Source organism: Lentzea pudingi (genome assembly GCF_014646255.1).
Lineage (GTDB): Bacteria > Actinomycetota > Actinomycetes > Mycobacteriales > Pseudonocardiaceae > Lentzea > Lentzea pudingi.
This window is the reverse complement of record NZ_BMNC01000019.1, coordinates 57672-114609: the sequence shown is the minus strand read 5'-3', so window position 1 is coordinate 114609 and position 56938 is coordinate 57672. Positions and strand designations below refer to the sequence as shown.

Sequence of the window (56938 nt, the reverse complement as noted above, 5' to 3'; positions counted from 1 at the left end):
CAGGGAGCTGAACTCGCCCTGCTTGCGGGCTAACGCTTCTTTGGCGCTGATGCGCAGAAAGAACACCAGGTCCGGTGTGGTGAGGTGGGTGAAGACCTGCTCGGCGAGTTCGGTGGGCACGTCGGGGTTGACCGCGTACCGGGCGAGGATCTTGTGGTGTGCGTTGTCGAGGATGACGTGGGTGCCGGCCTCGAGCGCGGGTTGGATCACGAGCTTGTCCTGCAGCGTGTACCAGGCGGCCAGCGCCAGCAGCCAGTAGCGGTCGCCGCAGGCCTGCGCGACGCGGGCGTCGCGGCGATAGACCACTGCGTTGAGGCTGTCGACGTAGGCGGACAGTTCCGGATCCATCGGGACGTCGGTGGTGGTCTTGCCGACCAGGATCGTCTTGTGGCCGGCGTCGTTGAGGGCCTCGCACAGGCGGGCGGCGAGGGTGGACTTGCCCGCGCCGTCGATGCCGACGACGGTGATCTCCCGCCCGCGCGTGGACAGGTCGGATCCTGCGTTCGTCATGGGGTCGTTCTTCCTCTGCTGGGTGTCAGACCGACAGGGCGGCCATGCGGTTGCCGATGATGTTGCGGATCTGTTCGACCAGGATGGAGCGTCGATGAACGACGTCGCGGCCGCGCTCGTTGGACAGGTCCGCGGGATAGTGGCGAGCGAGATTGTTGGAGATGACGTGCAGGTAGCCGAAGCCGATTCCGGCGTGGTGCGCGGCCGCCCCCATCGGGCCGATCTCGGGATCGACGAAGGCGTGTTCGGCGTGCTCAGTCAGCCAGCCCTGGTTCTCCAGCAGGATCGAGGGCGAGGTGACGTGGAGACCGGTGTGCACGCCTGGTTGGGCGGTCGCGAAGTCGCCGAAAAAATCGTGCCAGGTGACGGTCGTGCCGCCAAGGAGGCTGGTGTTTCCGGTGGCGAGCCGCGTGTTCGGCTCGACGCCGGGTTGTAGCGCGCCGACTTTGCCGACGTAGACGACATCGCGGGCGCCGAGTTCGGCCAGACGTGTGACGACCCGTCCGGCGACGTCGCCCCAGATGCTGTGCAGGAACCCCAGGTAGATCACGCGGCGGCCGTGCAGGCGAGCCTGCTGCCAGGCATAGCCCGGCCCGTAGATCCAGGCATCGGCCGCCGGGGCGAGGTGCGCCAAGCCCCAGCCGACGATCACGAGGTCGCCGTCCATGTCGAGGTCGAGCAGCTCGACTGCGGCGCGGCACACGACGGGGTCAGGGAGCTCGTAACGGACGATGTCGGCAGGCTTGTTGGTCATGGCCAGGTAGGTGGCGATGATCAACGCGTAGTGGTGCACGTAGTCGTTGCCGGGGAAAGCCTTGATGACGAGTTCGCGGCCGTGGATCTCGGCGGTGGGGCGCTCGACGTTGAACAGCTTGCCGGTCTTCTCGTGCCCGGAGATGACAGCCTGCCGGTCATAGCCGCCGACGACGTGGATCCGGTTCCAGGACTCGCGTTGGATGAGGTGGTGGACCTTGATCTGCAAGTAGCGCAGCAGGCTGTCCGCGGCCATGGTGTGCCCGTCCGCCGGGATCGGTGACGCGAGCAGAGCAGCGGCAGGGCAGGGCGTCAGGACCGAGGCGTCGACGAGGCTCATCAGGCCGCCTCCGGGATGCGAACACTGCTGCCTGCTGCGTCGCGGATGGCGGCGATGTTGCGGCGGACCAGTTCGAAACGTTCCTCGGAGATCGGGCTCAGCTCGTCAATCCGAGGGGTCGGTGGCTTCTCGTAAGGGCCGTCGGGAAGCATCGCGATACCCATTGCACCGAGGATGACCGGCGCGGCCCCGTCGACCGAGGCGATCCACTCGTGCTCACGCTGCTCGACCAACTCGAGATGCCCGGTGCGGCCTAACCCCAGCAGCCGATATACCAGCCGGTCCTCGACCATGCCGTGGTCCTCCAGGTACCGGGTCGCAGTCCAGCGGGTCCGGCACAGCTGCTCCTCGGGAGCGGGCTTGCGGGAGGCGGGCAGCGCAATCGCCCCGACGTAGTCGCGGGAGACGAAGTGCTCGTAGCAGCGCAGCCATTCGTCGTCGTCAGCTGCGTGCAGCACAACGCACAGCCGGAACTCGTCGGTCAGGCCTCCGATCTCGCGGGCCGCCTCGTCGCTGGACTTGATGGTGGCGGGCCCGTCGCGCATGACATCCGGAAGGATGATCTCGCTCGCATGGACGGCGCGAGCAGCTGTGACGAGGTCGGCGGCCGGGAGCGCATGGCCGAGGTCGAACACTCCGTTGTCGACGATGATCTCCGCGCCGCGTTGGGACTCGCGGTGGAAGAACTCCCTGTAGGTGATATCGGTCAGGACGCGCTGCGCTGCGACGTGGTGCACCCGAGCGGGCTCCTGAGCAACGAATGAATCCAGATAGGCGGGTGGGGCGATCACGGAAACGTCGATCTGCTTGGCCATCAGCTGTTCCTCCACGCGGTGGTGGCGAGGGTCAGGAACTGCTGGGAGAGCAACTGATCGGTCTCGAATCGGCCACTGGCCTCCAACGTGGTGGTGCGGGCGGCTTCCATCCGCACGCCGCGCATGCTCATGCACAGGTGCGTGCCACGGACCACGACGGCCACATCCGGACTGCCGACCACCGCGACGATCTCGTCTGCGACGTGCCGCGTGAACCGCTCCTGCACCTGCAGCCGCCCCGCGTGCCGCTGAGCGATTCGGCCGAACTTCGACAGGCCCACAACCTCGCCGAGAGGCGTGTAGCCCGCGACGACGTCGAGGTTCATCGGCAGCATGTGGTGCTCGCACAACGACCACACGCTCATGCCACCGACCACGACCAGCTGCCCCGCGACGCTGTTTTCGCCGAAGCATATCGGCGCCGTCGCCGGGTCGGGGGACAGGAACGAACGCCACCAATTGGCGACCCTGCCCGGTGTGCCGGCCAACCCCTCGCGGTCAGGGTTCTCACCGAGTTCGACCAGGAGCTGGCTGACGAGGTCGGCGACGCGATCGCCGTCGACCACGTTCGATGTAGGAGGGTGCGGCGGCCGCACGTTCAGGTTCCCTCCCGTCGTCGGAGGGGACATGGTGTCGGTCATGAACATTGCCTCGCTTCCAGGAGCTGGAGACGCTTGCGGGACAAGCTGAGCCGGCGGACGTGAGTGGATTCGGTCCCGGAGCAGCAGACTCCGGTTGACCCGGCTGCGAGTCGCTCATGGCCGATACGCTCTCTGTGCTTCCTGTCTGCTCTTCAGGAAACGTTTGGCGCGTAAGAAAGTCGGCCCATCGCGCCGTGTCACAGGGTGGGCCGTTACCGCGCTCCGGCCAGGATGTGCAGGCGGAAGGAGATGTTCCAGCCACGTTCGCCCACCGGGCCGACGAGTTCAGCCATTCCTGTGAGGACCTCCTCGCGCGTCGAGCCTTCCGGCATCACCCACACCGGGGCCAGCCCGTTGTCGTCCACAAGCTTGGCCACCTCGTCGAGTTCACTGTCCAGATCGGACACGACGAACTTGAAGGCGGCACGGCTTGTTTCTACAAGGGCTTTCAGCGCCACGGGCTTGATTCTCGTGGCATAGCTCATGCCAGAGTTCGCGAGCTTCGGGCTCACCACCCACAGATCAATCAAGGACATCAACTCGGGGATCGGCGTCATGGTCCCGTTCGTCTCGACCTGCACCCGCACGCCCGGCAGACCACGGGCGATGGCAGCCATGGCGTCCTGCTGCAGCATCGGCTCCCCGCCGGTGAGCACCACCATGTCCACGTCGCGTTCGAGCACCCACGACACCAGCTCGGCGATCGGAACCTTGCTGCTGACCTCGGCCGCCTTGAACCTTGTCCAGTCCCAGGTCTCCGGGGTATCGCACCACCCGCACCTGAGGTTGCAACGAGAAAGTCGGATAAACGCGCAGCGTTGCCCCATGCACGGCCCTTCTCCCTGAAAGGACACGAACTTCTCCGCGAGGATCACGGTCTCCGTGACGGCCCCCAGACTCGCAGGGGCACTCATGCCACGTCACCCCGTTCCCACGAACTTGTCGTGGATCCCGAGACCATGCGCAGGGATCGCAGCCGCGCGCGGATCTTCGGCTCGATGCTGCCGCCGAACCATCTTGCGAGATGTACGACGATCGCAGGCCCGGCACCACACAACCGTTCCGTGGCGGCAGGATCACGAAGACACGCTGCGAACGGCGACAGATCGCCAAAGTCGGTGATAAACCCGGCCTCGTCGAGGTCATCAGCCTCAAGGAGCACGGTGACCTCGCCGTAGGCGCTCACGAACGTCTTCGAGATCGTGACTTCGAGGGTGGCGCCATCACAGTGCGCAGCAGTGGCCGGCGTCTCTGATACCACGATGGAGGCGAGCACGGCCGAGTCGATGTTGGCTGTGAACCACTCGGCGAGGTGGCGTGCCAGCAGCTCGCACGTGGGATGGAACGGGATTCGCTCGTTGATCAACTGATGCTCGAACGTGGCGTCCAGGTAGCTGCCGAGAGCGGCCAGGTCTCCCGTGCCGCCATCGCACACGTGTGCCACAGCTGTCACCGTGTAGTTGTGTCCGTGATTGCGACGGCATTTATGCCCGGGAGGCAACTCCCTGAGCTCGTGACTCGCGCTGAATGTGAAGGTCCTGGACACCGTGAATTCTCCGGCTACGCCGGGATTTCGTTGTCTAGTCATGCTTCCCGTCTCGGCTTGCTTATCCACTGTGGACATAGGCAGGGTGCGTGCTGATCTCGGTGGGGCAGCCACTCACTCATCCGGGTCGTGGTCGTTAAGCGGTACGTGATCCAGGCCGACCATGCGCGGCGGCGTGCCCTGCCGCGTCGGCTGGATGTCCGCGATCATGGCCACTCCTGGTGTGGACGGGGTGTCGGACGATCTGTCCGTGCGTAAGCGAGGCGTCCCACGGCCTTGACCCAGGACCTTGGGTACGCCCGGCGGCATGAACCGGGAGGATTGCGGAGGCGACCTGAGGCGCCATTTCTTGCTTGAGGTGCCGTTCGAGCAGGTAGCAGTAGGTGCAGTCCATCGGGCACAGCGTTGTTGGCTGGACGACGATGGTCTTGGGCTGTTCGGCCAACCACCGGGCTATCGCACCTCCGGTGCGTTATCGCGGACATGACGCCGAACGTCGAAGACACTGGGTTCGTTCGGGACGATTCAAATATGGTTTGGACGACGACCATGCGGAAGATGACAGGCAGGGACACGGAAGGACATCGATCATGTCCAGCGACGCCGCTGCGACCGGCGAGGGGAAGCGTCCAACGCCGAACCTCGTGCTGATCGGCCGGCGGCAGGCCAAGGGCTGGGGGCGCGACAGGCTCGCCAGGGAGTTCGAGCGGCTCGGTCGCCAACTGGAGCTCACAACGCCTGAGCTGAGCGCCATGGCCAAGGCGATCTACAGGCATGAGACCGGTAGGGCCGCGGTGCGGGACGAGGTCTACGTCCAGCTGTACTGCGCCGCGTTCGAGGCCACACCGCATGAGCTGTTCGGCACCCTCAGTACGGGCGCAGCGAACCGTCAGTCGTGCGGACTCACGAGCCACAAGTTCGTGCCGGTGCACCTCGGACCCGAACTGCTCTCCACGCTCATCGAACGAGCGAACCTCGTACCAGGCTCGGTGCAATGGGCGGACTGCCACGTCGGACAGGTCGAACATCCGGCCGGTCACTGCGAGTTGTACGCGTTCCCGTGGGGTGTCGCGGTCTTCCACCTGGCGGAGGAGCTGAGCGTGCCGAACATCGCCAGCCTGGCGCTATGGCGTCGGCAGACCTATCGGGAAACCAGGCAGTGGGCGACCGAATGGCTCTGCGAGCGGACCGGCTCGGACACACCCATCGCGCACTACGTGCTGTCGGCCTACTGGCTGCACGAGTCGCCGTGGAGCGGCCAGGACCTCGACACCGCGATGCGGTTGTTGAGCATGCCGCGCGTCCTGCTCGACCGCGGAACGGACGAAACCGGGCCTTCCCTGCACCACGCGGAGCTGGTGGAGCAGACGCTGCTGCGCGAAGGATTCCACGACAGCCGCATCGATGAGTTCGGCATCCGCGGCTTGTCCATCGGCTGCGCGAGCTGGGCGGGGCTCAGCTACTACCCGCAGGCGGCAGGACGAGCACTTCAGATGTCTGATCTGATCGACTGCGAGCTGTTGGTCCAGGCGTTGTGGTGTTACTGCCACCGCGTGCACGAGCAGGTGGAACAAGGATGTGATCCAGTTGTTCCACCTGAGTACGGGTGGCGTTGGATTCGCGCGGTCAGGTCGCGGTTGACCATGGCCAGGCCGCAGGAGACAGCGCAACACGCCGCGATGCGGCGGGCGGTGCTCGAGACCAGCGAGCTGGGCAAGCACCTGACGACCGCGCTGGAGTTGCTGCGAGACACGATCGGAGAATGATCAGGTGGACCTTGCCAAGAGCGTGCTGGTCGTCGTCGATATGCAGAACGGCTTCGTGTCCAGCAAGTCAGCGCCCATCGTTCCGCACGTGGCAGATGTCGTGCGTCGCTGGGAAGAAGTCGGCGGCGCGACCGTGTTCACCCGATTCGTCAACCACCCCGGATCGCCCTACGAGCGGCTGATCAACTGGTCGCGGATGCAGACCTCCCCCGAGATAGACATCGTCGACGACCTGGTCCCGGCCTCCCGGCGTACGGTCACGGTGCTGGATAAGCCGATCTATTCGCTGTTCACCGAGGAAGGCGCCGCGACCGTGGCGCAACACGGCTGGACCGACATCGTGATCGTCGGGATCGCGACCGAGTCGTGCGTGCTCAAGACGGCATGTGACGCGTTCGAGCGTGGCCTGACGCCCTGGGTGGTCAAGGACGCGGTATACAGCCACGCGGGACAGGAAGCGCACGAGGCGGGCCTCCTCGTGACCAGCCGGTTCATTGGGCGCCGCCAGCTCATCGACGCCGAGGACCTCTTCTCGGAGAAGCTGGTGGCGACCGCATGACGCGGCCGGTAGCGGTGATGGACATCGACGGCACCGTGGCCGACGTCCGGCATCGCCTCCACCTCCTCGACTCCGACTCTCCGACCAAGTGGGCGGACTTCTTCGACGCGGCCGGAGACGATCCAGTGCTCCCGGACGGTGCTGAGTTGGCTCGCAAGCTGGCTGTAGAGCACGACATTGTGTGGCTCACCGGCCGGCCGGTGCGACTGGCCGAGTTGACCCGCCGATGGCTCGTCGAACAGGGCCTGCCAGTGGGCGAGCTGTTGATGCAGCCACACGGCGACAAGAGACCGGCTCGGTTGGTGAAGCTGGAACGCCTATTGGAGCTTCGACGGCACCGCACGATCGCTCTGGTCGTGGACGACGATCCCCGCGTGGTCAGCCAACTGCAGGAGGCCGGGCTCTCGGTTCATCACGCCACCTGGTCGCCCTGGGCTCCAGCGCTGGGCAATCAGTAGATCGTCCGAGGCAGGTACGTCCGGCTCGACCCGATCAGTAGCCGGGTCGAGCCGGATAGGTCAGAGCTCGGCTGCTTCCGATCGGGGTCCGTTCACCCAGGACCTGAACTGGCCCCACGCGATTGTCCCGAAAGCGAGCTGGCCTCCGCTGGGAGCCTTGGAGTCACGTACACCTGCCTGGTCAGCTCCGAACCTGACCTCGACGCAGTTGCTCTCCTTGGGCTGGCTATAGGAGGACTTGAACCATGGCGTGAACGCGATATCGGGTTGTGCTGATGGCCCGTTCATCTCGTGAGCCGTTCCTTCCGCTGTTGCCGTCACCATCCGTCACAACGGCAGCGGCCCGCCCACGAAGTTGAGGAAGCTCAGCGCTTGATCCGACTCAAGTGCGATCTTCTCCTGCACGCGCCAGAGGTCCAGGTACCTCTTGACGATCTTCGGGTCATGAAGGACCGCCTGCTCGTCGTATCGTTCAGCGTAGACGAGGTGCAGCTCCGGTTCAGCTTGATATGTGGCGAGCTGATAGTCGGCTTCCTGGCCTTCGTAGAAGCCGTGGCTGAACGGTATGAATCGGAGACTCACGTTCGGCAACACCGCAACCTCGGCGAGGCGGGTGAGCTGACCTGCCCAGATCCCGGTGGTGTCCGAGATCGGGCTGACCCGAGCCAGCGCTGCCTGGTCAATGATGAACTCGAAGCGCTGGCCGGTGTTGGCGAGTACGTCTTGGCGTCGAACACGAAGGTCGACCAGACGATCGATCTCTTCAGCGGCGAGCCCAGCCGCTTCCATGAGGTAGCGCATCAGCTCGGGCGTCTGGAGCACACCCGGAATCAGCATGCTCGCCTTGCTGCGGATCAAGGTTGCGGTGCGGTCCATGTCGACCAGCTTGCGCATCGCCTCGGACTTGAACTTCCAGCGCAGGTCGGACTTCTTCGCCTGGGCGGCGCCGAGTTCGGCGTGATGCGCGATCTGCGTCCAGGTCGCCGCTTCGCCACCCAGAACGGATCGAAGCTTCTCCAGGAGTTCGGTCGTGAAGTTCTTCTGACCGCGTTCCAGTTCGGCTTGCGTCGGCTGACTCCATCCGCATGCCGTTGCGACTTCACGTTGCGTGCGTTCGCCACGTAGCGCTTCGAGCAGTCGACCGCACTGGATGTTGTGGATGAAGGCTGGCATCTCCGCGGACGCCATGCGTGTACCTCCTGAACAGAGCATCGGGCCCGACACGGGCGCTACGGACAGTAGCAGGGCAACCATCACCGTATTGGGGCATTATCGGATTCCGATATCGGACTATAAACTGTCGACGTCGGACGTTCAGCTGGGCATACGTGGCGGGAGGTGGCGGATGATCTCCGATATCGAAAATCTGAGCTCGGATCCTGCTGCCTCACGGTGGCTGAATCCTTCCAAGGCGCTCGCTGGTTGAGCGGCACGCCGGGAACCGGGCCTCGTTGCCGGCCCTGTTTCCTCCGCATGGCGCTGCCGCTATCCGATCCCAGCGAGCGGGGCGCGCCACGGCACGGGTTTCCCCGTCCCGGCCGTGGCGCTGCCTCAACGACGAGTGGAGGCGCGCGCATGGCGGGACCAACGGGAGCGGTTTGCGTGGTCGTAAAACTGACCTTCGCGCAGGCCTCGGTGCTTGCACGCGCGGCGGTAGTCGTGACGTCGGCCTTGGAGTGCAAGGAGATCAACGCTGCGGATCAAGGGCTGAGCGCGTTTCGTTGCGCAGTGGCCCTGGCTTTGTCGCAAGACGTTGTCTGCGAAGCGGGCAGTCGCAGCCAAAAGCCTGAGCACGGTCCAGGACTTCGGGCCAGTTAGCCCTAGAGGGAGGTCACGGATGAGCAACCACGTCTTGTTCGGAGGACTTCGTCGGAACCTCGATGATCACCTCGAGCGGGTGTTGCGAGTCGCGGTCGACGGTGACGCTGGGATGGCGCTAGCCGTTATGCGGCAGGACGTTCCGGGCATCGTCGCCGCGTTGCGCGCACTTGCAGAGGGGCATCGGGCGGACGAGAACGGCTATTGCGAGAAGTGTCGGAGCGGACCGTTCTGGCGTCGGGTAGCGGCGCCGTGTCGGATGCTGCTCGACGTGCACCTCGCGGTCACGGTGGCGGCGACGGCGCGCAAGTGTTCTGGCCCGCAGAGCCACAGACTCCGCTCGTCCTCTTAGAACCAATATTCCTACTAGCGTATGGGAATGACATGCCAAGAAGGGTCTCCACCACACGAGGGCGCGAGTTCGGTGAGGGTGTGCGCGCGGTGGTTGCGGGCTCAGGACTGAGTTCGCGTCAGGTCGCCGAGCTGGTCGACTGCGACGAAAGCAAGGTCTCGGAAGTGTTGAACGGCAAGGTGTACCTCAGCAGACTTGAAGTCGCGGTGTTGCTGAGCGTATGCCGCCCAGAGGCCGCTGAGCGTAATCGGCTGCTCGCGTTGTACCCGACCCGGCACGTGCTGGGGTGGTGGCAGCAGTACGGGAAGTCCGCGCCGATCCGGCCGAGCACCGTGCTTGCTCACGTCGCCATGGCGAAGGAGCTGATTGACTGGCAACCGCACGCGTTGCCGGTGTTCCTGCGGACCGACGACTACGCGCGTGAGTTGATGATCGCTTCCGCCACCGTGCCGCAGGAGGAGATCGACGAACGGCTGCGTGTACAAGCCGAGATGAGGGACTTGCTCCGCGACCGCCTGGACTGCACCTTCTTCATCCACGAATTCGCTCTGCGGCTTCAAGTAGGTGAGCCTGCGGTACAGGCCGAGCAGATGCTTCACCTGACGATGATGGCGAACTGGGCGCACGTGAAGATCCGGGTTGTGCCGGCCTCGGCCGGCGCGCACGCCGGGATGACTGGGGCGTTCACGCAATTGAAGTTCCCGAAGTACGAGCCTGTGGTCTGGCTGGAAGCCCTGAACTCGCACACCTTCGTGGAGATGAAGGATTCGATCGCAGGCTACGAAGCGGTTGCGGGCAAACTCGCCGAAGTGAGCCTGTGTGAGCAGGCATCACTCGACATGATCAACAGACTTCAGCGCTGGTGATCTCCCTATGCCGAAGGACTTCCGGGCCACGACGCTTGAACGCGCCATCGGGCGGCAGCTGGCCGGATGGCGTGCCGAGCGCGACCTGAGCCTCGCCGAGGCCGGTCAGCGTGTGGGCTTCAGCAGCGCCAAGCTGTCCATGATGGAGAACGCGGTGCAGCCATCGGTGCCCGTGGACGTCATGGCGCTCGGCTACGTTTACCAGGTGCCGACCCCAGAATGGCAAGCAGTGTTGCTTCGCGTGCAGTACGCGGAACAAGCGCGCGTACGCGTGCAGACCAACGGCCCGAACTTTGACCCTGCGGCGGACTTTGCGAATCTGGTGTATGAGGCCACGTCGCTACGAGTGTTCACGACGGACCTTGTTCCGACGGTACTTCAACTTCCCGGCTACACGAGCAGGGTTATGCAGAACGACGATCCGGTGCGGACAGCGCGGCTGGCGATGGTGCGCGAGGCCTGGGCGGCACGCCTGAGTGACAGGGACCCGCTGGCCGTTCACGCAGTCTTCCCGGAGGCGGTATTGCGGCACGCGATCGGCGGGCCGCGGGTGATGAAGGCGCAGCTGCTCCACTTGATGGAGGTCAGCGGCCACGAGGCGGTGAGCGTGCAGGTCGTGCCGCGCGACACGGGACCGTATCCGGCGATGGGATCGCCGTTCACGTTGCTGGGGTTTCCGCATCGGCAGCACAACGACGTGGCGTATCTGGAGACGTTCATCAAGGGCGAGTACGTCGAGGAGCCGGGGCTGACCGAACGGTGCGCGCAGCGGTTCGCGAGCCTGCAGGACGTCGCGTTGGGGGCGGGCGAGTCGCTCGAACTCATCGCCCAGGCGACAGCTGAGTTGGAACAGGTTGTACGTACCTGTTCGTAGCGGAGTCGCATCAGCCGAACGCCAGTGGTTCACCCCCTCGGAGCAGGCGCAGACAATGTGGAGATCCGGCTCGGAGCTGACCGGGTCGGTGGTCGCGACTCCTCAACCCCGCAGTAACGCGGCATGGCGTTGCACCTGGATGCCTGGGCCGCCTTCACGACTTGGGCGAGCGACAGCGGTCACGCTGACGATGATCATGCCGCCCAGATGATCACTCGGCGGCATGAAAATGCCGCCGCTTCGTTGCCATCTTGGAGGGACTCCAAGCGCTGCTTCCGCGGCGAAGATACTGTGCCTGAGCAGGCCTATCTTCGACCGGGGGACGAGGCGATGGCGGCTGACTGGCTGTTGGTCGAGACGTTCGGTGGTCTCCGGCGCGAGCCGACGGTGCTGGCGGCCGGTCGCAGCCCGAAGAACATGGTGTCGATTCGGTCGGTTCTCGGTCGCGGCCCGTTCCTGCCCGATGTCCAGGGTGTGATCGCGCGCGTAGTGCGGAGCCGCGGGGCGATTGAGGCTCGAACGACAGTCGGTAAGCGGAGGGTGATCGCCCACCCGCTGCAGACCTACGGTGGCGTGGTTCACGGCGTGCACGTGTGGGTGGGGCCGCTCGACGAGGATCCTCCTGTACGTGATGCGGCAGGTGCATGGCATATCAACCTCAGCCGGCACGTCAGCAGCAGGTCGGACGATCTGCTTCGGCTGTATGGGACGAGGGCCGACAAGTGGCGCAACGAGCACGACTTGGCTGAGCTCTTCGCCTATCAGCGTCTGCAGACGAACTCGGACGAGGCCAAGGCGTTGGCGCTCATCGTCAACGCGAAAGCGGGTGCGGAGCACCTGGCCACCTGGACGGTGAACCGAGACGACGGTGTTCGGCGTGCGTTGCACTTCGCCTGCCGGTGCGTCGAGGTGAAGGCGCCCAACGGCCGGGTTGAGCTCATCGTCCGGGGGATCACCCACGACATCGGACCGGCGGAGAGCGTGCCGGCCGCGCCTCCGCCCATTCCGGTCCTTCTCGCGCAGCAGGTACTCGCAGCGGAAGCGACGCCTGGGCGTTGGCGTGCGATCGTCGACCTGCGCACGATGCGGTTGCTGAAATGGCTCGACAACCCCATGCCGGGCGTGGCGTGGACGCTCGGTGCACCACATCGCCCAGCTGTTCATCGAGCTGATCTGCGTAGAGCGGTCGGCCTCTCCAACGACCTCGCGGTGAGCGGACGCGCCGAAGGCGTCTTGCGGGTTCGCTCTGAGGACGGAGGGTGGATGAAGGTCGCCGTCTCCGCTGCGCTCATGGCGCTTGATCAACACACCACCGCAGCGCTGGTCACCCTGACCGAGCCTGAACGTGGGATGGTCGGCTGAGTTGCCGGCCGTGGGAAAGGTGCTGGTTAGTGAGCAGCTTCGAGGGCAAGGTCGCGGTGATCACCGGGGCCGGTGCGGGCATCGGGCGAGCGCTGGCGATTGAGCTCGCGCGACGGGGCGCGCGGCTCTCACTGCTCGATCGCGATGCTGCCGCTTTGGAAGGCGCGGTCGCACGCTGCGAAGCGCACGGCGCACGAGTGCTGGCACATGTCGTCGATGTGACGGACTGGGACGAGATGCGAGCCGCCGCGAGCGCGGTCAACTCCGAGCTCGGCGGCGTCGACTCCGTGTTCGCTGCCGCCGGCATCATTCACCGTGGCAGCCTGCTCGACTCCGACGTGGCGGACATCGAGCAGGTGATGGCGGTGAACTGGCGGGGATCGATGTACACCGTCAAGGCCCATCTCCCGTTCGTCGCCGGTTCGGAGGGTGGCCGGATAGTCACGTTCTCCAGCGCGTTCGGGCTGGTGGCGACCTCGAAGTACACCGCCTACAACTCATCCAAATTCGCTGTTCGCGGCTTCAGTGAGGCGCTGCGCCAAGAACTCGCCGCGGCTGGCAGCGACGTGTCGGTGACGTGCGTCTTCCCGGGAGGCGTCCGAACCTCGATCGTTCGCAACGGCCTTTTCGCAGCAGGGGAGAACCGCAAGGCTGTGATCCGAGGCTTCGAGAAGCAGGTCGCGCGTACCGACCCCGAGAAGGCGGCGGTGACCATCCTTAGCGGAGCCGAACGCCGTCGGGCGCGCGTCTTCGTCGGGACGGACGCACGTCTGGTAGCTGTCCTTGCACGCCTACTCGGCGGCCACTACCAGGACTTGCTGCCTGCACTGGAACGACTGCGGGGGCGGATGCGACCCCGGCGGCGATGACCTGGGAATCATGGTTCCGGTTGACGTGATCGGCACCCCTACCTACGCTACTCCAATCGGACTATTCCGATTGGGTTGGCTTTGTCGCTATCGAGCTGATCCCTGAAACGCAGCAGTGAGGCAGTCGTGGGCTGCCCTCGAACGCGATCGGGGATCGACATGGCTCGGCGAACATCCTCTGTGAAGGCTTTCCCGCTGCCAGTGCGGCGTCGCCTGATGCTGCTGGCTGCCGCACCTCCCTGTGACGCACCTCGGGGTTCCGCCGGGGAGGAGCGTCTCGATGAGCGGAAGCCGGCACGTGAATCCACAGACGTTCGGGCAGGGACTGCGCACGCTTCGAGCGGAGCAGCAGAAGTCCTTGGCAGCGCTCAGCGCGGACTCGAACGTGAGCAGGAGCTATCTCGGCAACCTGGAGCATGACCGAAGCGTGCCGGGACCGGAGATCGCCGCCGCGATCGATGCCGCCTTGAGCGCAGGCGGTCGACTCATCAAACTGGCCGCACCCAAGCCACGCACTCGACCAGCACGAGATCGCGTGCGTCCAGACCAGCTGCCCGTGGCGATCCGCGGACTCACCCCTCGAACCGAGCTGATCAAAGAAGCCGAGGAGGCGCTCGCGACGCACGCGGGGGTGATCGCATTCGACGGTCCGGCGGGTGTCGGTAAGACCGCTTTCGCGGTGACCTGGGCGCACTCGATCGCCGACGCTTTCCCCGACGGTGTCCTGTTCGCCGACCTGCGAGGCTATGCAGCCGACCCGCCTGACGACCCGGCTTTCGTCCTCGGCGGTTTCCTGCGCTCGCTGGGTATCGCGCCGTCGGACATACCGAGCGACCTGGCAGAACGCGCCGCGCTGTACCGAACCCTTCTCGCCGGCACTCGCACGCTGGTGGTGCTGGACAACGCCGTTGACGACGAACAAGTCAGGCAGCTCCTGCCGGGTTCGATGTCGTCCTTGGCGGTGATCACCAGCCGCAACCGCTTGTCCGGTGTGGTGGTGAGAGATGGCGCCGTGCGCATCACCGTGCAACCCATGACCGCCGACGAAGCGCATGAACTTCTCCGGTCGGTTGTCGGGCCCCGCATCGACACCGACCTCGACGCGGCACAGGTGATCGCGGATCGAGCCGGACGGCTTCCCCTCGCACTCCGGATCGCAGCGGAACGGGCAAGCCGCTGGCTCAACACGCCCCTGCGGGCACTCGCCAACGAGCTTGCTCGGCGCCAGCCGCTGGACGTGTTCGCGGTCAACGACACCCTCGCAGTGCGGACCGTCCTGTCGTACTCGCATGACGCGTTGCCCGCGAAGATGTCCGATACCTTCCGGTTGCTGGGCCTGCATCCAGGCGGACCGGTTCGAATCGAAGCCGCAGCGGCTCTCATGGACCAGCCGCCTTCCCAAGCACTGGGCCACCTGTCCGCGCTGGCCAGCATCCACCTGCTCGACCAGACCACGGAGGACAGGTTCGTGATGCACGACCTTGTCCACTCGTACGCTCTCGAGCTCGCGCGGGAACACAACTCGCACCAGGACAACGCCGCAGCCCTGGAGCGACTGGTCCGCTTTTATCTGACCACCGGTGCCGCTGCCACCCGGATTCTCTGGCCGTCGCGTCCGAGAAGCGGGCTCAGTCTGCCCAAGAACGACCTGACAACACTGATGTTCCGCGACCCGGCGCAAGCGCTCAACTGGTTCGAAGAGGAGCTGCGTCTTCTGGTCCAGCTGGTGCGCTGCGGAGCCCGATGGAATGTCACCTCTGTTGCCTACCTGCCTGTTGTGATCAGCGAGATGCTGTGTCATCGGCGTGCATGGTCCTGGTGGATGCCCGCGCTTTGGGAGGCGCTCGCGATGGCTCGCCAAGGTGGCCACCGAGACGCCGAAGCCTGGATCTTGGAAACGCTGGGCGACGCGAGCATCGACGCCGACGACAAAGCGGCTTCGATGAATCTCTACCGGGAGGCCATGGCCATCCGCGCCGAGCTGGATGACTGCGGAGGGCTCGCTATCGGGCACGTGGGGCTCGCCAAGGCATTCTCCAAGGTTGGCGCCTACGACGCCGCGATCGCTCACTGCGAGAACGCGCGGAAGATCAGCGTCGAAGTCGACGACATGTGGCAGTACTCGGTGGCGACCGCGCATCTCGCCATGGCGTGCGCGGCTCTCGGATTGGTTGGAGAGGCACGCGATCTGCTCAGCGCGACGCGAGCAGCGCTAGATGTGATGTCCAGGGACGTTGTTCCGGTTTGGGCGGGTGACGGCCTGTCGTGAAGACAGGTGAAGGCCTCGGGAGGTGAAGTGGAGCTGTCTAGGAACCGCTTCACCGTCCGGAGGCCTTCGTGTCCCACCCTAACGCGGCGCTGACTCCACGTGCCCGGCTACGCCTGGCGCGTCTGATCGTCGAGCAGAACTGGCGTCCCGCCGAAGCCGCGAAAACGTTCATGGTCGCGGTCAAAACAGCACGTAAATGGGCTGAGCGTTATCGACTCGAGGGCGAAGCCGGGATGGCCGACCGCAGCTCGCGTCCACACCACAGCCCGGCCAGGACGCCCGAACCGCTGGTGCGGCAGATCGTGATGCTGCGCTGGCGCCACCGGCTCGGGCCCGTGCAGATCGGCGGCCGGCTGGGTCTCGCGGCCTCGACAGTGCACGCGGTGCTGGTGCGCTGCCGGATCAACAGGCTGTCCCGGATCGACCGGGTCACCGGCGAACCGTTGCGCCGCTACGAACACCCGCACCCTGGTTCGCTGCTGCATGTTGACGTCACCAAGTTCGGCAACATCCCCGACGGCGGCGGCTGGCGCTTCGTCGGCAAGAAGCAAGGCGACCGCAACCGCGAGGCCACCGCCAAACGCACCGGCGCCCGGCACGCCAACTACGAACCCAACGTCGGCACCGCGGTCCTGCACACCGTCATCGACGACCACTCCCGCGTCGCCTACATCGAAATCCACGCCGACGAGACCGCGGCCACCGCCATCAGCGTCCTGCAGCGGGCGATCACGTGGTTCGCAGAGCGTGGTGTCACCGTCGAAAGAGTGTTGTCCGACAACGGTTCCTGCTATCGCTCGCACGCCTGGCGCGACGCCTGCGCCGAACTCGGCGTCCGACACAAACGAACGCGGCCCTACCGCCCGCAGACCAACGGCAAGATCGAACGCTTCCACCGCACCCTGGCCGACGGCTGGGCCTACGCCCGCCACTACCCCTCAGAAACCCAGCGCCGAGCAGACCTGCCCGGCTGGCTGCACTTCTACAATCACCACCGAGCCCACTCCGCCCTCGGAGGCCAGCCACCCATCACCCGGCTGACCAACCTCCCTGGACATCACAGCTAGACGACGCCGGGGATCTCATGTCGTCAGGACGTGTGGCGATGTTGCAGGCAAAACTTGCTGAGACGGCCGGTGAACATGGCCTGGTCGTTCAGCACCTGGACGATGCGCTGAGGATCTTCGGCCGCGTCGGCGACGTGTGGAGCCAGGCGCACATCCACAGCCGCCTCGGTGCTCTGCATGCGGACTGCGGAGATCATCGGGCGGCACGCCGCGCGCGCGGGTTACGGGCGCCGAGTTGCTCACCGGCGACATCGAGCCCGCCGCCACGCGACTACGCGAGCAGGTGATCAGCAGCTTGGAAGAGGAGCGGTAGGGGACTTTCGCTCAGATGGGCCGCGAGCGGCGATGGCGGATGGGTGCGATGCGACGGCGGTAGCCGCCGAACCACGGTTCATCAACAAGTGTTGGCGTAGCTGGAAGATTGAGTCCTATCACGACTTGTTGTGGAGTGAGGGGCGCGCCGCGGACTAGGTGCGCGGCGCGCCTGTTCTCACGCTCGTGGTTGACCGGTCGAACACATCTGGTTGCCGGGCGGGCCGCTGAGGTTCGGTCGTGTGGGGACGTAGTAGGCGTTGACGATCTTGTGCGGTCCATCCTTGAAAAACGGACGGCTGCCCCAGGGCGGGATGCAGGACGTCCCGGCGGTTCCTGTGCTCCAGTGGAACTTGATGAGGATGAAGCCGTCGCCGCAGTGCACGTAGCCACCGGTCTGTTCGCCCTGCGGCAGGTCGAGCGAATAGAAGCCACAGGGTCGAGGAGAGATCGCGGATGCGGTGTTACTGGGGGTGTCGATCATGCCGGCGGCTGTCGCGGCGAGAAGCATGCCTGCTGCGGTGAAAGCGCGGGCGATGTTCGCGTTCACGGGGACTCCCTTGCGTTGAAGTGGTTGATTCAACCCAGTTTTGGGAGTCCACAGTGAACAGACAAGGTGTCTTCTGTATCGCGGTGAACGCGAGACAGAAGACGGTCTACGGCAGCGGATCGAGATAGAGCCGTCCGCCCGCCTGGAGAGTCTTGGTGACGAGGACGTCGTTTGCCGTGTGCATCGCGGCCACGACCTGAGGGGCGCCCGCTGGTGCGTAGCGCAGCGCCGCGACAAGGAAGACGATGTCGTCGTGGGGCAGCATGAGCCGTGGTGTGATGATGCGGTCGGTGCGCAGCGGATAGGCGAGAACAAGGCCGAAGTCGCTGTACAGGTCGGCGCCGAGGTCATTTTCGCTGTGGCGCAGCAGCTCTTCCGCGGCCGTGTCCGGCACGAGCAGGTTGCACCACGGGTGCGGCGACTCCCACAGCCCGGCGCTGCGCAGGAGGGGTTCGCCGTCGGCGAGCCGGTTGACGAAGTCCCAGTAGCTCGCGGTCCGGGTGTCGGCGTCGCGGAAGCCGAGACCGTCGAGTCGGCCGTGGCCGGCGGAGACGCCAGTGAACGTGACCGCTTCCAGCTCGGCGACACGCTGCCCGTTACGGATCTTGAGCTGTCCTTCGACGTAGTCGAAGGCGCCGGTGGTGACGAGGTGCCGCTGACCGGCAACGAGCTGGTCGATGGTGTCGTAGTGGAGTTTGTGCCATGTCACGGTGTCCGGAGCGAGCACAAGGCGCATGGTGGCGCGGGTGATGACGCCGCTGCGGCCCCGGCCTGCGCGCACCGCGTCGAACACCTCCCGGTTGTCGTCCGGGCCACAGGAGACGATGGCGCCGCTGGACGTGACGACGTCGAGACTGAGGAGGTTGTCGGTCTGCGCGCCGTGGTGGTGGCTCGCGCCGCCGAGGCCGCCGACCGACAGGGTGCCGCCGACAGTCAGTTCCAGGTAGTCGGTGAGCACCGGAGGGGTCAGTCCGTGAGGCAGGGTCGCTCGGAGCACATCGCTCCACCGCGCACCCGCGTCGACGACCACGCGGTCGGGACGGACGTCGTGAACGCCGTTGAGCTGGTTCATGTCGATCACCACGCCACCCGGTGCCTGAGCCTGGCCGCCGGTGGAGTGGCCCTGCCCGCGGGGCACGACCTGCAGGCCGTGCTCGCGGGCGTACCGGACCACGATGCTGATGTCAGCCGCGGAGGCGGGCCGCAGCACCGCTGCGGGTAGGTGCTGGACTGTGCCGCCGTAGTCGTGCGCAGCCCAGCGAAACGCGTCCTGGTCGGTGTCGAGCGTGCCGGCCAGTTGGGAAAGGGACGCAAACGCTGGGGTCACTACTGGTCCTCCTTCAAACTGTTGATCATCTGCTGGCGTAGTCGCGTCGCGGTGGGCTCGATGTTGCCGTTGAGCAGCTCCGCGGCGGCAGACCACGCTTCGTGGGCGGCGCGCTGATTGCCGCGCTCGGCCTGCAGGTCGCCGATGCGACTGTGGACGTGGGCCTGACTCCACACGTCACCGACGTGGCTGAACGTCTCCAGAGCGTCGTCGAGGTGCCGCAGAGCACGGTCGTACTCGGCCGTCGACTCGGCCAGGCCGGCAAGCAGGGTCGACGCGCATCCCGACGACATGAAGTCCTCGGTCTCGTCGAGGCTCTTTCTGACGGAGTCAAGCAGGTCACGTGCTTTGGTCGTAGCGCCGAGGGCGGCCCGTGCCATCGCGAGGTGCGCGGTCGCGACCGCGTACTCCCAGCTGTCGCCCGCGTCGTCGCTGATCTGGCGGGCGGTCTCGCATTGCTTGATCGCGATGTCGTAGTCGCCGAGCTGGCAGTAGGCCCGTCCGAGGCCGACGTGGCCGGCGGCGATGCCGCTGCGGTCGTCCAGCTCGGCGCGGATGCTCATCGCCTCCCGGTAGAGCCCGATCGACGAGGCGGCGTCGCCCGCGTCGATGCCGGCATCGGCCAGCGTTTCCAGCATCCACGCCTCCGCGTCACGGTGCCCACCCCGGCGCGCCATCGCGAGCGCGTCGCGCAATGCGGGCACCCACCAGGACCAGGCGCGCCGGTGGAACAGCATCTCGTTGATCACCACCGGCAGGTAGGCCACAAAGGTGATGTTCCACTGCGCTCCGCATCGGACCAGCCGGACGAGCAACCGCAGCTCCTCCTCGAACCAGCGGATGGCGTCCGCAGGCCGACGAAATGTCAACGTTGTCAGGTTGTGGCTGGGCAGGTCTGGTGGACGCCTCGGTCGGGAAGGCCAGAGCAGTCGTGTCGCTGCCGCTCCGGTACGCAGGTAGGAGTCGATGAGCCGCTCGAGGGCGGCGACGTTGGCTTCGTGCGGATTGTGCTCCAGGGCGAGTTCCTGGGCGTAGGAGTGGACGAGGTCGTGCATCACGAACTGATCCTTGGCGGTCAGCTCGATCAGGTGCACGCTGGCCAGCGCTGATAGGTGGCCCAGCGCGAACTCCGGTGGGAGTTCGGTGAGCGCCGCCGCGGCCTCGATGCGGATCGGCCCACCAGGATGCAGCCCCAGTAGCCGGAACGTCGTTGCCATCTTTGCGGGCAGCGCGTCGTGGGAGTAGGACAGCACGGTCCGCACGGCCAGGGTGTCGTCGACAGCGAACACGTCGAGCGGCTGGCGTCGCGTGAGTTCGTCGGCCAGCGCGCTCAGCGGGGTGTTGCGCTTCAAGTTGGCGCGCTCCGCCGCGATGCGCAGGGCGAGCGGGAGTCGTCCAGCCCGGTCGGCGATAGCCCGCGCCGCGGCGGGGTCGACGTCAAGCCGCGGCCCGATCACCGACCTGAGAAGCTCGTGCGCTTCGCTCGCGCTCATCGGCTGGACGGTGAGGCGGACCGCGCCCTGGTGCACGACCGCACCCGACATGCGGCTGCGGCTGGTGATCAACGCGAGCGAGGTTGCCGAGCCTGGCAACAGCGGGCGGATCTGCTCGGCATCGAACGCGTTGTCCAGCACCACCAAAGTGCGGGTGCCCTCCAGCAGGGTGCGGTACAGAGCCGCCCGCCCGCCGAGATCGCTAGGGATTTCCGACGGGGAGGCGCCGAGTGAGAGCAAGAAGGCGCCGAGCACGACCGCAGCGTCTTCGGGCGGGCCGGCGGCGTAGCCGCGCAGGTCGGTGAACAGCACACCGTCCGGGAAGTCCGCGGCGATCTCGTGCGCCCAGGTGACCGTGAACGCGGTCTTGCCCACGCCGGCCGGGCCGTCGATGGCGATCACGCCCTCGTGCACGGCCAAGGCGCCCTCGGCCTCCTCGAGCACCTCCCGGCGCGCTACGAAGCCGCGGACCGCCGCCGGAAGCTGGGCGGGGCGCACGCGGTCGCGTGTCGCCCTGGAACGGGGCTTGGGCACCACAAGCTCGGCGAGCCGACCGCTGGCGCCGAGCGCATCGTCGATCGCCGCGGCGACCTCGGGGCTGGGCACACTGCGGTCGTGTTCGAGGTTGCTGAGATAGCCCCGGCTCACGCTGGACTCAGCACTGAGCAGGGTCAGCGACTTTTTCTGCGCATCACGCAACTCACGCATTCGTCGACCGAACGTCTGGCAATTCGTTTGGATATGTTCATTCTTCGACCCCCCGGTCGTGTGGATAGCTGTCTTCTGTCTCTTGTTCATCGCGATACAGCTCCCCCCTAGCGGTTCCCCCTTGAACCTGCCAACACTGAACGTTGTCAACTGACCACAAGCAGTGGAAACAGCAGGTCCGAGGAGGTGAGGGTATGCAGACGACTCGTTGCTTCGTCACGTATTCCACGCAACCACGCGTACGAAGTCACCCGGTCGAACGACAACTTTCGTCGGTCATCCGAAACGAATTCGCATTCTGCGCTCGTCACGGGAGGCGCAATGTCGCTCTGGCTGACCTATGGCCTTCTCGGCGCGGTAGCGGGCCCCGTCGTCACCGTTGTCGGCCGTTGTGTGGCGCTGCGCGAACCGCTGTCGTGGAGTTCGGCTGTCCGAAGCGACTGGGCGGCGATACTCGCGGCGAGCGCGCTGCTGAGCCTCGTACTGGTCGAGGTGGCCGAGCGGCGGCCCGCAGCAGCGGGCGCGGTCTCATGGCTTGCGATCATGGGCTTGCTGCTCGCGTCGATCGACTGGGCGTGTCACCGGCTTCCCCAGACCTTGGTCGGCACGCTGCTCGGCGGTGGCGTCATCCAGCTCGGTCTCGCCGCTCTTGTCCAGCACGACGGTGCCGGACGCTTGCTGCAGGCGGGCGGTGCTCTTGCGGCGGTCTTCGCGGTCACGGTGACGATGGCGTTGGTGTCCCCGCAGGGCTGGGGTGCCGGCGACGTCACCCTGTCCGCCACGGCCGCGTTCTTCCTCGGCTGGTTCAGCTGGTCGCACGTGGCCATCGGGCTCGGCCTGGCGCTCGCGCTCGGCGCGGTCACCTTCGGTGTGCTGCGCGCGAGAAGAGCCTGCTGGCAAGGACTGCAGATCCCCCTCGGACCAGCGCTGGTCTTCGCACCGGTCTGCACAATCCTGCTGATGTAGCGGAGGCTGCCTGATGTGCCTGCCGTTCAGAGAAGACGATCCCGCGATCCTGCACGGGGCACTACCGACCCTGCTGCACGCGATCGCGCTGTTCGCCCTCATCTTTGCTGCCGCTCTCGGAAAAGACCTGCGCCCGCACACCCCCATGTACGCCGGGCGCGCCGGTCGAGGCGGACCCCGTCCCCCCTCGGGGTCCGCCTCGGCACCACTGTTCAAGTTCCCGGTTTGGAGGCCGCAGTGAACCCCACGACACGATTGGTGATCACGGCGAGCACGCTGATCCTGCTCGGAGCCTGCGGCGCCCCGCCGGCCACGACGACGAAGGCGCCGACGACGGCCCTGCCGCCGTCCTCGGCGATCAACCCGGCAGACGCCGCACGCAACGAGGCTGTAGCCGTCTATCTGAAGATGTGGAGCGTCTTCTTCTCCGCGGGCAGCACCTCGGATTGGCAATCCCCCACGTTGGGCCAGCACGCTGTCGGCACTGCCCTCAACAAACTCACCGACGGACTTCGTCGTGACCGCGACCGTGGTGTCGTTACCAAAGGGGAGCCGACCCACGACACCAGTGTGTCCTCAATGGAGCCCCCGGTAGACCCGAAAAAGGTCGTTGTCCGTGATTGCAGCGACTCGTCGAACGCGCTGAAGTACCGAGCCGACAACGGTGAGCGCGTCGGCAACACGCCTGGTGGCCGTCAGCGGATCGACGCGATCGTGGAGAAGCAGCCGGATGGCGTGTGGAAGGTTTCCGATTTCGGGGTGCACGAGGTGGGATCATGCGACTGACAACCCGGCACGCCCTAGTCGTCGCTGCCCTCGCACTCACGGGGGTTACATCTGCTGCCCCACTCGCGTTCGCATCCGGGGACGGTGGCTACGGAAGCGTCGACTGTATCCAGACCCCTTCAGCGGCGTGCGACATCGCGGCGGGAACGCGCCCGAACCGGCCAACCCTCAACGGCCAGCAGCCGATAGGCACATACGACGACAGCACTGCCACCGAGAGCGAGTTCGGCTGTCGGTACGTGCCAGTGGACTATCCGGCGCCGAGCGGGCCTTCGCCGGAGCCTGGCGGCTGGTTCATGGTGTTGTGCAGTCCCGACGGCAAGGACCCTGACTCGCACGGCCCGGTGTGGGTTCCCGCGGGTGCGAGCACGCCGCCGACGTTGAGTCCGGAGCAAGTCGCGCAGATGGCGCGCAAGCAGTTGCGGCTGCCTGCACCGGCCATCACGGCCAGTCCGTCCGGTACGCAACTGGTGCACTTGCCCACGTGGCTGTGGCTGTCCGCCGGGTGGACGGATTCGGCCGCAACCGCATCTGTGCCGGGTGTGTCGGTGACCGCGACCGCGACGCCAGTGACGGTCAGCTGGTCGATGGGCGACGGGACCATCGTGACGTGCACCGGGCCAGGTACCCGGTATCAGGCCGATGCCGACCCGAAAGCGAGTTCACCGGACTGCGGGCACACCTATCGCCGGTCGTCCGCTCGTGAGCCAGGGCAGGCGTTCGCCGTGTCCGCCACCGTGCACTGGACCGTCTCCTGGTCCGGCGCCGGCCAAAGCGGCACGTTCCCGGACCTGACCACCACGAACTCCACGACGTTGCGGGTCGCTGAGTCGCACGCCCTGAACAACGGGTCCCGCTGACCTTCAACTGAACCACCTTCCCTCAACCGCTCGCTGATGCTCATTCGCGACGCGGCGCACTACTCCCATGCCTTTTGGAGGGCGAGATGAGTACCTTCGTCACCGACAGCCACGCCGTCACGAATCAATCCACATCAGACAGTGGAATGTGGATGAGCGGCAAGCAGCGCACCGTCTCGCGCTTGCGCGGCAGGCGACGAAACCGTCCCTATCTGGTGCTCGGCTTGTTGCTCCCAGGTCTGTGCGCGGGAGCGTTCCTGTGGATCTCGCTCGCCACCGACGATCAGCGGCCGGTGCTGGCGCTCGCCCGCGAGGTGACGGTCGGGCATGTGGTGGTGGCGCAGGATTTGCGGCGCGTCAAGGTCGCGGTCGATGCGGGCGTGCTGGTCGTGGACGCCGGGCAGGCGGCCGGCGTGGTGGGCAAGACCATGTCGGTGAGCCTGCCCGCGGGTGCCTTGCTCACCCCGGACGCGGTGGATTCCTCCGCGGTTCCCGTGGCGGGACAGGCGATCGTGTCCTTGGCGTTGAAGTCCGGGCAGTTTCCTGCCGAGGTCGGGCCGGGAGCGCGGGTGACCGTGGTGTTCGTGTCCGGTGCCACGAGCGGATCCGTGCCGCGTACTCCCGGCGAGGAGGGCAGCGGCACGTGGTCGGGTGTGGTGACGAGCGTGGCGACGCCGCCCAACGAGCAGGTCACGGTGGTGTCGGTGCAACTCGCCGAAGCCGCCGCCGGTCAGGTCGCCGCGGTGCCGGTCGGCCAGCTGTCACTCGTGCTCGTAGCGGGAGGTGGCCGGTGATGCTGGTCGCCGTTGTCAGCCTCAAAGGCTCACCAGGCGTGACGACCTTTTCTGTCGCGTTGGCCGCCCGCTGGCCGGCTCCCACGCAGACGGTGCTCGTCGAAGCGGATCCGTCCGGAGGCGACGTCGCGACGCGGTTCCGCCTGCCTTCCTCGCCCGGCCTGCTCAGCCTTGCCGCGGCCGCACGGGGCAGCGCCGACCCAGGGTTGCTGTGGCAGCACACCCAAGCGCTACCAGGAGGTCTGCTCGCGGTCACCGCGCCGCCGGACGCGGATCTCACCCGCGGCGCCTTGCTCACCCTCACCGCAGACTCACCCTCCGGCGCGGGCCTCATCCGGGCCAGTGCGCACAAGCCCGGTGTCGTCGTGATCGCCGACTGCGGCCGGGTCGATCACGCCTCCGCGGCGATGAGCATCGTCCGCGAGGCCGACGCCTTGGTGCTGCTCACCCGCGCCCACGCCGACGATCTCGCGCACCTGACCCGCAGACTGCCCACCGCCGCGCGCTGGACACCCCGGCCGATGCTGCTGCTGGTCGGGGACGGCTACGCCACCGCGGACGTTGGCCGCGAGCTCGGCGTGATGCCGCTGGGCCGCATCCCGCACGACCCATGCGGTGCCGCTGTCCTGTGTGGACGGCCACCGCGATCACGGTGGCGCCGTAGCCGGCCGTCGCAGTCCGCACTGGGACGGTTCGCGCACAAGGTCGCCGCCGAGCTGGCCCCGAGGGTCGTGATGGCGCCCACCCTCAGTCTCGTCAACGGCGCCGGCCCAGCCCACGAACTCCCTGTCACACCACGGCTTCCCGCAGACGACCAGTCCGGCGGGCAGGAGCACTCTTGGAGAGGAGTCTTGTCATGACTCACCCCGTGAACGGGCATCTCAGGTCGGTGCCGCCGCTGCCCCGCCAGGAGCCGTGGTCACCGCCCCACCAGCCCGGCACCAGCCCTGCCGACGGCGGTATGTGGAACGCCACTGCGGGCGGCAGTCCGCCCATCGTGCCACGCGACGATGCCGGCGAGGACATCGATCGTGCCGCGCGCGACGGGCTCCGGCAACACTTGCGCGTCGTGCTGGCCGACGAACTGCCCAGCCAGGTAGACGCCCACGAGAAACATCGCGGCGCCGCGATGATGCCGTCGGCCCGCCGTTCGCTGGGCGAGGCGATCCTGGCGGGCGCGGCGCGCCGCCACAGCGAGCGGGAACTCATGGCCAACCGGCCCCTCGTCGCGCCGGACGTCGAGCGCCAAGTGGTCGTCGAGGTGCTCAACGAGATGTTCGGCATGGCGGGCCTGCAGCCGCTGCTGGACGACCCGACGATCGAGACGATCAACGCCAACCGGTTCGATCGCGTGATCGTGCAGCACACCGACGGCCGCCGCGAGCATGTCGCCCCGGTCGCCGCGTCCAACGACGAACTCACCGATCTGGTCCGGCTGCTCGCCGCGCGGGCGTCCAGCCAGGAACGGCGGTTCGATCACGGTTCCCCCGCGGTCAACCTTCAGCTGCCCGGTGGTGAGCGGTTGTTCGCGGTGATGGGGTTGACCGCGGACGGGGTGACCTCGCTGTCGATCCGCCGGCACGGCTACCTCACCGCCACGCTGCCTCAGCTGCGTGAGCGCGGCACGATCGACACCGGTCTGCGGGAGTTCCTGCGCGCGCTCGTGCGTGCCCGCAAGAACATCCTGATCACCGGCGGTGCCGCGGCCGGGAAGACGACCATGTTGCGGGCGCTGGCCTCGGAGATGGATCCGCTGGAGCGGATCATCACCATCGAGGACGCGTTCGAGCTGGGCCTGGAGCGTGATCCGAACATCCACGCCGATGTGACGGCGCTGCAGTCACGCGAGCCGAACGTGGAGGGTGAGGGAGCGGTCTCCCAGGCCGAGCTGGTGCGGTGGGGCCTGCGGATGTCGCCGGACCGGGTCATCGTCGGCGAGATCCGCGGGCCCGAGGTCATCCCGATGTGCAACGCGATGAGCCAAGGCAACGACGGATCCATGGCCACCCTGCACGCCTCCAGCTCCCGCATCGCCTTCACCCGCCTGGCCTCCTATGCCGCGCAAGGCGCCGAGCGGCTGTCGCTGGAGGCCACCACGCTGCTGGTCGCGAGCGCGGTGCATTTCGTGGTGCACCTGGGCCGCGGCAGCGACCGGACCACCCGCGTCGTGTCGTCGGTCCGCGAGATCGTCGACGCCGACGGGCCCCTGGTGGTCTCCAACGAGGTCTACCGGCCCGGTCGCGACGGCCGGGCTCGCCCGGTGGCCGGCGCGCTGCGCACCGACACCCTCGACGAGCTAGCCGCCGCCGGACTCGACCCTGTCGTGCTCGACCAGCCCGACGGGTGGTGGCCACGATGAACGTCTCCCTCGGCACCGCCCAAGGACTTGCCGTCCTACTGGGCCTCGGGACAGGGCTGGGCGTGCTGCTGTTCGTCATCGGCTGGCACGGCGCCGAACCACGCCCTCGCCCGTGGCGCGCGCGACCGCGCAGTGGCGAACAACGTCAGCGCATCGGAATCCGGTTCGGTGTCGCGCTCGCGGTCGGTGTAGCGGCCGGCGTGGCGACGGGCTGGGTTGTCGGCGCGGTCCTGGCCGGGACGGCCTGCTGGGCGCTGCCGCGTGTGCTGGGCCGCGACCCGGAGCACGCGCACCGGGTCGCGAAGGTCGAGGCGATCGCCACCTGGACCGAGATGCTGCGCGACACCCTGTCGGCCGCATCCGGTCTGGAACAAGCGATCCTCGCCACCGCGCCACTGGCACCGGCCCCGATCCGCGGCCAGGTCGCCGGCCTGGCGCGTCGCCTCGAGAACGGGCAACGGCTCGCGCCGTCGCTGCGGGGCCTGGCCGACGAGCTGGCGGACCCGACCAGCGATCTGGTGATCGCCGCGCTGGTGAAAGCCGCCGAGCAGCAGGCCCGCCAGCTCGGCGAGCTGCTCGGCGCGCTCGCGCATACCGCACGGGAACAGGTGTCGATGCGGATGCGGGTGGAGGCCGGTCGAGCGCGCACGCGCACCTCGGTGCGGGTGATCGTGGGCACCACGCTCGCGTTCGCGGTGGCGGTGGTGCTGCTCAACCGCCCCTACATGTCGGCCTACGACTCCCCGACAGGGCAAGCGGTACTGCTCGGTATCGGGGTGCTGTTCACGGTGGGATTCGCCTGGCTGGAAAGGATTACCCGCGTCACGGAGCCGCCGCGACTATTGGCCGCCGCCCCGGCACCGGCGGGCGAGTATCCCCGTCCGGTCGTCGAGGGGCAGGTGTGACATGGGCGCCGTGATGACCGCGCTCGTTCTGGGCGCTGGATTCGGTCTCGGCCTATGGGCCTTAGCGTTCGCGGTGTTTCCACCTCGGCCGGCGCTGGGCATGGTGCTGGCGCGGGTCACCGCCGCACCCGCACCGCCTCCGATCGTGGCCGTCGGCGAGACGGGGTGGACCGCGAAGCTGGGCGGTCCCGCCGTCGCGCCGCTGCGCGCGCTGGGGCTGCCTGGCGAGCGGCTGCGCCGCGACCTGGTGGTCGCCGGACGGCCGATCAGCACGCACCTGGCGGAGAAGGCCAGTTTCGCTCTCGCCGGACTGGTGGTGCCCGCGCTCCTGCTGCTGGGGCTGTCCGTCCTCGGGCTGCCGATCGGCTGGCAGTTCCCGATCATCGCCGGGCTCGTCCTGGCGGCCATCGGATTCGAGCTGCCCGATCTACGGGCACGCGCCGAGGCGGCGAGGCTGCGCACCGGGTTCCGGCATGCGCTCTCGGCGTTCCTGGACCTGGTGTGGATCACGCTGGCCGGTGGCGCGGGCGTCGACAGCGCGCTCAACGACTCGGCGGCGGTCGGTCACGGCTGGGCGTTCACCCACATCCAGCGCGCCTTGTCCGCCGCGCGACTGACCCGCACGACCCCGTGGGCCACGCTGCGGCAGCTCGGCGACGAGCTCGGCATCCCGGAGCTGGTCGAGCTGGCCGCCTCGGTCAGTCTGGCCGGCACCGAAGGCGCCAAGGTCCGCGCGAGCCTGGCCTCGAAAGCCACGGCCTTGCGGACGCGACAGCTCACCGATGCCGAAGCCGAGGCCCACTCCGCGACCGAACGCATGGCGCTACCGGTCATGTGCCTGTTCCTCGGCTTCCTCGGCTATGTCGCTTACCCGGCACTGACGCAAGTGATCAACGGCCTCTGAGTCGAGGCGCAAGTTCCGTTTTTCGTTATAGGACAGGGAGAAGACAATGACGATCAACCAGTTGAGCATGGTGTGGACGATGGTGCGGGCACGCATCGACCTGCTGCGCCGCAACCCCAGCGCGGGCTACGTGAGCGAGACGACGCTGATCACCGCCCTGCTCATCTCTGCGGGAGTCCTCGTGCTCGGAATCATCGTGGCCAAGGTGATCGCCAAGGCCACGAGCATCGAGCTGTGAGCCGTGCGATGGCACACGTGACTGCTCCCACCCGCCGCCACTACCCGTACGGCTCCGGGAAACGGCGTGGCTGTCGGCTCGGTACCCGGCAGCGGGGCTGCCTGCAGCGGATTCTGCGGGATGATCGCGGCGCGGCCAGCGCGGATCTCGTGCTCTTCACACCGCTACTGCTCCTGGTGCTACTGACGCTCGTGCAGTTCGTGCTGTGGTCGCACGCCACCCACATCGCGCAAGCCGCCGCCTCACAAGGACTCGCTGTCACCCGAGCACAGAACGGAACCGCCGCGGCAGGTATCGCGAGCGCGCAGCAACTGCTCGACCAGCTCGCACGAGGCCCGCTGACCGGCGCAAGCGTCAATGCCGAACGCAGCACCGAGTCGGCATCCGTGCGGATCACCGGCACCGCGAGAGCCGTTGTCCCGTTCCTGCAGCTACCGGTTCATGCCGAAGCAGTAGGTCCCGTCGAACGGTTCGTCCCTGAAGTCAACGGGTTCGCGAGTCCCTGAGAGGCCCAGCCCGGAGCCAGCGGTATCGCTGCACCAGAACGGACACCCGCACGCAACCGACCGACCGATCGATCTATCAGATGTCCACAAAGGATCAAACAGCGTGGCGCTGTGAGAGGACTGGAGTGTCTGATGAACGAGTCTCCTGTGCGGTACGGGAGCTTCAGTTCCGGTACCGAACCGGTGCTGTGGCGTCCCGGTCTGGCCCTTGAGCGGCTGCGTCGCCGTGCCGTGTGGCGTTGCCTGGTGCCTGATGCCGGGCTGTATGCACTCGGCGGGGTGCTGACGCTGCTCATCGGCGTGGCCAACCGGCCCATGCTTGTTCTTGTTGTCGCGGCGGGCGCGGTGCTCGTCGTGGTCGCGGTGCTGATCGCACGCTACGACTACCTGCGGTTCGGTCATGACCTGACGGCTCGAACGGCTGCCTGGCGCACCGACCGCGGGCGAGGTGAATGGTACTTCCGTTCCACTGATTTCTTGGATCGGGGACCGTTGGCTGCGGCAGCCCTTGCCGCGCAGGTCATCAACGCGGTGCACCTGAGTCATTCGGGGCCCGCCGCGCCGTGGATCGGCCAAGGCCACTTGGACGCTGTTCACCGGCTGGCGTGGGACATGCTGCTCGCGCTGTACCAGGCGCCCACGGCACACGAGGACCTGCAGCCGGTCATAGCCCGGCTCACCCTCGCCACCGCACACATCCGCGAAGCCAACCGGCGGCTGCACCACGCCGCGGCCACGACCCGGACCGACGACCTGCTCGCGCACCTGACCGCACTGCACGACGTTCTACCCGCGGCGGTGACGCCATGACCGCCGCACGGACAACGCCGTGCCGCAGTTCGTGGTGGCGTGAGGACCGGGGCTCTGCGAGCAGCGAGATCGTTCTGGTCACGCCGCTTCTGGTGATGCTGCTGGTCTTCGTCGCTGTGGTCGTGCACCGCGGTGTCGACGCACGGCTGCGGATCAATGACGTGGCGCACCAGGCGGCTAGAGCGGCCAGTCTCGAGCGCACGAGTGCCCGCGCCGCCGGCCAGGCACGCTCGACCGCGACCGCCGCGCTGGCCTCGGCGGGGGTGACCTGCCGATCCGTGGCCGTGGACATCGCTACCGCAGGACTTCGGCCGGGCGGCACCGTGACCGTGACCGTCAGCTGCGACGTCGACCTCGGTGACGCCCTGATGCTCGGCGCAGGCCAGAAACGGCTGTCCGCCACGGCGATTGAGCCGGTGGACACCTACCGGTCCAGGGCCATCGTGGCTGAGGGAAGGAGCGGCAGATGACCCGGATGAATCAGCTGGCACGGCGGGTGCGGTCGTGTGCGGACGACGGGCAGGTGAGCGCGTTCGTCGTGACGATCACCCTCGCGCTCCTGGCGCTCGCCGGGCTCGGCCTCGACGGTGGCCTGGCGCTCGCGGCCAAGGTCAAGGCCAACGGGCACGCCGAGGCCGCCGCCCGCGCCGGAGCGCAAGCACTCGACCTCGCCCAGTACCGCGCCAGCGGCCAGCTTCACCTGATCCCGGCGCAAGCGGCGGCCGAGGCCCGCTCCTACCTCGGCAGCGTCGACGCGTCCGGCACCGTCACCGTGTCCGGCAACACCGTGACCGTCACGGTCACGGCATCCCAGCCGACCCAGCTACTCGGACTCATCGGCGTGTCCCGCCTGCAGGTTCACGGCGAGGGCAGCGCGCATCCGCAGCGCGGCATCACGACCGCCGAACCCTGACCCACCCCCGGTAGCCCAGGGTCCTCATCGCTCGCACCGCGGCATCAGCACAGAAGGGGAGACCCGATGGCCACGACCGATATCGCGACAGCGCAGGAGATCAGGCGCCGAGTCGAGGAAGCCGACACTGCTCGGCGGGAGCGGCGAGCCGCCGCGGCGCAACAGGTCGGTGAGCTCGCCCGGCAACGGGCGATCCACGCCGGCAAGGTGGAGGAGTTCGACCGGCAACTCGCAGAGGTCATCGCCGGCTCGCGTGACGTGATGGACATCGACGAGCTGTCGCGGTTCACCAGCATCCGGCCGGCTGTCCTGACGGGATGGCTCAACGCCTCAAAACCGGCTCGTGCGAAGAAGAAGCCGCTCACCGCTAGCAGGCACGACGACCCGAGCCGCGAGCTGTCCGCCGGGAGCACAACGACCAACGGCCAGGCAGGCCAGCCACCGCAACTGGTCACGGCGGACGTGACATGACGGCCTCCGAACCGGTTGAGCTGGGGTGACCCTAGCCAGGCCGGTGCTCACCCGCCGGACAGGACGCATCGGGCCGAACAGGACCTGTACAGCTGAGGAAACGAGCCAGCCGTGAGCTCCAAGCCGCACCACGCCCGCAGTGGGTCAGCTCTGTCGCCGGCGACGGGCCGGCGTGTCCGGCGGGGACTGGCCGGCACGATCCGTGTCGCTGGCCGTGTGCTGCGCGGTCTGGTCGCCGCGACGGCGCTACTGGCCTTGACGGCGGGTGTGCCGTGGGCGTTGTGGCACTACGTCGGCTGGCCGCTGCCTGACCACGTTCTGACCTGGACCGAGCTGCAAGTCGTGTTGCTCAGCCCGATCACGGCGGAGTTCGTGCTGGACGTCATCGCCTGCGCGTGCTGGATCTGGTGGGCCGCGTTCGCCCTCGACGTCGTGGCCTGCACTGTGGATCTGGCCCGGCGCGGGATCGACGCGGCCCGGTCCGTCGAGTTCTCCGCCGCAGGCCCGACGCAGGCGCTGGCGGGTGCCCTGGTCGGCTCGATCCTGATGGCGGTACTGGGCAATCGGCTTACACTGGCGGCGTCCGCCCCGCTGTCGGCCACGCTCGGGACCGGAGCCCCGGTCGTGGCGACCGCCCCAGCCTGGCACCACCCCACACCCGGCACCGAGGCGCTGGAAGGCCGCCGCTCGGTAGCGCCCGCTGGCGGCGCGGGTGATGTTTCCACGCGGCCAGAGTCGGTGGTCGTGCTGGCACCGCATGACGGAGTCCACGACTCGTTGTGGCGCATCGCGCAACGCACTCTCGGCGACGGCGCCCGCTGCCCGGAGATCTTCGAGCTCAACAAAGGAAGACCGCAACCGAACGGGCACGCCTTCACCCAGCCCAGCCTGATCTTCCCCGGCGAGGAGCTCGCACTGCCACGCGAGGCGCACGCACCCACGCCGCCGCCGGCCGATCAGGCCCCGAACTCTCCCGCCCCGCCATCGACCTCCTCCGCGCCCTCGACCAGCCTCCAGCCGTCCACACCCGCCCCACCCGCGCCATCTACTCCTCAGGCCCCACCGTCCGCGACCAGCCGCACCCCAGCGGCGCAGTCGGCGGACGAACCCGGCTTCCGATGGGGCGCCGAGCTGTTCGTCAGTCTCGGACTGGCCGCCGCGGTCAGCGCGACGCTGATGCTCGCCCGCCGCCGCCATCGCAGCCGATACCGGCCTGGCAGCGGCGATCGCGACGACCTGCCGGTCGCCCCGGTCGTCTACCAGCTGCGCCTGGCACACCTGCGCACCGAGGCACACAACGACATCGACCTCGACGAAGATGAGGCGGACGACGAACGCTCGCGGCCTGGCCCGGCCGTGCCGCCCTTGATGGTGGGCGCACACGAGGCCGGTGCAGGCGGCACCGCGGCTCTCACGCCAGGAATCGGTGTCCGCGATGGTCGTGAGATCGCCCTCGACCTCGCCGCCGCTCGCGGCCTCGGACTGGTCGGCGCCGGCGCCCCCGCCGCGGCCCGTGCCCTGCTGATCACGGCACTGACCACCTCACCACGCCATCCGGCGACATCGGCGGGGACGGTCGTCATCGTCCCCGCCGGCGACCTGGTCTCGATGCTCGGACGTGGCGCGCGCCACCTGCACCTGCCCTCAACAGTGCGAGTCGTCCGAGACCTGGACAGCGCGCTGGACGCGGTGGAGGCCGAGATCCTGGTGCGCGCCACCACCAGCCGGGAACCCGGCGCCGGGCACAGGAGGTGCCCGCCGCTGGTGCTGGTCGCCCAGCCACCAGCACCGCACCTGCGGCTCCAGGCGGTCCTGGACACCGGCAGGCCGTTTGGTGTCACCGGGCTGCTGCTGGGCCAGTGGCAACCCGGCGTCACCTGCTACGTCCGCGCCGACGGCACGATCTCGGCCACCGGCCCCGGCCTGGGCGAAGCACTGCGCGGCACCCAGGTGTTCCGCCTCGGCGGCGACGACACCACCCAGCTCCTTAATCTGCTGCACCAAGCCGAACCCCAGCCCTACCTGCCGGACACCAGCTACCTTCCCGACCTGTCACCGGCACCACACACGCCCGTCGCGGCCACGCCACCGGCCGGCAACGATCACACGGTGCCGAGGGGGGAAGGCCAGCTCGAGACCCGCCCCTCCAGTACGAGTGAGATCGAGCTGAAGGTCACGGCCGCGGCTACGCAACCCGCACCCTCCGACACCCAGCCGGAGATCCTCGATCCCAGCCCAGCGCAGGGCCTGCGGGAGCGACAGCACAAACCGGACCGCGCGGACGTCGCTGGTGCGGAGAAAAAACATCCACAGCCGGGCGCACTCACCGATGATCCGGCGCCCGCGGACGGACACACCGAACCCGTGGCCGCAACACCGCCGGCCTTCACCACCCACCACGAGGACGACACGGACGCCGCGCAGATCACGGTCACCGTGCTCGGTGGCCTGCGTGTGCACTGGCACCCCGAGCCTCACCCGGCCACGAGCTCCCGGGAGATCACCGGGACCTTGCAGCCCAGAACCCAGGAACTGCTGGTATTTCTCGCGCTGCACCCCGACGGCGTCACCCGCGACCCGCTCATCTCGGCGCTGTGGAGCCACGACCCGCCGGCCCGACCGACCAACGCCCTGCACACCGCGCTGGCACGGATGCGCACCGCACTGGCCGCCGCCACCGACGGAGCGGTGACCGACATCGTCTCGACGAGCAACGGCCGCTACCAACTCGACCCCGCGCTGGTGAGCGTCGACTACCGGCGCTTCGCTCACGCTGTCGCCGCACGCCGCGCCGCCACCACCGACCAAGCCCGAATCGACGCCCTCTGGGACGTGGTCAACGCCTACGGCGGAACACTGGCAGAAGACATGTCGAACGAGTGGATCGAGTCCGTACGCGAGGCGATCCGCCGCGACGCTGTCGACGCCGTCGCCGCGCTGGCCCGCGCACTGGTCGACACCGACCCGCAGCAGACCCTGGACCTGCTGGAGGTCGCGCGGGCATTCGACCCGCACAACGAGCCGCTCTACCGCGACATCATGCGCCTGCAGGAACGGCTCGGGCAGATCGACGCCATCCCGCGGACACTGACCCTGCTGACCGCCCGGCTGGCCGAACTCGACGCCGCACCGACCCCACAGGCTCGCGGCCTGGCAGCCCAGCTGGGACAACGCCACGAGGACAATCCGGCCGGCCCAGCGAGTTCACACGCTCAGGGCACACGTGATCGCAGCACGGCCAGTTGACATGGCGCCAGGACGGTACGGGCCTAACGACCACAGCCAGGACCGAGCTCGTGCCCGCAGGCTTGTCCTGTTCGCTGGCCTCGCCGTCGCTGAGACCGAGTTCGTCCAACTCGGCAATTCCGGTAAGTGCGACTACCTCGCCGCCAATCCGGCAGCGGTACGGCGCAGCGTGCACGATGAGTTCCGGGTGCGCGCCAAGCGGGACGACCAGAGCCTCGGCCAGCGTCAAGAACGCCAGTGCTTCGACCTTCAGCGAGTGCGTGACCGTGCCCGGAAAAGACTTTGCGCGCAGGTCGTGCAACAAAGTTGCTTCGATGGTCATCTTTTTCGGCTTGCGGCCAGGAATGCTATTCTGCAGGCCGGGATGGTTGCCCGGAGATTCTTCGTCGACGGAATACTAGCTGGCCGTGGAAAGAATTCCTTCTCGTCATGCGAGGTCACCCGAGGTTGTCGTGACCAGTGTGGCCTGTTCCCGCTTGCCCCGACGCGGCGCCTCGGGTCATGGACACCGAAGAAACCCCTCACCCCTCACCCCTCATCCCTCACACTCACATGCGCACCAGTGCCGGCCGAGTCCTCGCGCCGCACCCGTCGCCCTCTCGTTCAGCGACACAATCCCTACGGCTCCTATTCGAGCGCCCGCCTCTGCTCAGTGCTACCGCAGGAGTCGACCCTGGCCTCCCACTCGCCCCGGAGCCACGAGGCTTCTCGTCGTCCGGCAGGGCGCCGGAATCAGCCCTCCGTATTCCGGCTCACGTCACACCGTCACAGCATGTCACGCCAAGTAGCGGCAAGGAAGATCATCTACACGCACAGTGCCTTCCGTTGGTGGTTCATACGGAGGGTCATGACGGGGTTCATACGGGGGATCAGGTTAGAGGACCACCCTCTACGGCCTGCGGAGATGCTGGTCATCGGTGTCGCAGGGGGATCCGCTGGTATCCCAGACTCGCTTGCCCGCAAGCCGGTAGACACATCGGCGCTGGCTGCGTAGTCGCTGTCTTGGTCACTACTTCGTGATCAGCCCTCTACCTTGTCTCACCTTCACTGCTATCCATCTTCCTTATTCTTTTATTTCAGTTATTTCCCTTGATTCGCTCCTTGTGTGTCGCCCGACTATTTCCGTCCGCGGCGGCCGGCGTGCACTTGGCATCGCTGACCTGCGGAAATCGGTGCAAGACGTTCGGAAATGTGACCGTACGGACGGTTTTCTATTGCGCCACAATGCGGCGACAATAATCACCCGAAAGGGTGCCGAAAAGACGGCCATTCCTATTGTGCGCGACGCGCGGCGGAGTAATAATTGAATTACCGCCGGGGAACCGGAAACAAAACGAATACCACACTCGGCGCGAGCCATGTCCAACGCATGAACGGGGAACGTCATGATCACCACCGGTACCGCACCGTTTGAGATGATCGAGAACGGTGCCGCCGTGATGTGCTACCCGGTCACGTTCTACGGCCGGAAAGTCACGGTTCACACGCCGGACGGCCCGCGCACGCGGACGCGCCGCCATTGCGGCGGTTGCGCCACCGCCGCCGTGTTGCGCGCGATGGGCTACACCGATCTTGTCGGTGCTATTTCCGGTGACGGCGACGACGAAAAGATCGCGCACTACACCACCGCCGCCGCATAAATCCCCACCCGCCGAACTCCCGTAACGGTTCGGGCTACCCGCCATGCGTGAAAGGACACCAGCGATGACCACACCTGCCACGCCAACGGTCACCCCGGCGACGTTGTGTGAACGGGCGACCGAGGCCGGATACCACGACGGCTGGACGCACGCCGCCTACGTCGACGCCTACGGCGGCGATCCGCACACGGAACTCGATGTGCCGCAACGGTTCGCGCCGTTCGCGACCTACTACACCGCCGCCTACGCCGACGGCGTCACCACCTACCTCGACGACACCGAATAACCGGAGGCCCGTCATGACCGCACCCGCCACCGACCACGGCTTGACCCTGCCGGAGTTCGTGTACGGCATTCGCGACCTGATCAGCGACGCCAGCCACGCCGACCTGCCCGACCCCAACCGGCTCGACGTCGAGATCTACGACGGCCCCGACGGCGCGGCCTACATCAACGTGATCGCCCGGTACCGCAACGACGCGGGCGAGGACCGCCGCCAGCACTGCCTGCTGCGCGTGGTCGAGATCAGCGAGACGGAATGGAACCACGACCACGGCGCACCCCTCGACTGATCAACACCGCAAACCCCTACACCGCAACCGGAAGGGCACTGTCATGGCTATCTGGCCGAACCAGATCGACACCGTCGGCGACCTGCAAGACGCGCTCGAGCAGTACGACCGCGCCACCCCGATCCGATGGGCCGCACAACCCGGCAACCCGTTCGAGTACACCATCGGGCCGGTCGTGCGCACCCCCGACGACGCCGACGGCGACGGCACCGAACACCACGACCCGCCGGTCGTGTGGCTCGGCGAACGCGACCAGGTCGGCTACCTGCCCGACCTCGCCGCCAACGCCCTGGGGTGGTCGCAGTGACGACCACAGCCCGCAGCCTGGTCGCCCGCGCGATCACCGAGGCCCGATACCGCCGGGGCATCGACGCCGTCGGCGCCAACTACCGCCCCGAGGACTTGCCGCAATGGACACGCCGTGACGTCACCGCACGCAAGATCGCCGAACGGCTCATGGTCTCGCCCGACACCGTGGCGGTGATCGACGACCCCGACCGCCGCTACGGCATCTCCCGGCCACAACCCGGCGACCTGATCACGATCACCGACCCGGTGACCTCCCGGGTACTGCGGTTCGTGCCGGACTTCACCGCACCGGACCAACGGTGGCTGCTGATCGACGAATGCCCCGACTGCGGCGGCATCGTGCCGGTGGCCCGCGTCGCCGGTTTGGCCGACGTCGGCGACTACCTCGACCCCGACAACGACACCCGCTTCGACCACCTACCCGCCGAACACCACGGCGACCCCGCACACCGCACCGACTGCTCGCACCACGACTGCCCACGACTCGCCTGCTCACACCGCGACTGACACCACGCACACCCGCACGAGATCGAAAGGACCACCGCGATGACCACGCCCGCTCCGGCGACATCCGGCACGGCTGCACCCGCCACACCAGCGACCGGACCAGTGTCGCGGTTGGGCAACGGTGAACTCCGCGCGATGGTCGCGAAAGTACTCGCCGATGTGGGCGCGAACCTCACGCCGCGTGCCATCGCCCACACCCTGAACCGATCGTCGGGGGCGGTGGGCAACGCGTGCAAAGCGTTGGCCGACAGGGGTGAAGCCGAGATCGTGTCCACCGCGCCGCTGACCTACCGGGCGACCGCGACCACGGCCGCCGTCGCCGCCCGCACCGTCACACCCGGTATCACCCCGTCCGGCACCACTCGACCGCGCCGCGCCACGAAAACCCGCGCCGCCCGTGCCACGCCCGCGACCGCCTCCGCCAGCTCCGGGGTGAGCGGTTCCGCTGGGACTGGTGCTGCGGTGGCTGGTCCGGTGATGCGTCCGAACGGGACGGCGTACCACCCGCGCTTGTTGTCCGGGATGCCGGATGTGGTCGCGTTGCGCAAGCTGCGCGAGGCGGGTGTGGCCGCGTTGATGTACGGGCCACCCGGTACCGGTAAGACCAGCGTGGTGGAGGCGGCGTTCCCGGACCTGCTGACCGTGCAGGGCGACGGGGACACCACGGTCGCCGATCTCGTCGGCGAGTACACCCAGACCGGGGACGGGCGGTACGTGTTCATCCACGGGCCGCTGGTCCGCGCGATGCGCGAGGGTCGGCCACTGTTCATCGACGACGCGACGCTGATCGCGCCGACCGTGCTCGCCGTGGCCTACCCGGCGATGGACGGCCGCCGCCAGATCATCGTCAAGGCCAACGGCGGCGAGGTCATCGACGCCGCCCCCGGTTTCTACGTTGTGGCCGGGCACAACCCCGGCGTGCACGGGGCGGTGCTCACCGATGCCCTGTCGTCCCGGTTCTCCGCGCAGATCTTCGTGACCACCGACTACGACCTCGCCGCCCAGCTCGCGATCGACCCGCGCGCGGTGAAGATCGCCCGCAACCTCGCCACCCGGCAGGCCACCGGGCACAGCGGGTGGGCACCGCAGCTACGCGAACTGCTGGCGTTCCAGAAGATCGCCGACGTGCTGGGAGCCGACGCCGCCGCCGGAAACCTCGTCGGCACCGCCCCGGAAGAGGACCGCGCCAGCGTCGCCGCGATCGTGCGCCAGGTGTTCGGCAAAGAACTCACCCCACTCGCCCTGGGCGCCCGCGTCAAATAACCCCGCCCGCACAGCCGACCGTCGCGAAAGGACTTCCCGCCATGAGCACCCACCTCGCCGCCGACCCCGCCGCCATCGGTGCCGCCGTGCTGCCCGCCCGCCCGGAATGGCTGACCCTGTCCGCCACACTGGCCTGCGAGGTCGGTGTGATCGCCGACAGGGAAGACCTGCTGGTCACCATCGCGCCCGGTGCGGGTGGCGGTGCCCCGGCGTGTTTCTACCCCGCCCGCGCGCTGATCGAAGTCGACGGCGACCACCTCGGCGTGGATCCCGCCACCGTGAAGCCCGCCGACATCGGCGACCGCACGCGCTACGCCGCCACCTGGGGTGCGCTGACCCACGAGTGCGGGCACGCCAAGCACACCGCCTGGGACCCGCCGCCGGGCACTCCGCCCGGTGTGGTCGCCGCCGCCATGTTGCTGGAAGAGCCACGGATGGAAGCGGCGCAGGTCCGCCGACGCCCCGACGACCGGCATTGGCTGCGCGCGTGCGTGCGTGACATCGTCGCCGCCGACCTGCACCTGTTCGCCGACCCCGCCACCGCACCGCAGATGACCAAAGCCGACGCCGCCCGCACCGCCGCCTTGCTGCTCGCCCGGGTCGACGGCGGGGTACTCACCCCCAGGGAGGTCGCCCCGGTCGCCCAGGTCATCGAAACGGTGCTCGGCGCGCCAATGCTGCGCCAGCTGCGGGCGGTGTGGCACAAAGCGTTGCGCACCGCCGACGACGACGGCCAGACCATGCTCACACTCGGGCGGCAATGGTGCGAGATCCTCGGCACCGACCCGGACACCGGCCACCCGGACCCCGGCGCGGCACCCGACCCGGCCGCGACCCCCGACCCGTCCGGCACCCCGTCACCGTCGCCGCTGACGAGCGCGATCGAAGGCGTGCTCACCACGGTCGCGGCGAGGGTCGCGCGGGAAAAGGCACCCCAGGACCCGGCCGCCGTTGCCGCCGCCGCACAGGCACGCGAGTGCGCCGCAGCGCAGGCCGCGGCAGAAGCTGCCCGGTCGGTGTTCGATCTCGCCCCCAGCGGTCCCGCCTCCGGACGCACCGAGACAGCGGGCACCCGGCCACCCACCGCCGAGGAACGCACCGCCGCGCGGGTGCTGGCACGAGCGCTGAACACCGCCGGAGTGCCGGACCGGGTCGCGGTCAAGACCAGCTCCCCGATACCGCCGGGGCGGCTGCGGATGCGCGGCGCGCTCGCCGCCGACGCCCAGCGCGCCGCCGGGGCACTGCCCACGGCCGAACCGTTCACCCGCGTCACCCGTACCCCGGTTCCCGCACCGCCGCTCCGGCTCGGGTTGGCCTGCGACGTGTCCGGCTCCACCCGCCTCTATACCAAGGCGATCGCGTCGACAGCGTGGATCCTGGCAGGCGCCGCCCGCCACACCGTCGTGCCCACGCAGACCGCGACCGTGATCTTCGGCCACCACGTACGCCCGATCATCCACCCCGGTACCGCCCCCGCCCAGGTCACCCTGTTCGAGGCCCGCGACAACTGGGAGGACATCCCCACCGCTCTCGACGCCCTCGATGGTGCCCTCGGCCTGGCCCGGCCCGGTGCCGCGCGGCTGCTGGTGGTCATCTCCGACGGCAAGTTCCGCGAAGAGCCACGCGCGGACGGCCAGAAACGCATCGACCGCCTGCGCGCCAGCGGGTGCGCCGTGCTGTGGCTGACCTTGGGCGAGCACGACACCCCACTGAACGGGGTGAGCGTGCAGCGGCTGGTCGTGCACGACACCGACATCAACCGCTACTCCGACGGCACCGCGTCCGCCCATTGCGTATGTGGATGGCGGCAACACTGCCGCAACAGCCGCACCGCCACGGCCGCCGGACGCGACCACGAGACCACCACCGCCGACCCCATCACCGCCACCGCCACCGCCATTGGCCGCGCCGCCACCGCCGCCCTGCGCACCGCCCGCTAACCCAGTGCCTGCGGGGTTCAGGGCGAGACACCCTCCCGGCCTCCGGCACCGCCACCACAACCACGAGGTGAACCGCCATGACCGAGAACCGATTCGCGACCGTGGGCGACGCGATCGCCGCTCTGCCCGCCGACAACCCGGCCAGGCCATCACGGGTCGATACCCCACCGGCCTGCCCCGACGGTGGTGAGGCTCGGTGTGGGCGAGCAGGGCCGGAATCTGTTCGCGCGCGCCGCCGGCGCGCTGGGCTGGTCATTTGTGGCCCCGCTCGCAGCCCCGCCCGACGACGGATCGCCGGAGTCGTTGTTCGAGCAGATCAGCGACACCGACTACCGGTGCACGCGGTGCGGCGCAACCAACACGTGCGAGTCGGACTCGTTCCCCAGCTTCGGCGGCACCACCGAGTGGTGGGAACGCTGCACCGCGTGCGGTGCCGGTATCAGCGGCTGCGACATGTCCGCCGTGCTGTGACCATGCCCGACCCGAACACCCCGTACACGAAGGAGAGTTCCCGATGACCAACCGAATTATCGACCACGACCAGGACGCCGGAGCCACCTCGCAGCGCTACCACTACACCCGCGTCACCGAGATCCACGGGCACACCGTCCGCGCTCGCATCCAGCGCGGCATCTACAATAACGTCAACAGCGGTGCCGTCGCCGAGATCCGCGCCAACGGGATGAGCTGGAGCACGCTCACCGCCGCCGGGATCGACAGCTGGTGGTACGACACACCGAAACCCAGCCCGGACATCGATCCCGCCGCTGTGCTCGGTCCTTTGGCCGAACAGCTCTTGTGCGGTGCCGCCGAGATCCTCGCGTCACCGCCGGCCATGCCGACGTTGTCCGTGCACCTGTATCGCGCGATCAACGGGCTGCTGGCCATCAGCGGCGGCTTCACCGACGAAGCCCGCATCGACCCCGACGACATCGCCTGGGCCTACGCCCACGGCGGCGCGCTGCACATCATCGAACACCCCGACGGCAGCGTCACCTTCACCAAAGCCCACCGCGACGACTGCCCATTCCTCACCAGCGCGGGCGCACGGGACTGCGATGACGAGTGCGACTTCCCGCATCCCGCCGACACCACTCACCGGAGCACCTCATGAGCACCAACAGGCCGGCCGGACTCATCGGGCTTGCCGGACGGGCCGTACGAGTCGCACGCGCGCATCGCGCCGCTGACCGTGACGGGTTCCTGTGCCGCAACAACTCCGCCGAACAATGGAACAGGTGGGCACGCCGCGCCCGAGTGACCCGGACCATCGCGGGCGCACTGCAGGTACATGTGGACAGCGTCATCGTGACCGACGACCCCCAGCGCGAGTACCGCACACGCGACGGCACGGTCCCCGGCGACCTGATCACGATCACCGAGCACCTCACCGGACGCCTGTGGCGGTTCATCCCCGACAACACCACCCCCGGCACCGCCTGGCTGCTACTCGCCCCCTGCCCCGGCTGCGGAGCCGAGATCCCCCTCGCTCACGTCGCCGGCCTCGCCGACCTCGGCGACCACCTCGACCCCGGCAGCGACCTCGCGCCCATCGCCGAGGCCCGCGACGACTCCCTGCACGCGCCTGGCTGCACGTTCGCCTCGTCGTCGATCGAGGAAGCACCTGGGGCACCTCGATCGACGCGATCACCGCACACCGGAGAGGAAGAACACCGTGTCACCACATGAGGCTGTCGAGATCGTCGTCCGGGCCTTCCACGCCAACGGCTGCGAGGTGACCTCCGTCGTCGCCGATCCCGCCGACGCGCAGCAAGTCCTCTACGGCACCGTCACCCGCGACGGCGTCCTCATCGGCAGCTACTACTGCACCGACCGAGCACGCCAGTCAGGGTGGCGCGTCGTAATCACGAACGGCGAGCACGTCGCATCCCACGGGCACACCGCCGAACTCGACCACGCAGGCGACGCCATCCACCTGCTCACCCTCACACCGTCTCCACAGTAAAACCACATAGGACAGAAAGAAGGAAGCGCAATGACTACCTCATTTCAACCGGTCACCGTCGACGAGGACTTCGACGTGAACAGCGGCTCTTCCTACTCCTACACACGGACCGTGCACCTCGGCCCGTACACGGTGCAGATGCGTGTGCAGCGAAGCATCAGGCCCCATGATTCCTGGGCGGTAGCGGAGATCCTCAGCGCCGACCTGACCTGGACCGCTCTCGCCCATACTCACAGCGACCGCTGGTTCGAGCACACCACAGAGCCCTACGGCGTCAACGCCAAGGACGAGCTGAACGAGATCGCGGACGACCTGATCCGGCGTGTCATCGCGATCATTCCCAGCAACACCACCGTGCCACAGCAGACCCTTGACGTGATCGGGGCGCTGCTGTCCCACACCTACGGCAGCACCGGAGAACGTGTGATCACCGCCGACGACATGCGGTGGGCCAAGGAGCACGGCGGGCCGTTCCGCCTCCTGCAACGACAAGACGGCAGCGTGCTGCTCACCAAGGCACACCGCTACGACTGCCCGCTGCTGGCAACCGCAGGCGCGCAAGTATGTGACGGTCTCTGCGTGCCGGTACCGCCCACCGCCGTTCCTGGAGGGAGCACCCCATGACGACACCCGTCAGCGTGGTTCCGCAGCAGGACCGCTGTCCCGACTGTGCGGTGTCGATCGACGAGGAGCACGTCGACGGATGCGACGTCGCCCGCTGCCTCGTCACCGGACTTCAGCAGCTCAGTTGCCCGCATGATCACGACTGCGGGATCGACGTGTGGACCGGCCGATGGCCCGGCGATGCTGACTGCGAGAGGCTCGACTTGATGATCGGCCTCGGCCTGCCTGACGTGCGCCGGCTCTATCTCGAAGCGGCCTGGGATCCCGCCTCTCGTCAGTGGGTCGTGCCTACGTAGCCCACTTGCACACATTCAACCCGATCGACGGCCACGAGTCGCCGGTCGGTCTTCTCCAGCAGCACGGGACTTCACGTGTCCCTGTGCCCCTCGCCATGTCGTCCGTCGCAAGTCAGCTTCGTTGCCGCGGTGTCAATTTTCTCGAGGGGGGAGTGAATGGTTTGTGATCGGAACGCCGTGAAAGCCGCCCGCTCACGCGCTGTAGACCAACGGCACCCGCTTGACTGAAAAGTTCAGCTCAACCAGCGGAAGTGCACGCCGGCTCCGTCGTGCCTGCACCACGTTGGCACAGCACTGCACGAGAGTGCAGGTGGCCAGCACACAGACGCGCGGGGCGTGTCCTTTGTCAGAGGAGCATCTGAGATGCCTGGACTTGCCGCTGTCCTCGTCGCCGCGGTCTTGGGGATCGCACTCGGCTCCGTGCCCTCGATGGCCGCCGCATCGGCCGTGCCGCTGCGCGAGGCGGTCGCCGCGCTTGCGGTCGCCGACGAGAGCCGTGACGGCTACCAGCGCGACAAGTTCCGACATTGGACGGACGCGGACCGCGATGGATGCAGCACCCGAGCAGAGGTACTGATCGACGAGGCCGCGGTCGCACCCGAGGTGGGCCCGAAATGCGCCCTCGCCGGCGGACTCTGGTACTCGTCCTACGACGACGAGTACGTCTCCGACGCTCGCGGCGTCGACATCGACCACATGGTGCCGCTGGCCGAGGCCTGGGACAGTGGCGCTTCCGCATGGACGGCGACACGACGCGAGGCTTACGCCAATGACCTCGACTCGCCTCCAGCGTTGATCGCGGTAACCGCGCGCTCGAACAGGTCCAAAGCGGACCAGGACCCGAGTACCTGGCTTCCGCCTTACGCCGCAGCACAATGCGGCTACATCACCGACTGGGTTAGTGTGAAGACCCGCTGGGGCTTGACCGTGGACAACAACGAAAAGGCCGTCCTCGTGGAGAAGGCCGCGCACTGTTCCAACGTCCCGATCGTGGTCGGCATCGCCTGAACCGGGACCACCGAGACGGCGAAGGTGGCACGGCGTGACCAGGTGGCCCGCCAGAGCGACCCACGGTGACCAGGCGTGGCCTTGCCCCTGTCTGTCCCCCAATGCGGCGTTTGGGACGTCCAATTTTTCACGGGGCCGGCGTTCCCCTGCGCCGCAGCTTCTCGCGGCAGTGAGCCACCACAGGATCTCCTCGACGCGCGCTCGCTCAAGCCCACGCCCTGGATGCGGCTGGACGATCAGTGTCGGGATGCCGTCGTCGCGCCGCTCCTCTGCCCACCCCGGCTCTTTGCCGCCCAGCTGATCGTCGATCCAGGCGCGCGGCCAGTCGCTGACCCACCGCTGGATCGGGCCGATCTTGGACGACCAGCCGAAAGCAGGCCCGCGACAGGGGACCTCGATGACCGGGAACTCGGGCAATTCCAGCCGAAGCGCGATTCTCGTCACGGCGACCCGCCCCCAACTCGAGCACCAGACCAGCTCGGCACCCGATCACACAGCTCCCGCAACCAGGCTCCGTGTTCCGGCTTGAGCCACACCGTGCCGCGCGCAGATGAACCATCCGGCCCGAGTCCGTCGAACTCGTGCGCCCGGTAACCCAGCTCCCGCACGGCCACATGACCTCCCGGTAGCGCGGCCGGGTCGACAGCAAGCACCCCATCGACATCGATGACTACAACGGGGCAGCTCAGACGAGACCACCCTTCTTCCCTTGTGCTCCACGGCCAGACGCGGATCCGGTGATACGGGTTGGGCCTGCATTGGCTTCTGTTCCGTTCGCCCAACCACGCCGTTCGCGTGAAAGCGCGGATGTGGCCGTGTCCCGACGGATCCCAAGGGACCATGGTCGGGACACGAGCCGGTCGGGCACGAACACTCGGGCTAGCTCGTTGGCGCGGGGGCAGGCGCCTGTTGCGTCGAGGCGAGGGCGAAACGCCTCGGCTTGTCGTTGGTCTTCACGGCAGTACCGGCATCGACCAACTTGTCCAGCGCGTTGCTCACCGCACCCGACGACTTCCCGCCCAGCGCCTTCGCGATCGCGGTCGGCCCGAACTCCTCGCCAGGATGGTCCCCCAGGAAGTCCTCGACCATCCCCCGCAACGCGCCGGACGGCAGCCGTGGCGCCTTCTCGCCCGCCGCGTCCGCACCGCCCCTGGTCGTTGCCTGGTCGTCGTGGGTCGCGGCGCAGCCACCGGATGCGGGTTCCGTGTCGGCCACGACGGGTCCGGCCTGCACGGCGCCAGTCTCATCGTCGACCGTGTCCGGTGTGCCCTCAACCGGGGCGACCGTCGACTCCGTGTCGACCGGGTCGGTGTCGACAGGCTGCGTGTCGACCGGGTCGGTCGAGTTGTTCTCGGCATCCGTGGTGTCGTCACCGTCACCGGTGACCGGCACGGCGGGTGCGTCGGGTTCGGCGTCCGCGATGCCCGTCAGGTCCTGGTCGGCCGCCGCAGGGGCCTCGGCCGGAGCGGGGTCGTTCTGGGTGGTGTCGACGTTGGCGATTGCCCACAGGTCGGCGGCGCGCCGACCACCCTGCGCGATCCCGGTGATGCGGGTGACGCTGCCGTCATCGGCCCATTTGGCGAGGATCTTCTGCGCGGTCGATTTCCCGATCGTCGCCGCCACGGCCAAGTCGGTGGCGGTGCTGTTCGGGCCGGTGTGCAACGCTTCCCACAGCTTGTCTTCGGCGTCCGTGCGATCCGTCGCGGCGGTGGCCCCTTCGGGAACCGACCGCAGCGTCCGGGCGGATCCGATTGGCTGGGTGGCAGGGTTGGCTGTGCGGGTGCGGGTCTTGCTGGACATGACATTCCCTCGATTTGCGTGGCTGATCGGTGGTGGTGGTCATGCCCCGGCCGGAGCGGGTGTGGCCCCCGGTGCGCTACCGGTGTGTTCGGGCTACACGAACTATGAACGCTTCCTTCGCGCCACGAAGTCAAGCGGTCCTACAAAACAAGACGACCGTCTCGTGTAGACAGTCATGCGCGCCCACCCGACATGCCTGTCACTTGGTGTGACAACTGTCACCGACCGGGTTTGGCTGTTGTCGATGGTCGCGGCGCTCCTGTCGACGACGTGCGGCCGAGAATGATGCCACCGGGCTGCACATAAGCGTGCGGGGCCGCCCCTGGGGAGCCGGATGCAGCTATCAACAGTTGTTGCCACGACGCCAGATGACGTTCTCCCGGCGACGGATAAGCCGGCGACGGACTCGCCCACCGCCCTTGCCGTTGTGGGCACGGCCGTATCCACGCTTGAACCCGTAAGCCCGGCAGTAGCCATCATCAAAATGATCACCATCCACTTTGTACACGCCACGGTTACGACGACAGGCGCTCATACCCGGCATTGCACTTCCCCTTCTCTGGCGAGCCACCCGGCCAACGGGCGTCCCAATTCGCGAAAGCGTCTGCAGGTCGGATCTGGCCATGGTTCTCCGACTTGAGATCGACCACACCCAGACCAGCTTTCTGGTGCAACGCCTCGCCGGCAGAGGCTCGCGAAGTTCAGGTGGCTGGGCTCGTGCTTGCCACCATTGATGCTTCCGTCACCCGGTGACGTCAAGTCAGTCGATCCACGAGGGCGCGGATCAAATGTGGATAGCGCGGTGCCCAGCGCCAAGCAGGACCCGTACGCGGCGTCCGCCACCGCTGGCACCGTCACGCAAGACCTGAACTCACAACAACAGCAACAATTTAGTGGTGACAAGTGTCGCTTGTGGTCACATTCGCGGTGACGTCCCGGTTGGCGCTGTTGGGTAACCCAATCCGGCCCTTTACGTCACGCCGCTTGACAGGCACCGATGTATCGAGCGTGGATGGGCATGTACACGACAGCGCATCGGGCCGTGCATCCACAATTCCCTTACAAGGCAAGGGGATTATGGATGCGCCTGACATGAAGGAAGCCGCTATGAGCACCGACACCGCTACCGCGGACCGTGGACGGCTGACCGGCGACCACCACGCCGACACCGCCGACCTGACCCTCGAGGAAATCGCCGCCCGGCTGACCGAGAATCTGCGCAGCGTGCAGGGCGACGGCATGCTGCCCGCCGACGCCGAGTTCCGGGTCACCGCCGACGACACCGGGGACGAGCCGGTGCTGCGGGTCACCCTCACCTGCGACACCGACATCAGCGACGCCATCTCGGGAATCGCCGTGCACCTCGTCGCGCAGGTGTTCCAGCTCGCCAGCCACTACAACGAGGTCGACCTCGACCAGCCCGGCGATCCCCGGTTCCTGCAGCACATTAACGTGAAGTGCGGGGACAGCGCGGAGGCCACCCTGGTCGGCGCGATGGTGCAGACCGCGTGACGTGTCATTGACCCGGCCCGGTCCGGCCACCGTCGGACCGGGCCGCTTCCCAAGCGGATCGAACCAGCACTGCGGTGTACGCGACCCTGCCGACTCATCCGACGACATCACATCCGGACCACACCAGGAGGCGTGACATGACATCCACCTTCCACAACGAGATCACGCTCGGCGATATCAACTACAGACTCGCCACAACCGTGGACTCCGAAGAGTTTCTGGTGCTCGACCTGCTCGGAACGACAGAGTCAGGCGAGGTCGTGGCCGATGGCCGTCTTCGCCTGCCAGTCGAAGGCGGCGGCACGGTCGGCAAGCTCCTCACCCGCGTCCTCAGCGCGCACACGCGCCTGCGAAGCCGACCGAACCGTCACGCGAACGCCAACCGTCCCTGGACCCAATCCCTCGACGACGAACTGCGGGAGGCCTGGCTGCAGCCAGGCGGCGGAAGCACGTTGGACCGCATCGACAGTCTCGCCAAGCACATGGAACGGTCCAAGACCGCCATCAGGGCTCGCCTTCCGAGGGTGGGCTGCGACCCGGACGTGGTAGGCCGCGAACTGTCGGATACAGCCGCCGCCGTGCTGGGCGTAGATCCACCGGCCGTGAAGGGAAACACCTGATCCGCCAGCGTTCGCGCCGACTCCAACCATCACCTGTGGACCACGCGCGCTATGCGGCCGTGATGGAAGAGTGCAATGCCTTGTGATAACACCGGCCTCGGCGTTGTGGCGAACGAAGACAACGCGAGAAAGCCAACTTTCTGGATCCCTTCCCGGGCTTATTACACCGAGGTCGACCTCGATCAGCCCGACGATGCCCGGTTCCTGCCGCACCTCCATGTGAATTGCGGCGAGAACGCCGCGGGCCGCCCAACGTTTTTCCCCGGCCTTGTGATGGTTGCCAGAGCCCCCTGACCGGTCACCGATCGACCCGGCCCCGCGACGGACCGGTTCTATCCCTTGGCAGCAAATGAAACCACTTCACGTCGTGCGCGCGATTCGCGCACCGACACCACCCTCGGGTTGACAGCTCGACACCACCCGTACGTCCGCAACACAGTCCTCAACCGGAACGGAAACGAAGGGGCACAGTCACAATGTCCACATCTCATGATGCCATCACATCCATCCCGACGCGACAAGATCTGTCCGATGTGGCCGCCTTGCGGAAGCAGGAAGGACTCGGCGAGGACGCGGTAATCCTCATCGCGCCGTTTCACGTCGACCCGCCGATGCGGATGCCCGACGACACGTGCGCGCTGCTCGTCGTCGCGGTCGACGTCACCATCGACGCGGAGCCGCAGTTGTTCGCCGGAGACTGGCTGCCCGAGATGCGTCCCGCCGACAAGGCCGATGGCGACCTCGTCCTACAGCTCACCCAACACCACCGCGACGAGGCAGCGGTTGACGTCGAGATGCTGCTGGCCTGTCACGGGCGCTGGACACGTGCGGGCATCTGGAGCGGCCTGAGTGTCGAGTGGCCCCAGGTGATCGCCTCGACGGCGCACACCGTGATGGGACTGCACACCGATTCCGTCGAGGCAGCTGTCCCGAGCGACACGGTATGTGCGTAGCGCCCGGCTGACGCGGCTGGGGCCACCTACCGCGACGACGCGGCAACTTCTCCTTGTGCGCAATGACGAGCACGCATCGGATCTCTTGTTCGCCGACGCAGCCACGGTCGCCACCGTGATCACCCGGCCGCGCCGCGCTCACCCATGCCGTGAAGCGGCCGTTTCTGACATCAAACAACTCCCAGCCACCTGACACGAGGAAGAATTCCGATGACGAACAACCCGACCAGCACGTCAGAATCGGCTGCACAGCGGTGGCGTCCGCTGCTGGCCCATGTCGTGATCGCCGCGATAGTCATGGCCGCCACCATCGTGGTGGTCCGCGAGCTCTTCATGCCGCACACCATTGCGGAGGCCTCCGCTCCGGAAATAGTGCTCGCCCTGTTGATCGGCTGGCAGTTCGTGTGGTTCACGCTGTTCACTGGCCTGCGGTTGGTTTCTCGGCGTCCGCTTCCGGTCGGCACAGCGATCGCACGGGCTGTACTCACCGTGATAGGCGCGGTCTTTCCTGCAGTAGTGCTGTTTCTCTTGCTCCCCTGGGGGTGGACTGTCGTGGTCGGGACCCTGGTCGTCACGGCCGCCATCGCTGTCCGGCAGATCATCCGCTGGCCCAAGCGCACTCCAGCGGCTGACCCGGACCGTGGCCAGGACGCCGCCGACGTCTCGTAGCCCCAGCCGCCTTCGATCGGACACCCTGCCTGACCAGACGATGTCGCCACGGGCAGCCCAGACAACAGGACCGACATGACCAAGACATGGGTCAGGTTGTGCAGCGCCCGCTCGCCGATTCCCGGCAGGACACCAGGACTTGCCTGGGCGATGTGGCAGCCGGGGTACTCGGCGGCGCCATGGCCGCATGACGAGCTGACACCCGGCTTTGCCTACTACGTCTGCGAAACGCAGCCGAACGGCGAACGCGCCGCCACCTACCGGGCCACGGCAACGCACGTGCTGCCGCCCACGGGGGTGGCGACACCGGAGGGTGCGTACGGCCTCATGGCAAAGCACGTCTTCGACGACAGTCTCCGGATGGGGCCGGACGAGTGGAAGGCCCATCCGTACAACGTGCTCAAGGCGGAGTTCCTGTGGCCGCAGCGGGTCGTGGCGTGGCGGGCCACCCTCGTCGCGGTCGGACCGCATGTACTCGCGGGACTGGGACGCTTCCCGCGCACCGGGTGGTTGACAACGGACACGATCACCTTGTGACATCTCGTCCTCCAGCGGTCGGATCCCTGATTCGCCTGGCTGCGCTGACACATTCCGGTCGAGTCATGCGCTAGGTGTCCCAACGGTGTTGGCACTTCGTGACCTACGAAGCGTCCATACAGGTCGGTCGACCGGAAATCAGTGGAAGCAAAGGGGGTTGACGTATGCGGAACGGGATCGGCGCCGCACTGGCTACTCAGTGGACGCTGGGGGATCACGGCGGATGCGAACCGGATCGGCAGCTCGGACGCATAGACGACGCCGCACGCCGCGAGGGATCGTCATGATCGAGATATCGGCGAAGGAGGTGCCTGAGATCCGTGCCCGGATGGCCGACTGGGCGCGCGATCCTGGCCTTGATGGTGCGGGCAACTGGTTTCGTTTCTTCCTCGGCCCGCATCCGCCTGGGGCCAGCGATTCGTATGTCTTCGACCGTGTCGATGATGTCGCGGCGACGATCGCGGGCACGCTGGCAGTTCAGCTCCCGGCGTCGGAATTGTTCTACGTCTCCTCCGCCATGACCGAACTCGCTCGCCATGCGGCGAGCAGCCTGCCCGACTACCGCCTGCACCCCGAGGATCTGCCTTCGCCGGTCGGGTTCATGGTCTACGCGCAACCGCCGGTGCCGGGCACCGCATCGGGACCCCACGACGACGTGTGCATCGTGTCGTGGGGTCCCGGGCGCGGCGGCGTGTGGGTCCACACGTGGGCGCCCACGTCGATGTCACCGGCCCAGCGCGGCGTCGTGCAGATTGGCCGCAACCTCGCGAAAGCCGATCACCACGACGCGTTGCAGCGAGCAAGGGCAGCCGCCGCCCGCAATCTGCCAACGCCGTCACCGGACAACAAGTCAGCGACAAGCGAGGAGGCCGCCGATCTGTGGGGGGCGCACCTGCTCACCACGTGGCTGCCGAACCTGGAACGCGCACAGATTCCGCCGTCGTTCTGCCCGCCGCACGGCTTCGAGTGGTGCGCGCTCACCCCGATGGAGTTCATGGAGATGGAAGGCTGGCCGGACGGGGTGTCCGACAACCAGTCCTCGGTCGCCGCCGAGTCCAAGATCGCCTTGCAGCGCACCATCGTCGCCACCTGGCTGCTGATGGGACAGACTCTGGTCCACTCCGAACGCGTGCACGCCCCGCGCGCCGCCCGGCGCCGGATCGAGAGCCTGGACCCGGCGATGGGGACTGCGGTGCGCTACATCGATCTCCGGCGCAGCCGCACCGAACCTTCCGATCACAGCACGGACGACCGGGAGAAGAGCGGACGGGAGTATCACCACAGCTGGATCGTGAGCGGACACTGGCGTAACCAGTACTACCCCAACAGAAACGAGAATCGCCCTATCTGGATCGACTGGCATCGGGCCGGGCCGGACGACAAGCCACTCATCGGTGGCGAACGGGTCAACGTCCTGCGCCGCTGAGAAGCCGACATCGCGGCATGAACTCCGGCCCCCGCGTGGCGGGTGCGACAACGTCCGACGACTTTCTCTCGTAGTCGTGTTCGGCGGCGTCCGCTGTCCACGACCTGATCGCGAGCTCTGGCGCGCTGAATGACGCCCCTGCCGGTTGGAAGGCGACGTGAACCTGATCAGCCTCGTGATCGGCCAGAGGCAGGACGTGTGGCGGCGAGAGGGCGTCCGATCTTGTCGATGCGCACGGTGGTGCCGGGCTCGGGTGCGTTGACCATGTGGGTGGGTGAGATGGCGATACCCACGTGCGTGATGTTCGCGGTGCTGGTGCCGTAGTACACAAGGTCCCCTGCCTGCAGCGGTGATCCGGCTGGCACGAGTGGGCCCATGTCGTATTGGTCTTGCGCGACTCGCTCGAGCTTGATTCCCGCAGCGGCATAGGCTGCTTTGGTCAGGCCAGAGCAGTCCCAACCGCCCTCGGCAGGGCCGTCACCGCCCCACACGTACGGCTCGCCGAGCTCCCCGCAGGCGAACGTCACCGCCACGACCGCGGCGGGTGCGACCGCGAGATCACCGGCTGAGTGCGAGGCGGCGCACGCGCCGGCCGCGTCGGACGCGGCCTGGGAGTAGATGGCGGCTTGGTCGAAGACTTTGCGGACGTACCAGTCGGCGCGGTTGTAGGTGAAGACCGCCCGGTAGAGGTCTGTGCCGTCGCGGGCACCGGAGTCGCACAGGTAGAAGGCGGCGGCGTGGATAGCGTCGTGCGGGTCGTAGCGCGACGGCGGGGTCCGGCCACCGGGCGGGATGGTGTGCCGGGAGGTCACCGAGGCGAAGGTCGGGGCCAGAAACTGCATCACCCCTGCCGCACCGGCAACGTTCTCACCGGAGTGCACGCCCGGCAGGGTGGAACGGCCGTGATCGGTCTCGACCTTCCCGATAGCGGCAAGGATCGACCAGTCCAACCCCGGACACACACCGGCCGCCGCGCGGTACAGCGCGAGGTAGTCGGCGGGGATATCGGCCAGCGCGGTCGCGCTGGGCCGGCCACCGCCGCCGAGAAGCGCCGAGATCGCGCCTGACACCCCACCGACGATCAGCATCGAGATCACCAGGATCGCCGCGATCACAGCGGCACCGACCTTCACGATCATGGGGTGTTCACCGCCTTTCGGTACTCGGTCCGCGTGAAATGGGCTTCGGTGGCATCGGCGCGGGCGCGGGAGCCGTCAGCGGCAGCGACAGGTCCGCCCCCGGCGCCGTATCGCTGCCCTCGCCGGTGCTGGGCGGTGAGACGTGCGGCCAGGCGTCGAGCAGCCGGCACAGCTCCCGCCGTGCGCTCACGCCGCCCCCAGCGGTGTCGAGGGGAAGCCAGACCTCGTCGGCGGGACTCGGGTGCGGGGCCTCGGGGTCGAGCAGCTCGGCCGCGGCGGTGGCGACCGGGACCGAGCGCGGATCGTCGAGCTCGCGCCAGGCCCGTACCAACAGCCGGCGGGCGGTGGCCTCGCGGCGTGAGGTCGGCAGCCACACCAGCAGCGGGGTCGTGATCCCGGTGGCCGCAGCGAGGACGGCGTAGCCGGCCAGTTTCCCGGCGAGCTTGGCCAGTACCTCGGTGCTGAAGTCGTACTCGAGGAAGAACTCGATGTCCCTGCCGCCGGAGCTCCAGCGGCCGTAGGCATCGGGTTTGACCAGGTCCCCGAAGTGCCGTGCGCACCGGGCCTCCGACCACCACGCGCCCAGCGCGGTCTGCCCGGCAGGATCGGCGTGGCGGGCGCGGTCGACCAGGGCGGTGAACCACTCGGCGACGCCGACGGTGTGCGCGAGCCGCAGCGAGTGGGCGATACCGAAGGCCCTGTCGTGCCGGTAGCCGAGTTCCTTGACGTCCAGGCCGTCCTCGGCGGCCAGCACCGCGGCCCCGGCGGGCGCGAGGATGTAATGCATCGGCGCGGTGCCGGAGGTGATGAACGGCTGGAACCGGTCGACCACGCCCCACTGGAACAGCTCCCGTAGCCGCATCCGGCCAGACCGGAAAGACGGGAACGCCAGCGCGGTGATCTGGTGTGCCGTGAGCACGCGGTGTTCGTGCAGCATCCGGATGATCCACCGGTCCCGCGGCGTCAACCGGCCCGCCAGCGCCGCCTGGTGATCGGCGTTGTTCGCCGCACGCGGAGTCGGGCGAATTGCCTTGTGACCTCGAAGGGTGCGCTGCCTTGTGGGATTGGTGATCATGTCACAGACCTCCGGGATATTGTTGCGCGAGAGGGACTTTCGTCCGCTGCGCGGCGCAGCCGGGCGAGTCAGGGCTGCTGGCGGCGTGGGTCGGCGTTGCGCGCCCGAACGCTGGGCTGGCCTCGGCGATCGCCGTTGGCCGGCCGTGTCTGCTCTGAGGCTGTGGCCGGACGCCGCGAAGAGCAGGGCGGGGCCTGCGGACCAGATACGGGCGTGACGCCACCCGGAGCACGGCTGCGCAAGGCACGACGAGCGATACCGCGGATTTCCCGTGCGCGGCCTGGGATCGCGCGGGGGAGCGGCTGGGTGAGCATGGTGAACGGCTGCGACTCTTCCCCGTTCAGCACAAGGCGGACGGCGGCGTGGTAGACACCGAGGTGGGCCAGGTCGTGATCGGACAGCCGGGGCGCGGTGTGCCGGGACAGCTCGCGGGCGTCCTCCGGGCTCGCGTTGAAGAAGATCTTGCTCCGGGCGTTGGTGGACATGCCTTCCCGCAACTCGCGGGGAAGCTGGCCGAGATGCTGATGCGCCAGGGTCATCGCGACCCGGAATCCCCGTGCCTCGGCGAGCATGTCCTCGATCGGGTACGGCAAGTTCAAGAAGTTGTGACACTCATCGATCACCAGTGACGCGTCGCGGCGCTGGCGTTGTGGAGTGCGGGCGCGGGCGGTGGTGGCTTGCCAGGTGCGTGCGACCACCAGTGACCCGACCAGCCGTGTGGTCTCCTCGCCGAGGGAGCCTTTCGGGATGCGTACCAGGCAGATGCCGCCGTCGAGCACAGCTGTCATGTCCACTGTGGAGTGTCCGCCCGCGATGGCGTCGCGTACGAACGGCCGCAGCAGGAACGCGCGCAGCTTGTTCATCAGCGGGCTGATCACCTGGCTGCGGCTGGAATCGGTGAGTTCCTCGTACCAGGACCAGAATCCGCGCAGCACCGGGTCGGTGACCCCGGCCGTGACCCGTGACCGGAAAGCGGTATCGGCCAGCAGCTTCGGCAGATCCGCGAGGGTCGCCACACCTTCCTGAGTTCGCAGGGTCAGGCACGCGGCACGCATCACGTCGTCGGTGCGCGGACCCCAGAACGCGGAGTACACCCGGCGGAACACCGAGACGAGGTTGTCGACGGTCAGGTCGGTTTCCCCTCCATCGAGGGGGTTGAGGCACGGCGGCCGGGACTTCGAGTCCGCATCGAAGATCACGACGCGATCGCCGGCCGATTTGGGCAGCCGGGAGATCACGTCGGTGACGAGGTCGCCCTTGGGGTCGATCAGCACGATGCCGCGGCCGGCCACGGCGTCGGCCAGGATCATGTTGCCCAGCAACGTGGACTTACCGGAGCCGGTCGCGCCGATGACATGCAAGTGGTGCCGCGCGTCCGGGACGCGCAGCGCGACAGCGCGTTCGTGTCCGGTGTCGGTGACGCCGATCGGCTTGGCCCCCGGCCCCGGTGTGGCGATGCCCGGTGGCGGCGCGATCGCGCGGGCTCCGGCGCGCTGCACGCCGGGGATCGCCTCGTCGATCGGCAGGTGCGCCAACGCCGCCAGCTCTCTCACCGACAGCAGGTCGCCGTTGCCGAGACGCCGCCCGGCCAGCACGATGCCAGGGTGGCGGACGCGGTGGCGGGTGTAGTGGTTGTGCTCGGTGTAGGAGGCGAAACTCGCGGCCAGCGCGTGTGCCCGGCCACGAGCGACATCGCGTGCCGTGCGGACCTCCGTGTCGGCAGCGTCGGCCGGTAGCAGGGTGGCGACGGCGTAGCGGATGACGGTCTCGTACTGGGAGCCGCGTTGCTTGGTGACGACGGCGCGGTTGTGTGCCGCGTATTCCAGCGAGGTCTGCGGATCGGTGTGCAAGGCCCCTGTGCGCGTGGTGCTCCGCGCGGACCTGGTCTTCGCGCTGGGAGTGAGCAGGTCGAGCAGGCGGCCGATCACGCGGGTGGAGCCGCCGGTGTGCACCCGGCGCGCGGAACGCCGTGCTCGGGCGACCCGGCGGCCGGTGACCGGGCGGGCCAGGATCTGCACGCAGGCGTACTCGTCGCGGCCGAGCCCGACCGGAGCGCCGATCAACGCGCG

60 protein-coding genes (2 of these 60 only partly in view) are annotated in these 56938 nt (G+C 67.7%); 44 read left to right on the top strand and 16 right to left on the bottom strand.

Features of this window, described 5'->3' with window-relative positions; translation table 11 throughout:
* The 6 genes from IEY88_RS38440 to IEY88_RS38415 all read right to left on the bottom strand — a co-directional run.
* Window positions 1–510, bottom strand: the 5' portion of a protein-coding gene (locus IEY88_RS38440) for a dTMP kinase (RefSeq protein ID WP_189159843.1). 186 nt of this gene lie to the left of the window's left edge; only the first 510 of its 696 coding nucleotides appear in the window; its start codon is at window positions 508–510; its stop codon lies off the left edge, out of view.
* Between the two features lie 25 nt (window positions 511–535).
* Complete coding sequence (locus IEY88_RS38435; RefSeq protein ID WP_189159842.1) at window positions 536–1603, bottom strand: hypothetical protein; 1068 nt, start codon at window positions 1601–1603, stop codon at window positions 536–538.
* The gene (locus IEY88_RS38430; protein WP_189159841.1) at window positions 1603–2418 is read right to left on the bottom strand and encodes a hypothetical protein; all 816 of its coding nucleotides are present in this window, start codon (window positions 2416–2418) and stop codon (window positions 1603–1605) included. Before IEY88_RS38430 ends, IEY88_RS38435 begins: the two co-directional genes overlap by 1 nt.
* Window positions 2418–3059 carry a GTP cyclohydrolase I gene (gene folE, locus IEY88_RS38425; protein WP_229694154.1) on the bottom strand — a complete coding sequence of 214 codons (642 nt, stop codon included), beginning with the start codon at window positions 3057–3059 and terminating at the stop codon, window positions 2418–2420. Before folE ends, IEY88_RS38430 begins: the two co-directional genes overlap by 1 nt.
* Before the next feature lie 212 nt (window positions 3060–3271).
* Entirely contained in the window at window positions 3272–3934 is a 663-nt protein-coding gene (locus IEY88_RS38420; RefSeq protein WP_189159839.1) for a 7-carboxy-7-deazaguanine synthase QueE, read from the bottom strand.
* Window positions 3935–3969: 35 nt separating this feature from the next.
* Complete coding sequence (locus tag IEY88_RS38415; RefSeq protein ID WP_229694159.1) at window positions 3970–4647, bottom strand: 6-pyruvoyl trahydropterin synthase family protein; 678 nt, start codon at window positions 4645–4647, stop codon at window positions 3970–3972.
* Window positions 4648–5195: 548 nt separating this feature from the next.
* On the opposite strand from IEY88_RS38415, the gene IEY88_RS38410 reads away from it, so the two are divergent.
* The 3 genes from IEY88_RS38410 to IEY88_RS38400 are packed head-to-tail and all read left to right on the top strand — an operon-like array spanning window position 5196 to window position 7388.
* The gene (locus IEY88_RS38410) at window positions 5196–6371 is read left to right on the top strand and encodes a hypothetical protein (protein ID WP_189159837.1); all 1176 of its coding nucleotides are present in this window, start codon (window positions 5196–5198) and stop codon (window positions 6369–6371) included.
* Between the two features lie 4 nt (window positions 6372–6375).
* The gene (locus IEY88_RS38405; protein WP_189159836.1) at window positions 6376–6930 is read left to right on the top strand and encodes a cysteine hydrolase family protein; all 555 of its coding nucleotides are present in this window, start codon (window positions 6376–6378) and stop codon (window positions 6928–6930) included.
* 17 nt (window positions 6931–6947) lie between these two features.
* Entirely contained in the window at window positions 6948–7388 is a 441-nt protein-coding gene (locus tag IEY88_RS38400) for a phosphatase domain-containing protein (protein ID WP_229694153.1), read from the top strand.
* Between the two features lie 60 nt (window positions 7389–7448).
* Here the strand turns inward: IEY88_RS38400 and IEY88_RS38395 are convergent, their stop codons facing one another.
* Window positions 7449–7676 carry a DUF397 domain-containing protein gene (locus tag IEY88_RS38395; RefSeq protein WP_189159861.1) on the bottom strand — a complete coding sequence of 76 codons (228 nt, stop codon included), beginning with the start codon at window positions 7674–7676 and terminating at the stop codon, window positions 7449–7451.
* A 39-nt stretch (window positions 7677–7715) separates the two neighbouring features.
* Complete coding sequence (locus IEY88_RS38390) at window positions 7716–8576, bottom strand: helix-turn-helix domain-containing protein (protein ID WP_189159834.1); 861 nt, start codon at window positions 8574–8576, stop codon at window positions 7716–7718.
* Between the two features lie 1014 nt (window positions 8577–9590).
* On the opposite strand from IEY88_RS38390, the gene IEY88_RS38385 reads away from it, so the two are divergent.
* The 6 genes from IEY88_RS38385 (at window position 9591) to IEY88_RS38360 (ending at window position 16865) form a co-directional block, all read left to right on the top strand.
* Complete coding sequence (locus IEY88_RS38385; protein ID WP_373294267.1) at window positions 9591–10424, top strand: helix-turn-helix domain-containing protein; 834 nt, start codon at window positions 9591–9593, stop codon at window positions 10422–10424.
* A 7-nt stretch (window positions 10425–10431) separates the two neighbouring features.
* Window positions 10432–11298, top strand: a complete 867-nt coding sequence (locus IEY88_RS38380; protein WP_189159832.1) for a helix-turn-helix domain-containing protein — start codon at window positions 10432–10434, stop codon at window positions 11296–11298.
* Between the two features lie 123 nt (window positions 11299–11421).
* Window positions 11422–12660, top strand: coding sequence for a GAF domain-containing protein (locus IEY88_RS38375; protein ID WP_189159831.1), 1239 nt, complete (start codon window positions 11422–11424; stop codon window positions 12658–12660).
* Window positions 12661–12689: 29 nt separating this feature from the next.
* The gene (locus tag IEY88_RS38370; protein WP_189159830.1) at window positions 12690–13529 is read left to right on the top strand and encodes an SDR family NAD(P)-dependent oxidoreductase; all 840 of its coding nucleotides are present in this window, start codon (window positions 12690–12692) and stop codon (window positions 13527–13529) included.
* A 280-nt stretch (window positions 13530–13809) separates the two neighbouring features.
* Window positions 13810–15798, top strand: a complete 1989-nt coding sequence (locus IEY88_RS38365; protein WP_189159829.1) for a helix-turn-helix domain-containing protein — start codon at window positions 13810–13812, stop codon at window positions 15796–15798.
* Window positions 15799–15866: 68 nt separating this feature from the next.
* On the top strand, window positions 15867–16865 hold the full coding sequence (locus IEY88_RS38360; protein ID WP_189159828.1) for an IS481 family transposase: 999 nt from the start codon (window positions 15867–15869) through the stop codon (window positions 16863–16865).
* A gap of 23 nt (window positions 16866–16888) precedes the next feature.
* On the opposite strand, the gene IEY88_RS38355 is transcribed toward IEY88_RS38360, so the two are convergent.
* The 4 genes from IEY88_RS38355 to IEY88_RS38340 all read right to left on the bottom strand — a co-directional run bounded on the left by IEY88_RS38355 (window position 16889) and on the right by IEY88_RS38340 (window position 21345).
* Window positions 16889–17062, bottom strand: coding sequence for a hypothetical protein (locus IEY88_RS38355; RefSeq protein ID WP_189159827.1), 174 nt, complete (start codon window positions 17060–17062; stop codon window positions 16889–16891).
* A 293-nt stretch (window positions 17063–17355) separates the two neighbouring features.
* The gene (locus IEY88_RS38350; protein ID WP_189159826.1) at window positions 17356–17727 is read right to left on the bottom strand and encodes a DUF6355 family natural product biosynthesis protein; all 372 of its coding nucleotides are present in this window, start codon (window positions 17725–17727) and stop codon (window positions 17356–17358) included.
* A 106-nt stretch (window positions 17728–17833) separates the two neighbouring features.
* Window positions 17834–19054, bottom strand: coding sequence for an FAD-binding protein (locus IEY88_RS38345; protein WP_189159825.1), 1221 nt, complete (start codon window positions 19052–19054; stop codon window positions 17834–17836).
* Window positions 19054–21345, bottom strand: a complete 2292-nt coding sequence (locus tag IEY88_RS38340; protein ID WP_189159824.1) for a helix-turn-helix domain-containing protein — start codon at window positions 21343–21345, stop codon at window positions 19054–19056. The genes IEY88_RS38345 and IEY88_RS38340 overlap by 1 nt, the downstream gene beginning before the upstream one ends.
* A gap of 231 nt (window positions 21346–21576) precedes the next feature.
* On the opposite strand from IEY88_RS38340, the gene IEY88_RS38335 reads away from it, so the two are divergent.
* The 29 genes from IEY88_RS38335 (at window position 21577) to IEY88_RS38195 (ending at window position 45138) form a co-directional block, all read left to right on the top strand.
* Entirely contained in the window at window positions 21577–22221 is a 645-nt protein-coding gene (locus IEY88_RS38335; RefSeq protein WP_189159823.1) for a prepilin peptidase, read from the top strand.
* Window positions 22222–22479: 258 nt separating this feature from the next.
* Window positions 22480–23007 (top strand): hypothetical protein, encoded by a 528-nt coding sequence (locus IEY88_RS38330; RefSeq protein WP_229694152.1) that lies wholly within the window; start codon window positions 22480–22482, stop codon window positions 23005–23007.
* A gap of 239 nt (window positions 23008–23246) precedes the next feature.
* Window positions 23247–23867: a hypothetical protein gene (locus IEY88_RS38325; protein WP_229694151.1), complete on the top strand. Its 621-nt coding sequence runs from the start codon at window positions 23247–23249 to the stop codon at window positions 23865–23867.
* Between the two features lie 152 nt (window positions 23868–24019).
* Window positions 24020–24661 (top strand): SAF domain-containing protein, encoded by a 642-nt coding sequence (locus IEY88_RS38320; RefSeq protein ID WP_229694150.1) that lies wholly within the window; start codon window positions 24020–24022, stop codon window positions 24659–24661.
* Window positions 24661–25521 (top strand): CpaE/TadZ family protein, encoded by an 861-nt coding sequence (locus IEY88_RS38315; protein ID WP_229694149.1) that lies wholly within the window; start codon window positions 24661–24663, stop codon window positions 25519–25521. Before IEY88_RS38320 ends, IEY88_RS38315 begins: the two co-directional genes overlap by 1 nt.
* Complete coding sequence (locus IEY88_RS38310) at window positions 25518–27020, top strand: TadA family conjugal transfer-associated ATPase (RefSeq protein WP_189159820.1); 1503 nt, start codon at window positions 25518–25520, stop codon at window positions 27018–27020. The genes IEY88_RS38315 and IEY88_RS38310 overlap by 4 nt, the downstream gene beginning before the upstream one ends.
* Entirely contained in the window at window positions 27017–27925 is a 909-nt protein-coding gene (locus IEY88_RS38305; RefSeq protein ID WP_189159819.1) for a type II secretion system F family protein, read from the top strand. Before IEY88_RS38310 ends, IEY88_RS38305 begins: the two co-directional genes overlap by 4 nt.
* A gap of 10 nt (window positions 27926–27935) precedes the next feature.
* Window positions 27936–28829: a type II secretion system F family protein gene (locus IEY88_RS38300; RefSeq protein WP_229694158.1), complete on the top strand. Its 894-nt coding sequence runs from the start codon at window positions 27936–27938 to the stop codon at window positions 28827–28829.
* 46 nt (window positions 28830–28875) lie between these two features.
* Window positions 28876–29067, top strand: coding sequence for a hypothetical protein (locus tag IEY88_RS38295; protein WP_090011799.1), 192 nt, complete (start codon window positions 28876–28878; stop codon window positions 29065–29067).
* A gap of 17 nt (window positions 29068–29084) precedes the next feature.
* On the top strand, window positions 29085–29573 hold the full coding sequence (locus IEY88_RS38290; RefSeq protein ID WP_229694148.1) for a TadE/TadG family type IV pilus assembly protein: 489 nt from the start codon (window positions 29085–29087) through the stop codon (window positions 29571–29573).
* A 132-nt stretch (window positions 29574–29705) separates the two neighbouring features.
* A complete protein-coding gene (locus IEY88_RS38285; RefSeq protein ID WP_189159817.1) occupies window positions 29706–30383 on the top strand; it encodes a hypothetical protein in 678 nt (225 codons plus the stop codon).
* On the top strand, window positions 30380–30853 hold the full coding sequence (locus tag IEY88_RS38280; protein WP_189159816.1) for a TadE/TadG family type IV pilus assembly protein: 474 nt from the start codon (window positions 30380–30382) through the stop codon (window positions 30851–30853). The genes IEY88_RS38285 and IEY88_RS38280 overlap by 4 nt, the downstream gene beginning before the upstream one ends.
* Window positions 30850–31296 carry a pilus assembly protein TadG-related protein gene (locus tag IEY88_RS38275; protein ID WP_229694147.1) on the top strand — a complete coding sequence of 149 codons (447 nt, stop codon included), beginning with the start codon at window positions 30850–30852 and terminating at the stop codon, window positions 31294–31296. Before IEY88_RS38280 ends, IEY88_RS38275 begins: the two co-directional genes overlap by 4 nt.
* 66 nt (window positions 31297–31362) lie before the next feature.
* Window positions 31363–31767, top strand: a complete 405-nt coding sequence (locus tag IEY88_RS38270) for a hypothetical protein (protein WP_189159815.1) — start codon at window positions 31363–31365, stop codon at window positions 31765–31767.
* Between the two features lie 111 nt (window positions 31768–31878).
* On the top strand, window positions 31879–35013 hold the full coding sequence (locus IEY88_RS38265) for an AfsR/SARP family transcriptional regulator (RefSeq protein WP_229694146.1): 3135 nt from the start codon (window positions 31879–31881) through the stop codon (window positions 35011–35013).
* A 1385-nt stretch (window positions 35014–36398) separates the two neighbouring features.
* On the top strand, window positions 36399–36653 hold the full coding sequence (locus IEY88_RS38260) for a hypothetical protein (RefSeq protein WP_189159814.1): 255 nt from the start codon (window positions 36399–36401) through the stop codon (window positions 36651–36653).
* A gap of 64 nt (window positions 36654–36717) precedes the next feature.
* Window positions 36718–36939: a hypothetical protein gene (locus tag IEY88_RS38255; RefSeq protein ID WP_189159813.1), complete on the top strand. Its 222-nt coding sequence runs from the start codon at window positions 36718–36720 to the stop codon at window positions 36937–36939.
* 13 nt (window positions 36940–36952) lie between these two features.
* The gene (locus tag IEY88_RS38250; RefSeq protein WP_189159812.1) at window positions 36953–37225 is read left to right on the top strand and encodes a hypothetical protein; all 273 of its coding nucleotides are present in this window, start codon (window positions 36953–36955) and stop codon (window positions 37223–37225) included.
* 43 nt (window positions 37226–37268) lie between these two features.
* The gene (locus IEY88_RS38245; protein ID WP_189159811.1) at window positions 37269–37532 is read left to right on the top strand and encodes a hypothetical protein; all 264 of its coding nucleotides are present in this window, start codon (window positions 37269–37271) and stop codon (window positions 37530–37532) included.
* Complete coding sequence (locus IEY88_RS38240) at window positions 37529–38041, top strand: hypothetical protein (RefSeq protein WP_189159810.1); 513 nt, start codon at window positions 37529–37531, stop codon at window positions 38039–38041. The genes IEY88_RS38245 and IEY88_RS38240 overlap by 4 nt, the downstream gene beginning before the upstream one ends.
* A 39-nt stretch (window positions 38042–38080) precedes the next feature.
* Window positions 38081–39304 carry an AAA family ATPase gene (locus IEY88_RS38235; protein WP_189159809.1) on the top strand — a complete coding sequence of 408 codons (1224 nt, stop codon included), beginning with the start codon at window positions 38081–38083 and terminating at the stop codon, window positions 39302–39304.
* Between the two features lie 41 nt (window positions 39305–39345).
* Complete coding sequence (locus tag IEY88_RS38230; protein WP_229694145.1) at window positions 39346–41244, top strand: vWA domain-containing protein; 1899 nt, start codon at window positions 39346–39348, stop codon at window positions 41242–41244.
* Window positions 41245–41430: 186 nt separating this feature from the next.
* The gene (locus IEY88_RS38225; protein WP_189159808.1) at window positions 41431–41715 is read left to right on the top strand and encodes a hypothetical protein; all 285 of its coding nucleotides are present in this window, start codon (window positions 41431–41433) and stop codon (window positions 41713–41715) included.
* Between the two features lie 43 nt (window positions 41716–41758).
* Window positions 41759–42358: a hypothetical protein gene (locus tag IEY88_RS38220; RefSeq protein ID WP_189159807.1), complete on the top strand. Its 600-nt coding sequence runs from the start codon at window positions 41759–41761 to the stop codon at window positions 42356–42358.
* Window positions 42355–42933: a hypothetical protein gene (locus IEY88_RS38215; RefSeq protein ID WP_229694144.1), complete on the top strand. Its 579-nt coding sequence runs from the start codon at window positions 42355–42357 to the stop codon at window positions 42931–42933. Before IEY88_RS38220 ends, IEY88_RS38215 begins: the two co-directional genes overlap by 4 nt.
* On the top strand, window positions 42920–43210 hold the full coding sequence (locus IEY88_RS38210) for a hypothetical protein (protein WP_189159806.1): 291 nt from the start codon (window positions 42920–42922) through the stop codon (window positions 43208–43210). Before IEY88_RS38215 ends, IEY88_RS38210 begins: the two co-directional genes overlap by 14 nt.
* 30 nt (window positions 43211–43240) lie before the next feature.
* Complete coding sequence (locus tag IEY88_RS38205) at window positions 43241–43834, top strand: hypothetical protein (protein ID WP_189159805.1); 594 nt, start codon at window positions 43241–43243, stop codon at window positions 43832–43834.
* Complete coding sequence (locus IEY88_RS38200) at window positions 43831–44130, top strand: hypothetical protein (RefSeq protein WP_189159804.1); 300 nt, start codon at window positions 43831–43833, stop codon at window positions 44128–44130. Before IEY88_RS38205 ends, IEY88_RS38200 begins: the two co-directional genes overlap by 4 nt.
* A 429-nt stretch (window positions 44131–44559) precedes the next feature.
* Window positions 44560–45138 carry an HNH endonuclease family protein gene (locus IEY88_RS38195; RefSeq protein ID WP_229694143.1) on the top strand — a complete coding sequence of 193 codons (579 nt, stop codon included), beginning with the start codon at window positions 44560–44562 and terminating at the stop codon, window positions 45136–45138.
* An 879-nt stretch (window positions 45139–46017) separates the two neighbouring features.
* On the opposite strand, the gene IEY88_RS38190 is transcribed toward IEY88_RS38195, so the two are convergent.
* Entirely contained in the window at window positions 46018–46938 is a 921-nt protein-coding gene (locus IEY88_RS38190) for a MarR family transcriptional regulator (RefSeq protein WP_189159802.1), read from the bottom strand.
* Between the two features lie 1107 nt (window positions 46939–48045).
* On the opposite strand from IEY88_RS38190, the gene IEY88_RS38185 reads away from it, so the two are divergent.
* The 6 genes from IEY88_RS38185 (at window position 48046) to IEY88_RS38160 (ending at window position 52655) form a co-directional block, all read left to right on the top strand.
* Window positions 48046–48450, top strand: coding sequence for a hypothetical protein (locus IEY88_RS38185; protein WP_189159801.1), 405 nt, complete (start codon window positions 48046–48048; stop codon window positions 48448–48450).
* A gap of 137 nt (window positions 48451–48587) precedes the next feature.
* On the top strand, window positions 48588–49070 hold the full coding sequence (locus tag IEY88_RS38180) for a hypothetical protein (protein WP_189159800.1): 483 nt from the start codon (window positions 48588–48590) through the stop codon (window positions 49068–49070).
* Between the two features lie 542 nt (window positions 49071–49612).
* Window positions 49613–50023 carry a hypothetical protein gene (locus IEY88_RS38175; protein WP_189159799.1) on the top strand — a complete coding sequence of 137 codons (411 nt, stop codon included), beginning with the start codon at window positions 49613–49615 and terminating at the stop codon, window positions 50021–50023.
* 210 nt (window positions 50024–50233) lie between these two features.
* Window positions 50234–50692 (top strand): hypothetical protein, encoded by a 459-nt coding sequence (locus IEY88_RS38170; RefSeq protein WP_189159798.1) that lies wholly within the window; start codon window positions 50234–50236, stop codon window positions 50690–50692.
* A gap of 75 nt (window positions 50693–50767) precedes the next feature.
* Window positions 50768–51229, top strand: coding sequence for a hypothetical protein (locus tag IEY88_RS38165; RefSeq protein ID WP_189159797.1), 462 nt, complete (start codon window positions 50768–50770; stop codon window positions 51227–51229).
* Between the two features lie 283 nt (window positions 51230–51512).
* Window positions 51513–52655, top strand: coding sequence for a hypothetical protein (locus tag IEY88_RS38160; protein WP_229694142.1), 1143 nt, complete (start codon window positions 51513–51515; stop codon window positions 52653–52655).
* Window positions 52656–52822: 167 nt separating this feature from the next.
* Here the strand turns inward: IEY88_RS38160 and IEY88_RS38155 are convergent, their stop codons facing one another.
* From IEY88_RS38155 to IEY88_RS38145, 3 genes are all read right to left on the bottom strand, one after another.
* A complete protein-coding gene (locus IEY88_RS38155; protein ID WP_189159796.1) occupies window positions 52823–53794 on the bottom strand; it encodes a C40 family peptidase in 972 nt (323 codons plus the stop codon).
* A gap of 7 nt (window positions 53795–53801) precedes the next feature.
* Entirely contained in the window at window positions 53802–54869 is a 1068-nt protein-coding gene (locus IEY88_RS38150) for a replication-relaxation family protein (RefSeq protein WP_189159795.1), read from the bottom strand.
* A gap of 68 nt (window positions 54870–54937) precedes the next feature.
* Window positions 54938–56938: the 3' portion of a DUF8128 domain-containing protein gene (locus tag IEY88_RS38145; RefSeq protein WP_189159794.1), read on the bottom strand. Its footprint extends 648 nt past the window's final position; 2001 of the gene's 2649 nt are visible here — the last part of the coding sequence; its start codon lies off the right edge, out of view; the stop codon is at window positions 54938–54940.

Coding starts and splice junctions, on each gene's coding strand:
- IEY88_RS38435 (WP_189159842.1), bottom strand. CDS start 1,603: ATGAGCCTCGTCGACGCCTCGGTCCTGACGCCCTGCCCTGCCGCTGCT.
- IEY88_RS38275 (WP_229694147.1), top strand. CDS start 30,850: ATGACCCGGATGAATCAGCTGGCACGGCGGGTGCGGTCGTGTGCGGAC.
- IEY88_RS38270 (WP_189159815.1), top strand. CDS start 31,363: ATGGCCACGACCGATATCGCGACAGCGCAGGAGATCAGGCGCCGAGTC.
- IEY88_RS38380 (WP_189159832.1), top strand. CDS start 10,432: ATGCCGAAGGACTTCCGGGCCACGACGCTTGAACGCGCCATCGGGCGG.
- IEY88_RS38335 (WP_189159823.1), top strand. CDS start 21,577: ATGTCGCTCTGGCTGACCTATGGCCTTCTCGGCGCGGTAGCGGGCCCC.
- IEY88_RS38260 (WP_189159814.1), top strand. CDS start 36,399: ATGATCACCACCGGTACCGCACCGTTTGAGATGATCGAGAACGGTGCC.
- IEY88_RS38245 (WP_189159811.1), top strand. CDS start 37,269: ATGGCTATCTGGCCGAACCAGATCGACACCGTCGGCGACCTGCAAGAC.
- IEY88_RS38390 (WP_189159834.1), bottom strand. CDS start 8,576: ATGGCGTCCGCGGAGATGCCAGCCTTCATCCACAACATCCAGTGCGGT.
- IEY88_RS38195 (WP_229694143.1), top strand. CDS start 44,560: ATGGCCGCCGCATCGGCCGTGCCGCTGCGCGAGGCGGTCGCCGCGCTT.
- IEY88_RS38200 (WP_189159804.1), top strand. CDS start 43,831: ATGACGACACCCGTCAGCGTGGTTCCGCAGCAGGACCGCTGTCCCGAC.
- IEY88_RS38230 (WP_229694145.1), top strand. CDS start 39,346: ATGAGCACCCACCTCGCCGCCGACCCCGCCGCCATCGGTGCCGCCGTG.
- IEY88_RS38205 (WP_189159805.1), top strand. CDS start 43,241: ATGACTACCTCATTTCAACCGGTCACCGTCGACGAGGACTTCGACGTG.
- IEY88_RS38295 (WP_090011799.1), top strand. CDS start 28,876: ATGACGATCAACCAGTTGAGCATGGTGTGGACGATGGTGCGGGCACGC.
- folE (WP_229694154.1), bottom strand. CDS start 3,059: ATGACCGACACCATGTCCCCTCCGACGACGGGAGGGAACCTGAACGTG.
- IEY88_RS38410 (WP_189159837.1), top strand. CDS start 5,196: ATGTCCAGCGACGCCGCTGCGACCGGCGAGGGGAAGCGTCCAACGCCG.
- IEY88_RS38150 (WP_189159795.1), bottom strand. CDS start 54,869: ATGATCACCAATCCCACAAGGCAGCGCACCCTTCGAGGTCACAAGGCA.
- IEY88_RS38180 (WP_189159800.1), top strand. CDS start 48,588: ATGACATCCACCTTCCACAACGAGATCACGCTCGGCGATATCAACTAC.
- IEY88_RS38395 (WP_189159861.1), bottom strand. CDS start 7,676: ATGAACGGGCCATCAGCACAACCCGATATCGCGTTCACGCCATGGTTC.
- IEY88_RS38375 (WP_189159831.1), top strand. CDS start 11,422: ATGGCGTTGCACCTGGATGCCTGGGCCGCCTTCACGACTTGGGCGAGC.
- IEY88_RS38185 (WP_189159801.1), top strand. CDS start 48,046: ATGAGCACCGACACCGCTACCGCGGACCGTGGACGGCTGACCGGCGAC.
- IEY88_RS38235 (WP_189159809.1), top strand. CDS start 38,081: ATGACCACGCCCGCTCCGGCGACATCCGGCACGGCTGCACCCGCCACA.
- IEY88_RS38355 (WP_189159827.1), bottom strand. CDS start 17,062: ATGATCTCCGCAGTCCGCATGCAGAGCACCGAGGCGGCTGTGGATGTG.
- IEY88_RS38170 (WP_189159798.1), top strand. CDS start 50,234: ATGACGAACAACCCGACCAGCACGTCAGAATCGGCTGCACAGCGGTGG.
- IEY88_RS38415 (WP_229694159.1), bottom strand. CDS start 4,647: ATGACTAGACAACGAAATCCCGGCGTAGCCGGAGAATTCACGGTGTCC.
- IEY88_RS38155 (WP_189159796.1), bottom strand. CDS start 53,794: ATGATCGTGAAGGTCGGTGCCGCTGTGATCGCGGCGATCCTGGTGATC.
- IEY88_RS38305 (WP_189159819.1), top strand. CDS start 27,017: ATGAACGTCTCCCTCGGCACCGCCCAAGGACTTGCCGTCCTACTGGGC.
- IEY88_RS38250 (WP_189159812.1), top strand. CDS start 36,953: ATGACCGCACCCGCCACCGACCACGGCTTGACCCTGCCGGAGTTCGTG.
- IEY88_RS38385 (WP_373294267.1), top strand. CDS start 9,591: ATGCCAAGAAGGGTCTCCACCACACGAGGGCGCGAGTTCGGTGAGGGT.
- IEY88_RS38320 (WP_229694150.1), top strand. CDS start 24,020: ATGAGCGGCAAGCAGCGCACCGTCTCGCGCTTGCGCGGCAGGCGACGA.
- IEY88_RS38280 (WP_189159816.1), top strand. CDS start 30,380: ATGACCGCCGCACGGACAACGCCGTGCCGCAGTTCGTGGTGGCGTGAG.
- IEY88_RS38215 (WP_229694144.1), top strand. CDS start 42,355: ATGAGCACCAACAGGCCGGCCGGACTCATCGGGCTTGCCGGACGGGCC.
- IEY88_RS38310 (WP_189159820.1), top strand. CDS start 25,518: ATGACTCACCCCGTGAACGGGCATCTCAGGTCGGTGCCGCCGCTGCCC.
- IEY88_RS38255 (WP_189159813.1), top strand. CDS start 36,718: ATGACCACACCTGCCACGCCAACGGTCACCCCGGCGACGTTGTGTGAA.
- IEY88_RS38190 (WP_189159802.1), bottom strand. CDS start 46,938: ATGTCCAGCAAGACCCGCACCCGCACAGCCAACCCTGCCACCCAGCCA.
- IEY88_RS38285 (WP_189159817.1), top strand. CDS start 29,706: ATGAACGAGTCTCCTGTGCGGTACGGGAGCTTCAGTTCCGGTACCGAA.
- IEY88_RS38315 (WP_229694149.1), top strand. CDS start 24,661: ATGCTGGTCGCCGTTGTCAGCCTCAAAGGCTCACCAGGCGTGACGACC.
- IEY88_RS38220 (WP_189159807.1), top strand. CDS start 41,759: ATGACCAACCGAATTATCGACCACGACCAGGACGCCGGAGCCACCTCG.
- IEY88_RS38400 (WP_229694153.1), top strand. CDS start 6,948: ATGGACATCGACGGCACCGTGGCCGACGTCCGGCATCGCCTCCACCTC.
- IEY88_RS38340 (WP_189159824.1), bottom strand. CDS start 21,345: ATGAACAAGAGACAGAAGACAGCTATCCACACGACCGGGGGGTCGAAG.
- IEY88_RS38165 (WP_189159797.1), top strand. CDS start 50,768: ATGACCAAGACATGGGTCAGGTTGTGCAGCGCCCGCTCGCCGATTCCC.
- IEY88_RS38160 (WP_229694142.1), top strand. CDS start 51,513: ATGATCGAGATATCGGCGAAGGAGGTGCCTGAGATCCGTGCCCGGATG.
- IEY88_RS38365 (WP_189159829.1), top strand. CDS start 13,810: ATGAGCGGAAGCCGGCACGTGAATCCACAGACGTTCGGGCAGGGACTG.
- IEY88_RS38430 (WP_189159841.1), bottom strand. CDS start 2,418: ATGGCCAAGCAGATCGACGTTTCCGTGATCGCCCCACCCGCCTATCTG.